This window comes from Haemophilus parainfluenzae ATCC 33392, from assembly GCF_031191205.1.
Classification (GTDB): domain Bacteria; phylum Pseudomonadota; class Gammaproteobacteria; order Enterobacterales; family Pasteurellaceae; genus Haemophilus_D; species Haemophilus_D parainfluenzae.
This window is the reverse complement of record NZ_CP133470.1, coordinates 1,448,046-1,505,716: the sequence shown is the minus strand read 5'-3', so window position 1 is coordinate 1,505,716 and position 57,671 is coordinate 1,448,046. Positions and strand designations below refer to the sequence as shown.

50 protein-coding genes and 1 riboswitch (2 of these 51 cut by a window edge) are annotated in these 57,671 nt (G+C 39.3%); of the genes, 12 read left to right on the top strand and 38 right to left on the bottom strand.

Going from position 1 to position 57,671, the window contains the following annotated elements:
• From lpdA to aceE, 3 genes are all read right to left on the bottom strand, one after another.
• Positions 1–1,104, bottom strand: the 5' portion of a protein-coding gene (lpdA, locus tag RDV53_RS07375; RefSeq protein ID WP_005695688.1) for a dihydrolipoyl dehydrogenase. It extends 321 nt beyond the left edge of the window; only the first 1,104 of its 1,425 coding nucleotides appear in the window; it begins with the start codon at positions 1,102–1,104; its stop codon lies beyond the left edge, outside the window.
• Positions 1,105–1,195: 91 nt separating this feature from the next.
• Positions 1,196–3,088, bottom strand: a complete 1,893-nt coding sequence (aceF, locus tag RDV53_RS07370; protein WP_005695687.1) for a pyruvate dehydrogenase complex dihydrolipoyllysine-residue acetyltransferase — start codon at positions 3,086–3,088, stop codon at positions 1,196–1,198.
• Positions 3,089–3,177: 89 nt separating this feature from the next.
• Positions 3,178–5,844, bottom strand: a complete 2,667-nt coding sequence (gene aceE / locus RDV53_RS07365) for a pyruvate dehydrogenase (acetyl-transferring), homodimeric type (protein WP_005695686.1) — start codon at positions 5,842–5,844, stop codon at positions 3,178–3,180.
• 307 nt (positions 5,845–6,151) lie between these two features.
• On the opposite strand from aceE, the gene mgsA reads away from it, so the two are divergent.
• Positions 6,152–6,610 carry a methylglyoxal synthase gene (gene mgsA / locus RDV53_RS07360; protein ID WP_005695685.1) on the top strand — a complete coding sequence of 153 codons (459 nt, stop codon included), beginning with the start codon at positions 6,152–6,154 and terminating at the stop codon, positions 6,608–6,610.
• A gap of 73 nt (positions 6,611–6,683) precedes the next feature.
• Here the strand turns inward: mgsA and RDV53_RS07355 are convergent, their stop codons facing one another.
• Positions 6,684–8,183: a YdgA family protein gene (locus RDV53_RS07355; protein ID WP_005695684.1), complete on the bottom strand. Its 1,500-nt coding sequence runs from the start codon at positions 8,181–8,183 to the stop codon at positions 6,684–6,686.
• Positions 8,184–8,452: 269 nt separating this feature from the next.
• On the opposite strand from RDV53_RS07355, the gene dnaK reads away from it, so the two are divergent.
• From dnaK to dnaJ, 4 genes are all read left to right on the top strand, one after another.
• Entirely contained in the window at positions 8,453–10,354 is a 1,902-nt protein-coding gene (dnaK, locus tag RDV53_RS07350; protein WP_005695683.1) for a molecular chaperone DnaK, read from the top strand.
• A gap of 120 nt (positions 10,355–10,474) precedes the next feature.
• Positions 10,475–10,873, top strand: coding sequence for a GyrI-like domain-containing protein (locus RDV53_RS07345; RefSeq protein ID WP_005695682.1), 399 nt, complete (start codon positions 10,475–10,477; stop codon positions 10,871–10,873).
• 74 nt (positions 10,874–10,947) lie between these two features.
• The gene (locus tag RDV53_RS07340) at positions 10,948–12,216 is read left to right on the top strand and encodes an O-acetylhomoserine aminocarboxypropyltransferase/cysteine synthase family protein (RefSeq protein WP_005695681.1); all 1,269 of its coding nucleotides are present in this window, start codon (positions 10,948–10,950) and stop codon (positions 12,214–12,216) included.
• A 253-nt stretch (positions 12,217–12,469) separates the two neighbouring features.
• Positions 12,470–13,606, top strand: coding sequence for a molecular chaperone DnaJ (gene dnaJ, locus RDV53_RS07335; RefSeq protein WP_005695680.1), 1,137 nt, complete (start codon positions 12,470–12,472; stop codon positions 13,604–13,606).
• Between the two features lie 102 nt (positions 13,607–13,708).
• Here the strand turns inward: dnaJ and RDV53_RS07330 are convergent, their stop codons facing one another.
• From RDV53_RS07330 to modA, 4 genes are all read right to left on the bottom strand, one after another.
• A complete protein-coding gene (locus tag RDV53_RS07330) occupies positions 13,709–15,037 on the bottom strand; it encodes an L-cystine transporter (protein WP_005695679.1) in 1,329 nt (442 codons plus the stop codon).
• 149 nt (positions 15,038–15,186) lie between these two features.
• Positions 15,187–16,242 carry a molybdenum ABC transporter ATP-binding protein ModC gene (gene modC / locus RDV53_RS07325; protein WP_005695678.1) on the bottom strand — a complete coding sequence of 352 codons (1,056 nt, stop codon included), beginning with the start codon at positions 16,240–16,242 and terminating at the stop codon, positions 15,187–15,189.
• Positions 16,229–16,945 carry a molybdate ABC transporter permease subunit gene (modB, locus tag RDV53_RS07320; RefSeq protein ID WP_005695677.1) on the bottom strand — a complete coding sequence of 239 codons (717 nt, stop codon included), beginning with the start codon at positions 16,943–16,945 and terminating at the stop codon, positions 16,229–16,231. The genes modC and modB overlap by 14 nt, the downstream gene beginning before the upstream one ends.
• A gap of 94 nt (positions 16,946–17,039) precedes the next feature.
• The gene (gene modA / locus RDV53_RS07315) at positions 17,040–17,801 is read right to left on the bottom strand and encodes a molybdate ABC transporter substrate-binding protein (protein ID WP_005695675.1); all 762 of its coding nucleotides are present in this window, start codon (positions 17,799–17,801) and stop codon (positions 17,040–17,042) included.
• A 137-nt stretch (positions 17,802–17,938) separates the two neighbouring features.
• On the opposite strand from modA, the gene modE reads away from it, so the two are divergent.
• Positions 17,939–18,706 carry a molybdenum-dependent transcriptional regulator ModE gene (modE, locus tag RDV53_RS07310; RefSeq protein WP_032822832.1) on the top strand — a complete coding sequence of 256 codons (768 nt, stop codon included), beginning with the start codon at positions 17,939–17,941 and terminating at the stop codon, positions 18,704–18,706.
• A gap of 50 nt (positions 18,707–18,756) precedes the next feature.
• Here modE and yfbR read toward each other — a convergent pair whose 3' ends face one another.
• The 9 genes from yfbR to RDV53_RS07265 all read right to left on the bottom strand — a co-directional run bounded on the left by yfbR (position 18,757) and on the right by RDV53_RS07265 (position 27,635).
• Complete coding sequence (yfbR, locus tag RDV53_RS07305) at positions 18,757–19,350, bottom strand: 5'-deoxynucleotidase (RefSeq protein WP_005695673.1); 594 nt, start codon at positions 19,348–19,350, stop codon at positions 18,757–18,759.
• Positions 19,351–19,359: 9 nt separating this feature from the next.
• A complete protein-coding gene (gene degS, locus RDV53_RS07300) occupies positions 19,360–20,382 on the bottom strand; it encodes an outer membrane-stress sensor serine endopeptidase DegS (protein WP_005695672.1) in 1,023 nt (340 codons plus the stop codon).
• A gap of 2 nt (positions 20,383–20,384) precedes the next feature.
• The gene (gene ribD / locus RDV53_RS07295) at positions 20,385–21,515 is read right to left on the bottom strand and encodes a bifunctional diaminohydroxyphosphoribosylaminopyrimidine deaminase/5-amino-6-(5-phosphoribosylamino)uracil reductase RibD (protein ID WP_005695671.1); all 1,131 of its coding nucleotides are present in this window, start codon (positions 21,513–21,515) and stop codon (positions 20,385–20,387) included.
• A gap of 1 nt (position 21,516) precedes the next feature.
• Positions 21,517–21,966, bottom strand: coding sequence for a transcriptional regulator NrdR (gene nrdR / locus RDV53_RS07290; protein ID WP_005695670.1), 450 nt, complete (start codon positions 21,964–21,966; stop codon positions 21,517–21,519).
• A gap of 77 nt (positions 21,967–22,043) precedes the next feature.
• Positions 22,044–25,403 carry an exodeoxyribonuclease V subunit gamma gene (gene recC, locus RDV53_RS07285; protein ID WP_005695669.1) on the bottom strand — a complete coding sequence of 1,120 codons (3,360 nt, stop codon included), beginning with the start codon at positions 25,401–25,403 and terminating at the stop codon, positions 22,044–22,046.
• Positions 25,404–25,440: 37 nt separating this feature from the next.
• Positions 25,441–25,707 (bottom strand): DUF5374 domain-containing protein, encoded by a 267-nt coding sequence (locus tag RDV53_RS07280; protein WP_005699425.1) that lies wholly within the window; start codon positions 25,705–25,707, stop codon positions 25,441–25,443.
• A 13-nt stretch (positions 25,708–25,720) separates the two neighbouring features.
• Positions 25,721–26,407, bottom strand: coding sequence for a DUF2572 family protein (locus RDV53_RS07275; protein WP_005695666.1), 687 nt, complete (start codon positions 26,405–26,407; stop codon positions 25,721–25,723).
• Positions 26,404–27,120 (bottom strand): PulJ/GspJ family protein, encoded by a 717-nt coding sequence (locus tag RDV53_RS07270; protein ID WP_080553589.1) that lies wholly within the window; start codon positions 27,118–27,120, stop codon positions 26,404–26,406. The genes RDV53_RS07275 and RDV53_RS07270 overlap by 4 nt, the downstream gene beginning before the upstream one ends.
• Positions 27,117–27,635 (bottom strand): hypothetical protein, encoded by a 519-nt coding sequence (locus RDV53_RS07265; RefSeq protein WP_005695664.1) that lies wholly within the window; start codon positions 27,633–27,635, stop codon positions 27,117–27,119. Before RDV53_RS07265 ends, RDV53_RS07270 begins: the two co-directional genes overlap by 4 nt.
• A 199-nt stretch (positions 27,636–27,834) precedes the next feature.
• Here RDV53_RS07265 and suhB point away from each other — a divergent pair, with 199 nt between their 5' ends.
• Positions 27,835–28,635, top strand: a complete 801-nt coding sequence (suhB, locus tag RDV53_RS07260) for an inositol-1-monophosphatase (protein WP_005695663.1) — start codon at positions 27,835–27,837, stop codon at positions 28,633–28,635.
• A gap of 45 nt (positions 28,636–28,680) precedes the next feature.
• On the opposite strand, the gene bioB is transcribed toward suhB, so the two are convergent.
• The 9 genes from bioB to ompA form a co-directional block, all read right to left on the bottom strand.
• Positions 28,681–29,697, bottom strand: coding sequence for a biotin synthase BioB (bioB, locus tag RDV53_RS07255; RefSeq protein WP_005695662.1), 1,017 nt, complete (start codon positions 29,695–29,697; stop codon positions 28,681–28,683).
• Between the two features lie 73 nt (positions 29,698–29,770).
• Positions 29,771–30,400: a thiamine ABC transporter ATP-binding protein gene (gene thiQ, locus RDV53_RS07250; protein ID WP_005695661.1), complete on the bottom strand. Its 630-nt coding sequence runs from the start codon at positions 30,398–30,400 to the stop codon at positions 29,771–29,773.
• Positions 30,393–31,997: a thiamine/thiamine pyrophosphate ABC transporter permease ThiP gene (gene thiP, locus RDV53_RS07245; protein ID WP_005695658.1), complete on the bottom strand. Its 1,605-nt coding sequence runs from the start codon at positions 31,995–31,997 to the stop codon at positions 30,393–30,395. The genes thiQ and thiP overlap by 8 nt, the downstream gene beginning before the upstream one ends.
• Before the next feature lie 5 nt (positions 31,998–32,002).
• Positions 32,003–33,001, bottom strand: a complete 999-nt coding sequence (gene thiB, locus RDV53_RS07240) for a thiamine ABC transporter substrate binding subunit (protein ID WP_005695657.1) — start codon at positions 32,999–33,001, stop codon at positions 32,003–32,005.
• A gap of 35 nt (positions 33,002–33,036) precedes the next feature.
• Positions 33,037–33,129, bottom strand: a riboswitch (TPP riboswitch).
• Between the two features lie 144 nt (positions 33,130–33,273).
• The gene (grxD, locus tag RDV53_RS07235; RefSeq protein ID WP_005695656.1) at positions 33,274–33,600 is read right to left on the bottom strand and encodes a Grx4 family monothiol glutaredoxin; all 327 of its coding nucleotides are present in this window, start codon (positions 33,598–33,600) and stop codon (positions 33,274–33,276) included.
• A 75-nt stretch (positions 33,601–33,675) separates the two neighbouring features.
• Positions 33,676–34,476 carry a TPM domain-containing protein gene (locus RDV53_RS07230; RefSeq protein WP_005695655.1) on the bottom strand — a complete coding sequence of 267 codons (801 nt, stop codon included), beginning with the start codon at positions 34,474–34,476 and terminating at the stop codon, positions 33,676–33,678.
• On the bottom strand, positions 34,469–34,918 hold the full coding sequence (locus RDV53_RS07225) for a TPM domain-containing protein (RefSeq protein WP_005695654.1): 450 nt from the start codon (positions 34,916–34,918) through the stop codon (positions 34,469–34,471). Before RDV53_RS07225 ends, RDV53_RS07230 begins: the two co-directional genes overlap by 8 nt.
• Before the next feature lie 9 nt (positions 34,919–34,927).
• Positions 34,928–35,509 (bottom strand): LemA family protein, encoded by a 582-nt coding sequence (locus RDV53_RS07220; RefSeq protein ID WP_005695653.1) that lies wholly within the window; start codon positions 35,507–35,509, stop codon positions 34,928–34,930.
• Between the two features lie 102 nt (positions 35,510–35,611).
• Positions 35,612–36,712: a porin OmpA gene (gene ompA, locus RDV53_RS07215; RefSeq protein WP_005695652.1), complete on the bottom strand. Its 1,101-nt coding sequence runs from the start codon at positions 36,710–36,712 to the stop codon at positions 35,612–35,614.
• 400 nt (positions 36,713–37,112) lie between these two features.
• Here ompA and ydiJ point away from each other — a divergent pair, with 400 nt between their 5' ends.
• Complete coding sequence (gene ydiJ, locus RDV53_RS07210; RefSeq protein ID WP_005695651.1) at positions 37,113–40,190, top strand: D-2-hydroxyglutarate dehydrogenase YdiJ; 3,078 nt, start codon at positions 37,113–37,115, stop codon at positions 40,188–40,190.
• Between the two features lie 82 nt (positions 40,191–40,272).
• Here ydiJ and valS read toward each other — a convergent pair whose 3' ends face one another.
• The 5 genes from valS to RDV53_RS07185 all read right to left on the bottom strand — a co-directional run bounded on the left by valS (position 40,273) and on the right by RDV53_RS07185 (position 45,471).
• The gene (gene valS / locus RDV53_RS07205; protein ID WP_032822837.1) at positions 40,273–43,137 is read right to left on the bottom strand and encodes a valine--tRNA ligase; all 2,865 of its coding nucleotides are present in this window, start codon (positions 43,135–43,137) and stop codon (positions 40,273–40,275) included.
• A gap of 13 nt (positions 43,138–43,150) precedes the next feature.
• The gene (locus RDV53_RS07200; protein ID WP_115353599.1) at positions 43,151–43,933 is read right to left on the bottom strand and encodes an HNH endonuclease; all 783 of its coding nucleotides are present in this window, start codon (positions 43,931–43,933) and stop codon (positions 43,151–43,153) included.
• 100 nt (positions 43,934–44,033) lie between these two features.
• Positions 44,034–44,348, bottom strand: coding sequence for a N(4)-acetylcytidine aminohydrolase (yqfB, locus tag RDV53_RS07195; RefSeq protein WP_005695646.1), 315 nt, complete (start codon positions 44,346–44,348; stop codon positions 44,034–44,036).
• Between the two features lie 77 nt (positions 44,349–44,425).
• A complete protein-coding gene (locus RDV53_RS07190) occupies positions 44,426–45,007 on the bottom strand; it encodes a hypothetical protein (RefSeq protein WP_005695645.1) in 582 nt (193 codons plus the stop codon).
• A 32-nt stretch (positions 45,008–45,039) separates the two neighbouring features.
• A complete protein-coding gene (locus tag RDV53_RS07185; RefSeq protein WP_005695644.1) occupies positions 45,040–45,471 on the bottom strand; it encodes a DNA polymerase III subunit chi in 432 nt (143 codons plus the stop codon).
• Between the two features lie 238 nt (positions 45,472–45,709).
• Here RDV53_RS07185 and fumC point away from each other — a divergent pair, with 238 nt between their 5' ends.
• A complete protein-coding gene (gene fumC / locus RDV53_RS07180; protein WP_005695642.1) occupies positions 45,710–47,104 on the top strand; it encodes a class II fumarate hydratase in 1,395 nt (464 codons plus the stop codon).
• A 111-nt stretch (positions 47,105–47,215) separates the two neighbouring features.
• On the top strand, positions 47,216–47,818 hold the full coding sequence (locus RDV53_RS07175) for a chalcone isomerase family protein (protein ID WP_032822838.1): 603 nt from the start codon (positions 47,216–47,218) through the stop codon (positions 47,816–47,818).
• A 37-nt stretch (positions 47,819–47,855) separates the two neighbouring features.
• On the opposite strand, the gene RDV53_RS07170 is transcribed toward RDV53_RS07175, so the two are convergent.
• Positions 47,856–48,755 (bottom strand): RimK family alpha-L-glutamate ligase, encoded by a 900-nt coding sequence (locus RDV53_RS07170; protein ID WP_005695640.1) that lies wholly within the window; start codon positions 48,753–48,755, stop codon positions 47,856–47,858.
• Positions 48,756–48,886: 131 nt separating this feature from the next.
• Between RDV53_RS07170 and RDV53_RS07165 the strand changes: the two genes are divergently transcribed.
• A complete protein-coding gene (locus RDV53_RS07165; protein ID WP_005695639.1) occupies positions 48,887–49,150 on the top strand; it encodes a GrxA family glutaredoxin in 264 nt (87 codons plus the stop codon).
• Between the two features lie 56 nt (positions 49,151–49,206).
• Here the strand turns inward: RDV53_RS07165 and RDV53_RS07160 are convergent, their stop codons facing one another.
• The 6 genes from RDV53_RS07160 to rsgA all read right to left on the bottom strand — a co-directional run bounded on the left by RDV53_RS07160 (position 49,207) and on the right by rsgA (position 57,442).
• Positions 49,207–52,233, bottom strand: a complete 3,027-nt coding sequence (locus RDV53_RS07160; RefSeq protein WP_005695638.1) for a glycoside hydrolase family 2 TIM barrel-domain containing protein — start codon at positions 52,231–52,233, stop codon at positions 49,207–49,209.
• 121 nt (positions 52,234–52,354) lie between these two features.
• Entirely contained in the window at positions 52,355–53,554 is a 1,200-nt protein-coding gene (gene manA, locus RDV53_RS07155; RefSeq protein ID WP_005695637.1) for a mannose-6-phosphate isomerase, class I, read from the bottom strand.
• A gap of 73 nt (positions 53,555–53,627) precedes the next feature.
• The gene (gene crr / locus RDV53_RS07150) at positions 53,628–54,128 is read right to left on the bottom strand and encodes a PTS glucose transporter subunit IIA (protein WP_005695636.1); all 501 of its coding nucleotides are present in this window, start codon (positions 54,126–54,128) and stop codon (positions 53,628–53,630) included.
• A gap of 59 nt (positions 54,129–54,187) precedes the next feature.
• A complete protein-coding gene (gene ptsI, locus RDV53_RS07145; RefSeq protein WP_005695634.1) occupies positions 54,188–55,915 on the bottom strand; it encodes a phosphoenolpyruvate-protein phosphotransferase PtsI in 1,728 nt (575 codons plus the stop codon).
• 79 nt (positions 55,916–55,994) lie between these two features.
• The gene (ptsH, locus tag RDV53_RS07140) at positions 55,995–56,252 is read right to left on the bottom strand and encodes a phosphocarrier protein Hpr (protein WP_005695633.1); all 258 of its coding nucleotides are present in this window, start codon (positions 56,250–56,252) and stop codon (positions 55,995–55,997) included.
• 152 nt (positions 56,253–56,404) lie between these two features.
• On the bottom strand, positions 56,405–57,442 hold the full coding sequence (gene rsgA / locus RDV53_RS07135) for a small ribosomal subunit biogenesis GTPase RsgA (RefSeq protein WP_005695632.1): 1,038 nt from the start codon (positions 57,440–57,442) through the stop codon (positions 56,405–56,407).
• A 75-nt stretch (positions 57,443–57,517) separates the two neighbouring features.
• On the opposite strand from rsgA, the gene orn reads away from it, so the two are divergent.
• Positions 57,518–57,671: the beginning of an oligoribonuclease gene (orn, locus tag RDV53_RS07130; protein WP_032822840.1), read on the top strand. It continues 395 nt past the right edge of the window; 154 of the gene's 549 nt are visible here — the first part of the coding sequence; its start codon is at positions 57,518–57,520; its stop codon lies beyond the right edge, outside the window.

The following is a 57,671-nucleotide window of genomic DNA, read 5'->3' as shown; positions in this document are numbered from 1 at the left end:
TTTACACTCTTTCTCAGTTTTACCTACCCAAGCTACTTCTGGTTCAGTATACGCAATAGAAGGAATAACTTTTGGATCGAAGTAATGTTTTTGTCCTGCAATCACTTCTGCCGCAACGTGGCCTTCGTGAACACCTTTGTGGGCTAACATTGGTTGACCAACGATATCACCGATTGCAAAGATATGAGGCACATTGGTACGCATTTGTTTATCAACATGAATGAAACCACGCTCATCCACTTCAACGCCTGCTTTACCTGCATCGATCAATTTACCGTTTGGTGTACGACCGATTGCCACTAACACTGCATCATAACGTTTAGTATCGTTACATGCTTTGCCTTCCATTGAAACATAGATACCATCGTCTTTTGCTTCAACTGCTGTCACTTTAGTTTCAAGCATTAACTTGAATTTTTTCTCAACTTGTTTGGTGTAGATTGCAACAACATCTTTATCTGCTGCTGGAATCACTTGATCAAACATTTCAACCACTTCAACTTCAGAACCTAATGCATGATATACGGTACCCATCTCTAAACCAATGATACCACCGCCCATGATTAACAGTTTTTTCGGCACTTCTTTCAATTTAAGTGCATCTGTTGAATCCCAAACACGCGGATCTTCATGTGGAATAAATGGTAATTGAATTGGACGAGAACCTGCTGCGATAATTGCATTATCAAATTTAATAGTGGTTGGTTTACCATCACGATCACGTGCTACTAATGTATGTGGATCGGTAAACGCCGCTAAACCTTCAACAACGGTGACTTTACGTTGTTTAGCCATGCCTGCAAGGCCGCCTGTTAATTTAGCCACAACCGCTTCTTTACCTGCGCGCACTTCATCTAAATCAATGCGAGGCTCAGCGAAATACACACCATTTTTGCTTGCGTGTTTTGCTTCTTCAATTACTTTAGCAACGTGAAGTAATGCTTTAGAAGGGATACAACCTACGTTTAAACATACCCCACCTAATGTTGAATAACGTTCAACAAGTACTGTTTCTAAACCTAAGTCCGCACAACGGAATGCCGCTGAATAACCTGCAGGACCAGCACCAAGTACCACAACTTGGGTTTTAATTTCTTTACTCATTTTTACCTCGTAAAAACGTTCAAATTTTTGACCGCACTTGCGGTCCTTTCTGTAAGATGTGAGCCTAATCACTCACATCTTACCATGTTAATTACATCACTAAGCGACGTAAGTCAGCTAATACGCCATTGATATAGCTTAAGAAACGAGCACCATCAGCACCATCGATCACACGGTGGTCGAAAGATAATGATAATGGAAGCATTAAGCGTGGCTCAAATTCTTTACCATTCCAAACCGGTTGCATTTCTGATTTAGACACACCTAAGATTGCCACTTCAGGTGCATTTACGATTGGCGTAAAGTGAGTGGTACCAATACCACCTAAACTTGAAATGGTGAAACAACCACCTTGCATATCTGAACCTGAAAGTTTACCGTCACGTGCTTTTTTGGAGACTTCCATTAATTCACGAGAGAGTTCGATAATACCTTTTTTGTTCACATTTTTAAATACAGGTACAACAAGACCGTTTGGTGTATCTACCGCTACGCCAATGTTGATGTATTTTTTAAGTGTTAACTTTTGACCGTCTTCAGAAATAGAGCTATTGAAACGTGGGAACGCTTCTAATGCTTTCGCTACTGCTTTCATAATGAACACAACTGGTGTAATTTTCACATCCAATTTTTGTTTTTCAACAATCTTGTTCTGTTCTTTACGGAATGCTTCTAAATCTGTGATATCTGTGCGATCGAAGTGAGTAACATGTGGAATCATTACCCAGTTACGATGTAAGTTTGCACCAGAGATTTTGTTGATACGGCTTAATTCAACTTCTTCCACTTCACCAAATTTGCTGAAGTCAACTTTCGGCCATGGTAATAAACCTAAGCCAGCACCGTTTGCCACAGCATTACCCGCTGCTGCAGAAGATACAGTGCCTGTTTCAAACGCTTTAACAGCGGTTTTCACGTAAGCTTGGATATCTTCTTTTACTACGCGACCTTTACGACCCGTACCTTTTACGCGATCAAGGTTAATACCGTATTCACGCGCTAAACGACGAATCACTGGAGTTGCATGTGCATAGCCTGCGCTTGCGACAACTTGTTCTTGGCTTAAGCCAGATACATTACCTGATTGTGCTACTGGCGCTGCTGCAGGTGTTGCTTGAGGAGCAGGAGCTGCTGCCGCTGGAGCCGCTGCTGGAGCAGGTGCTGCACCCGCCACTTCAAATTTCATAATTAATGAACCAGTTGAAACTTTATCACCTGATTTCACTAAAATTTCTTTTACCACACCCGCAAACGGAGCTGGCACTTCCATTGAGGCTTTATCGCCTTCAACGGTGATTAAAGATTGCTCTTCAGAAACGCTGTCGCCAACTGCAACCATGATTTCAGTTACGTTAACTTCATCACCACCAATATCAGGTACGTTCACTTCTTTAATGGCTGAAGCTGTTGGTGCAGGTGCTGCAGCCTGTTGAACTGGCGCTGCGGCTGGTGCGGCACCTGCCACTTCAAATTTCATGATTAATTTGCCTGTAACAACTTTATCGCCCACGTTGATTAAAATTTCTTTAACTACGCCAGCAACTGGAGCAGGAACTTCCATTGACGCTTTATCACCTTCAACATTGATGATTGATTGGTCAACTTCAACGCTATCGCCTACTTTCACCATAATATCAGTCACGTTTACTTCGTCTGAACCGATATCTGGCACATTGACTTCAACTACACTTGCAGCTGCTGGTGCGGCTGCCGGTGCAGGTGCTGCTGCGGCTGGAGCAGGCGCTGCCGCATCCGCTGACTCTAATACAAGCATTGGTGTGCCAGTTGTGACTTTATCACCCACTTTTACTAATACTTCTTTTACCACACCGGCTTCTGGTGCAGGGACTTCCATTGAAGCTTTATCACCTTCAACATTGATAATACTTTGATCAGCGGTAATGGTATCACCTACTTTCACCATCACTTCTGTTACGGTAACTTCATCACTACCGATATCAGGAATTTGAATTTGTTTTGACATGTTATCTTACCTTTAAAAAACGCAGTTAAAATCAACCGCACTTTATTTGTAGATGCTCCTGTGCGTTTTAGCGCACAGGATATTGTTTATTAAGCGTAAAGCGGATTTAAAATTTCAGTTTTTAAACCAAATTTCGCGATAGCATCAGCCACCACTTTCGCATCAAATTTGCCTTGTTTTGCAAGCTCATGTAATGCAGCAACCACAACATAACGCGCATCCACTTCGAAGTGTTCACGTAAGTTTTCACGGCTGTCTGAACGACCGAAACCATCAGTACCTAATACGTGATAGCTTTGTGCAGGAATAAATGCACGAACTTGTTCTGCGAACAATTTCATGTAGTCAGTTGCCGCAACAGCCGGTGCATCATTCATGACTTGTGCAATGTAAGGTACGCGTGGTGTTTCTGTTGGGTGTAACATATTCCAACGTACTGCATCCGCACCTTCACGAGCCACTTCAGTGAATGAAGGCACGCTATATACATCTGAGCTTACACCATATTCATTTGCAAGGATTTGTGCCGCTTCACGAACGTGACGGAAGATCGCACCAGAACCTAATAATTGAACATGACCTTTGTTGCCTTTCGCTTCAACGGTTTCAAATTTATAAAGACCTTTACGAATGCCTTCTTCAGCACCTTTTGGCATTGCTGGTTGTTCGTAAGTTTCGTTTAATGTGGTGATGTAGTAGAACACATCTTCTTGTTTTTCACCGTACATACGGTTGATACCATCTTGTAAGATAACTGCCACTTCATAAACGTAAGCTGGGTCATAAGATACACAGTTAGGAATAACAAGAGATTGAATATGGCTGTGACCATCTTCGTGTTGTAAACCTTCACCATTTAATGTTGTACGGCCAGAAGTACCACCGATCATGAAACCACGTGCTAATTGGTCACCTGCTGCCCACATTAAGTCACCCACACGTTGGAAACCAAACATTGAGTAGTAGATGAAGAATGGAATCATCGGAAGGTTATTAACAGAATATGAGTTCGCTGCCGCTAACCAAGATGATGCTGCACCTAATTCATTGATCCCTTCTTGTAATACTTGACCATCTTTTGCTTCACGGTAGTAAGCCACTAAGTCACGATCAGAAGGCACATAGTTTTGACCATGTGGGTTGTAAATACCAATTTGACGGAATAAACCTTCCATACCGAAAGTACGTGCTTCGTCAGCAACAATTGGTACAATTTGTTTACCAATATTTTTATCTTTCAAGAGCGTATTTAAGAAACGTACGAATGCCATTGTAGTTGAAATTGGACGAGCTTGAGCTTCCAATAATGGGGCGAATTCTTCTAAAGCAGGCACTTTAAATTCAGTGGTGAATTTTGGTAAACGTTTTGGTAAGTAACCGTTTAACGCTTTACGTCTGCCGTGAAGATAATTGTACTCTTCCGAACCTTCTGGGAAGGTGATATACGGATAGTTAGGGATATCTTCATCTTTAATATCTAGGTGGAAATGATCACGGAAGTATTTAAGACTTTCGATCGACATTTTTTTAGATTGGTGAGCCGTATTTTTACTTTCTGCTTCAGGAATTTTATAACCTTTAACCATGTGTGCAAGGATTACTACAGGTTTACCTGCTGTTTGTGCTTTATGGAATGCCGCATAAAGTTTTTCTGAGTCATGACCACCGCGTCTTAATGCCCAGATTTCATCATCTGTCATATCCGCTACTAATGCTGCAGTTTCTGGATAACGACCAAAGAAGTGTTCACGAACATAAGCACCATCTTTAGATTTGAAGGTTAAATAGTCGCCATCAAGCACTTCCATCATCAATTGAGTTAACTTACCTGAGGTGTCTTTGGCAAATAATTTGTCCCAGTTAGAGCCCCACATGACTTTGATCACTTCCCAACCAGCACCAGCAAATAAACCTTCTAATTCTTGAACGATTTTACCATTACCCGTTACAGGACCATCTAAACGTTGCAAGTTACAGCTTACAACGAAGATTAAGTTATCTAAGCCTTCACGTGCTGCGAAGGTTAAATCACCTTTCGCTTCGATTTCATCCATCTCACCATCACCAAGGAAAGCATACACTTTTTGATCTTTGGTGTCTTTTAAACCACGGTTATCTAAGTATTTTAAGAAACGAGCAGTACGGATTGCATTTACTGGCCCTAAACCCATCGATACTGTGGAGAATTGCCAGAATTCAGGCATTAATTTCGGGTGTGGGTAAGAAGAAAGACCTTTACCTGGTTCACATTCCTGACGGAAATTATTCATTTGATCTTCAGTAATACGACCTTCAACAAATGCACGAGCATACATACCAGGTGCTGCGTGGCCTTGGAAGAAGACTAAGTCACCGCCGTTTTTATCAGTCGCCGCTTTGAAGAAGTGGTTAAAACAGACTTCATACATGCTTGCTGCAGATTGATAAGTTGAAATATGACCACCTAATTCAAGATCTTTTTTCTGGCCACGTAATACCGCCATGATCGCATTCCAACGTACAGCACTACGAATACGACGTTCAATAGCTTTATCACCTGGGTATGCTGGCTGTTCAGAAACAGGGATGGTATTAACATAAGGGGTTGTTACGCCACCTTTTGCAATGTTCACACCACCATTACGTGCCTGATCAATCACCTGATTGATGATGTAATGCGCACGCTCTGCGCCTTCTGCACGAATTAATGAATCAACAGCTGACAACCAATCCTGTGTTTCAATTGGGTCAATATCGTTTACTAAGGTATCTGACATAGTCTTTCCTTATTTTACTGAGTGAAAATGAAGTTTGGTTATGACCAAACACGAAAATCAAGCTTGTTAATCTATGTTACAAACATTTAACAAATCTTGTAAATTTTAGAAGATTTTTTGCAAGAAAGATAGTAGATTTTCACTGTTCTCACGCATTTCTTCGTGTTATTGCAATACTCTTCACTAAAAGTGCGGTCATTTTTAAAGGATTTTTGAGCTTAAATTAAACTATACTTTATATATTGCATTCCTTACCCGCTTTGATCTAAAGTGTTCGCATGCTTTTAAGCTTTTTAGAGGACAAAATATGAACACGACAACTCGCCCAATCTTTTCTCATAAACGAATAGCGCTCGTTGCACATGATAGCTGCAAACAAAATCTGCTCAATTGGGTAAAGAAACATAAAGAAGCTCTCGCTCCCCATCAACTTTATGCAACAGGTACAACTGGCCATCTATTGTCTAGAGAAACGGGACTTGAAATAGCCTCGCTATTAAGTGGCCCGATGGGAGGCGATCAACAACTTGGCGGACTGATTGCCGAGAAAAAAATTGATATGATGATTTTCTTTTGGGATCCGATGAACGCAGCACCCCATGATCCCGATGTAAAAGCCTTAATGCGTATTGCAACCGTTTGGAATATTCCGGTAGCGATTAATCAAAGCACGGCCGATTTCCTTTTAACATCAAGTTTGTTCGATCAAGAAATTGATATTGATATCCCTGATTATGACGGATATTTAAAGGCACGTTTAGATTAAAACTCAAATAATCTCAACCTAATAAAAAAAGAGATAAATGACTTTATCTCCTTTCTAATTATTTCGTTGTTAATTACTGGCCCTGTGCCGCCATTCCCATCATTAGCATAAACAACACGCCTTGAACTTGCTCTTCAGGAATCACTTGACCATTAAGTTTGAGTTCGCCCTTTTCAAGCACTAAGTTAAGCGTCACATTTTTATCATTATTCACCACAATATTTTGTGCTGCCGCTTGTTTAGCTTGCTCTTCAATTTGTGCTTTAATCAAAGCTCTCTCTTCTTCTGGTACAAATTGTGCAAGATTTTTTTCAACCATTTCTTTATCTACGTGAATATTTAACGCAAAATCCGTAAATTGTTTATATAAACTCCCCGCCATTAAATCAAATTTCGGATCTTTCGCTAACGCCACATTTAAATCTAATGAGACTTTACCCTGGCTATTTGAAATTGACATTGGGTTTAGTTTAATTTGAGGTTGATTATTAAAAATAGCCATACCATGATTTTCAGCCCATGAGCTTAAAATTTCGGATACCATTTCCTCATTAGAAGAATTTTCCTCATCACTTATTGATTCGAAGACAGTAAAAAGTGCTTCAATCAATGCATTAATCGCATTTGCTTCAATATGGTTTAACTCAACGTTGTAAGTTAATTTACCAAAATCTTTCCCATCAATAGCTATCGAGTCTACCGTATTTTCACTTTTGGCACTCACGAAATCACCATCGAGTGAAATATCAGATTTTGCTTTAAAACCCTTTTGGACTACAGTGCTCTCTTTTCCCGCATAATCGAGCGTAGCCATTTCAAAACTGTCAATTAAAGAAGTGCTGTTTCCCGTATAAATGTAAGCCCATTTAGTTGGATTATATGAACCTTCGACTTTCATGCCTTTCATTTTCATTGTGATTGATTTAGGCATATCTTCGCCATCTTGCTCCTCCATCACTTCTGGCAAGACAGTAGCACTCACTTCATTTAAGGTCATATCATATTTGCCAGCGAGATCTTTATTGATATCAAAGCCCATATTGATATTTGACCAAGTGACTTTCGTTCCTGGTGACTCTGGATCAGTTAGCTCTCCACCCGCTAATTCAACTTTACCTTTTGTCGATAAGTTATAGCCAGTAGTTGCTTGATATTGAACAGGTTTATCCGATTTAAGCAAATCAAATAAAGGTTGGGTGGTTTCATTTTTACCAATCACACCTTGTGCTGAAAACATTGCTGGCATGAAATTAAATTTGGTTAATTGATCGAGTGGGAATGGACCATGATAAAGCTTAGTTGAAAATGGAATAGTAAATACCTTCCCCTCTTTGGGTAAAGATATGACCACTTCATCTTCCACTTGAGAAGTAAAGAAACCGCGCTCAAACTGTTTATTTTGATAAACAACCTTAAATGAATCAGATAAGCCTAAAGCCTGAGCTTGTTTGTTTGCTAATTCAATTTGGCGTAAATATTCAGTTTGTGCTTTTTCCCCAGTAAACCAAGCTCCACCGACACCTACCACACCAAGTGCCACAATTACGCCTAATGCTACGACTGATTTTTTCATTTTGATTCCTTTATTAAATTAATAGATGACTAAAATTGTCAGCAATTTATCATAAAATGAAATTTTTTTCTTATTTTTTCAAAAATATTTTATTTTTCCCCTTGAACTTTATTCCTGCGGACTTATTTTGTAAAACAAGAACGGAAATGACCGCACTTTAAAAGGAAGAAAAAATTTTAAATATTATCTCTTGAAATGCGAAAAAGTATCCACATCTTATTCATCGTAACAATTTACAACGAATTTAAAATTTAATTAGGAGTAACAACATGGGAAAAATTATTGGTATTGACTTAGGTACAACAAACTCTTGTGTCGCCGTAATGGATGGTGATAAACCACGTGTAATTGAAAATGCAGAAGGCGATCGTACTACCCCGTCAATTATCGCTTATACAAATGATAACGAAATTTTAGTGGGTCAACCGGCAAAACGCCAAGCAGTGACCAACCCGAAAAATACATTGTTCGCGATTAAACGTTTAATCGGTCGTCGTTTTGAAGATGCTGAAGTAAAACGTGACATCGATATTATGCCATTTGAAATCACCAAAGCAGACAATGGTGATGCATGGGTAAATGTAAAAGGTGACAAACTTGCACCGCCACAAATTTCTGCAGAAGTATTGAAAAAAATGAAGAAAACTGCGGAAGATTTTTTAGGTGAGCCAGTGACTGAAGCGGTAATCACTGTTCCTGCATACTTTAACGATGCTCAACGTCAAGCAACAAAAGATGCTGGTCGTATCGCAGGCTTAGAAGTCAAACGTATTATCAACGAACCAACAGCAGCAGCATTAGCTTACGGTTTAGATAAAGGTCAAGGCAACAAAACTATCGCCGTATATGACTTAGGTGGTGGTACATTCGACTTATCTATCATCGAAATTGATGAAGTGGGTGGCGAAAAAACCTTTGAAGTATTAGCAACCAACGGTGATACTCACTTAGGTGGTGAAGACTTCGATAACCGTGTAATCAACTACTTAGTAGATGAGTTCAAAAAAGAACAAGGCGTTGATTTACGTAACGACCCACTTGCAATGCAACGTTTAAAAGAAGCTGGCGAAAAAGCAAAAATTGAACTTTCTTCTGCACAACAAACTGATGTTAACTTACCTTACATCACTGCAGATGCAACAGGTCCTAAACACTTAAACATTAAATTAACTCGTGCTAAATTAGAATCTTTAGTAGAAGATTTAGTGGCGAAATCACTTGAACCTGTAAAAGTTGCATTAAACGATGCTGGCTTAAGTGCATCACAAATTGATGATGTTATCCTAGTGGGCGGTCAAACCCGTATGCCATTAGTACAACAAAAAGTAGAAGAATTCTTCGGTAAAGCACCTCGTAAAGATGTGAACCCGGATGAAGCCGTTGCTATTGGTGCAGCAGTTCAAGGTGGTGTATTAGCAGGTGATGTAACGGATGTATTGTTGTTAGACGTAACACCATTATCTTTAGGTATCGAAACAATGGGTGGTGTGATGACTACCTTAATTGAGAAAAACACAACGATTCCAACTAAAAAATCACAAGTGTTCTCAACAGCAGAAGATAACCAAAGTGCAGTAACGATTCACGTATTACAAGGTGAACGTAAACAAGCATCAGCAAATAAATCTTTAGGTCAGTTCAACCTTGAGGGCATCAACCCAGCTCCACGCGGTATGCCACAAATTGAAGTGACCTTCGACATCGATGCTGACGGTATCATCCACGTTTCTGCGAAAGACAAAGGTACGGGTAAAGAACAACAAATCACCATCAAAGCCTCTTCAGGTTTAAGTGATGAAGAAATTCAAAAAATGGTTCGTGATGCAGAAGCAAACGCTGAAGCAGACCGTAAATTTGAAGAATTAGTACAAGCTCGCAACCAAGCAGATCATCTTGTACACAGCACACGTAAACAATTAGAAGAAGCGGGTGATAAAGTTCCAGCTGAAGATCGTGCAGCAATTGAAAGTGCATTAAGCGATTTAGAAACAGCTGCGAAAGGGGAAGATAAAGCGGCTATCGAAGCTAAACTTCAAGCGCTTGCAGAAGTTGCTCAAAAACTTGTTCAAGTGGCTCAACAGCAAGCTGATGCACAACAAGCTCAAAGCAACAGCAAACCAAATGATGATGTTGTTGATGCTGAGTTTGAAGAAGTGAAAGACAACAAATAATTTCACTTTAACCTAAATCAAAGGGCGTAGCGATACGCCCTTTTGGTGTATTCATTCATCAGCATTTTTCCTGACTTTATTAAAAAAAGTGAAGTCAGGAAAAATAAACCCGGAGGATAAATGGCGTTAAAACTCTACCCAATCGTACAACAACGCTTAAATAACAACATTGCAAATGAGATAATCTCAACCCTTTGGCAAAACAATCTTGATAAACTACCACAAGGTCACTGTTGTTATGGCATCTATTTTAATTATGCTACGAATCACCTAGCAGACTATGATTTTGCGATTGCAAGTGAAGTAGTATTAGAGACAGATATTCCAGTGATTGAAATTGAAGATTTGAGTTTCTACGAAGTTTTTCGTTGCAAAGTAGATGAAATTTATCAAACATGGCAACTAATCTGGAAAAAAGAACAACAAGGTTTACTTAAGCGGGCTTATTCGGTGGATTTTGAAAAATACCACTCTGATGGTTTGGTAGAAATTTATATCGCTGTTGTACCACATTGCTAAGCTCAAAGTGCGTAAAATTTTATAAAAAACGACCGCACTTTATCCCCAAAACAAACACAACAAAGGAAAAAACAATGAAATTCGAAACGAAATGCCTCCATGCTGGCTATAGCCCTAAAAACGGTGAGCCACGTGTTCAACCTATCGTACAAAGCACGACTTATACCTACGATTCCGCAGAAGAAATTGGCAAGCTATTTGATTTACAAGCTGCTGGCTATTTTTATACTCGCTTAGCAAACCCAACAACAAATGCGGCTGAAGAAAAAATCACGGCACTTGAAGGTGGCGTGGCAACAATGTGTACTGCTTCTGGTCAATCTGCGGTTTTCTATGCGATGTTGAATATTTTAGAAGCAGGCGATCATTTCATTTCCTCTTCTTATGTGTATGGCGGTACTTACAATTTATTTGCCCATACATTCAAAAAAATGGGTATCGAAGTGACTTTTGTGGATCAAGATTTACCGCTTGAAGAACTCAAAAAAGCGATTCGTCCAAATACAAAAGCCGTTTTTGCTGAAACCATTGCGAACCCCGCTTTACGTGTGTTGGATATAGAAAAATTTGCTACTTTAGCAAAAGCTGCAGAAGCACCATTATTAGTTGATAATACCTTTGCAACGCCCTATTTTTGTCGTCCAATCGAATTTGGCGCAAACGTGGTCATTCACAGCACATCTAAATATTTAGATGGCCATGCTATTGCCTTAGGTGGCTCAATTACTGATGGCGGTAACTTTAATTGGAATAACGGTAAATATCCGCAATTAAGCACGCCAGACCAAACTTATCATGGTTTGGTTTACACAGAAACCTTTGGCCCTGCGGCTTATATTGTCAAAGCACGCGTGCAATTAATGCGCGATTTGGGCGCAACCCCGGCTCCACAAAATAGTTTCTTATTAAATGTAGGTATGGAAACCCTTGCGCTTCGCATGCAACGTCATTATGAAAATGCACAGGCTGTAGCCGAGTTTTTAGAAAAACATCCGCAAGTTGTTAAAGTGAATTATCCTGGCTTACCAAGTTCGCCAGATTATGCGCTCAAACAAAAATACTTACCTAACGGTTTGTGTGGCGTTATTTCCTTTAAGATTAAAGGTGATAAAGAAACCGCGGCAAAATGGTTAAACGCATTGCAAATGACCTCTCGTGAAGTACACGTAGCCGATATTCGTACTTGTGCATTACATCCCGCAACTTCAACGCATCGCCAATTAAGTGAAGCTGAATTAGAAAAAGCGGGGATTTTTGCAGGACTTATTCGACTTTCTTGCGGTATTGAAAATATTCAAGATATTTTAGCTGACTTAGAGCAAGCATTCGCTGCAGCTAAATAAGTATTATAAGGCAGGCAGATTGCCTGCCACTTTAAATAACGAGAGATAAAAACGTTCAGCTTATCGCTTATTTTTATTTGTTTACTTATCTTAATAGTAAGCAAACAAAAACAAGTATAAATTAACGTATTTACCCTTGATATTTCTGCCTTCGGCATCATTTTTATTGTTAGGTATGTTGTTAATGCAGTACCACACAATAACAAAATAAAATTTTTTAAATTTATATTTTTAAACGGAAAACGAAAACATTATGGCAAAGAAAGATTATTACGACGTTCTTGGTGTTGAACGTGGCGCAGATGAAAAAGCAATTAAACGTGCTTACAAAAAACTCGCCATGCAATATCACCCTGATAGAACCAAAGGTGATAAAGCCAAAGAAGAAAAATTTAAAGAAATCCAAGAAGCCTATGAAATCCTAGGTGATAAAGAAAAGCGTGCGGCTTACGATCAATACGGCCATGCAGCCTTTGAACAAGGCGGCATGGGAGGCGGTGGCTTCGGTGGCGGATTCAGCGGTACTGATTTCGGTGATATTTTTGGAGATATGTTCGGTGATATCTTCGGTGGTGGCGGACGCGGTCGTCAGCGTGTAGTACGTGGTGAAGATTTACGTTATGACATCCAAATTACGTTAGAAGAAGCCGTAAAAGGTACAACTAAAGATATCCAAATCAATACGCTTGCACACTGTGATAGCTGTGATGGTACCGGCGCAGAAAAAAGCTCAAAAGTTGAAACATGTCCAAGCTGTCATGGTTCTGGTCGTGTTCGTCGTCAACAAGGTTTCTTCGTAACTGAAGCGGTTTGCCCTACTTGTCATGGTTCGGGTAAGAAAATTGAAAAACCATGTAAAAGCTGCCATGGCGAAGGTCGTGTTCACAAAAAGAAAAGCCTTTCTGTTAAGATCCCAGCTGGGGTGGATACCGGCAACCAATTACGCTTAAGCGGTGAAGGTGCGGCTGGCGAAAATGGTGCACCAGCAGGTGATTTATATGTGGTCATTCACGTTAAAGAACATCATATCTTTGAACGTGATGGTAATAACCTCTACTGCGAAGTGCCAATCAGTTTCTCAATGGCTGCGTTAGGTGGTGAAATTGAAGTCCCAACCTTAGATGGTAAAGTGAAACTCAAAATCCCTGCTGAAACCCAAACAGGCAAACTATTCCGTATGCGTGGTAAAGGAGTTAACTCTACACGTAGCGGCTACGCAGGCGATCTCATTTGCCGCGTGGTGATTGAAACACCGGTGAACTTAAATAAAGAACAGAAAGAATTATTAGAAAAACTGGAAGAAAGTTTGAAAGGACAAAAATCGCATAGTCCGAAATCTTCAAGCTTTTTAGACGGTGTGAAGAAATTCTTTGATAATTTAGGTAAGTGATCCCAAACAGAAAGTGCGGTCAATTTTAAAACTGTTTTGAAATTGACCGCACTTTTTTTATTGATAAAAAAGGACCTATCTACTAAGCTCTTTTTCTCTCGATTATTCTTTAAGCTTTAACCATTTGCTGGACAACGTTCCGGCTGTCATTGCTCCATTCACATTCAGTGCAGTTCGTCCCATATCAATTAATGGCTCAATTGAAATCAACAAACCCACTAATTCTAACGGTAGATTTAAAGTCGATAACACCACAATCGCGGCAAAGGTTGCGCCACCACCCACTCCGGCAATACCGAAAGAGGAGATCGCCGCCACCAATACTAATGTTGCAATATAGCTCACCGTAAATGGATCAATTCCCACTGTTGGCGCCACCATTACCGCTAGCATCGCAGGATAAATCCCTGCACAACCATTCTGCCCGATTGTTGCTCCAAAGGTGGCAGAAAAGTTTGCTACAACAGGATTATTACCCAGTTTATCTGTTTGAGTTTCAATGTTTAACGGAATACTCGCTGCACTTGAACGAGAGGTAAAAGCAAAGCTCAATGTTGACAATGCTTTTTTGAAGTAAGTGATTGGGTTAATACCAGATAAGCCAAGTAGTACGCCATGCACAATAAACATCAAGATAATCGCAATATAAGACGCAACAATAAAGCTACCTAAACTCAGAATATCTTCCCATTTTGATATAGCCGCCATTTTAATCATTAACGCGAACACACCGTAAGGGGTTAAACGAATGACAAAGCGTACTAAACGCATGACTAATTTATTTAATGTATCAACCCCTTGTGCAATACGATCACCGAGTGATTGATCTTCTTTGCGTAAACTTAACGCTGCCACACCTAAAAATGCAGAGAAAATCACGGTACTGATAATCGAAGTTGGATTTGCTCCAGTTAATTCTGCAAATGGATTTTTAGGAATAAAAGAAATCAACATTGCTGGAATAGAAAGGTTGCTGACTTGATCTACACGACCTACGACTTTCGCCTGTGCTGCTAATTCACGCTCACCGGCCACTAAACCTTCTGCAGTTAAACCAAACACTTTCACCATAATGATACCGATTAATGCCGCAATAGCGGTAGTAACTAAAAGCACGGAAAGTACGCTAAAACTGATTTTGCCTAATGAGCCGGCTTGATTTAAACGCGTAATCGCAGAAAGGATCGATACGAACACCAACGGCATTACAATCATTTGGAGTAAGCGAACATAACCGCCGCCCACTAAATTGATCCAATCCAAGGCGGTTTTCACGGTTTCTTGCTCACTTAAGGATTGCAGTAATGCACCGCCTACAAGCCCTAATAACAAACCAACAAATACCGTTTGACCTAATTTTTGCGTACTACGATAGAGATAATTAAGCCCTAAAAGCACAGCAACAAAAAGCACTAAAGTAATAAATAACATTTTTGTTCCTTAAGAAGTTGATAAGTAAGTCTATTTAATGGTTTTTATTAACGGAAATAAAATGTTTTTTAGGAATGAAATATAACTAAATAGAATTTAAAAGGGATAAACGATTTTATCCCTTTTTAAAATTGAAAAGAGAGTGATTACTAGACGACAGAAATCGCTTTTATTTGCACATAAACATCCATGCCTTGAGCAAAATGTAATTCATTAAACGCCCATTTACTGATACTTGCCCAAACTTTATGCCCTTCCACCAATACCGCAATATCAATACGATTCTCTTGTGGAACGATCTGTACAATTTGTCCTCGTAAGATATTACGAATGCTCGTTTGCTCTGGCTTGCTTAAAGTAAGCGACACATCGGAGCTATAAATACAGACGCGTACTTTTTCATTCGCTTGATGATGCACTTCGTTGATCCAAAGTTGCTGTCCGCCTAAAGAAAGTGCGGTCATTTTATAGGTTGGATTATGTAAATATACTGGCAACGCCAACACACTACTCTGCTCCGATTCACCTTTCCAAGGGGCAAATAACGGACTGTTCCACACATTTTCTAAGGTGTCATAGGCTTTCACTTTACCATTTTCCATCAGCACAACGCGATCGGCCAAGCGTAATAATTCATCTAAACTGTGCGTCACATATAAAATCGGCACATTAATTTCTTTGGATAGACTTTCCAAATATTGCATGAGCTCACGTTTGCGAGGCATATCTAAAGCTGAAAGCGGTTCATCCATTAACAAAATATCAGGATCCGTTAATAAGGCTCTCCCAATAGCGACACGTTGTTTTTCACCACCCGATAAAGTCAGCGGATAGCGTTTGAGTAAAGGTTCAATACCAAGTAGCTGAACGATATAGTCAAAATCTTCACGACTGACATTCTTCATGCCATAACGTAAATTACCTTTGACATTGTAATGGGGAAATAAACGTGCATCTTGGAATACATAGCCGATTTTACGCTGATGTACGGGAAGATTCTCACTATTCTCCACATCCACCAAAGTGCGGTCATTTAAACGAATAAATCCTTGATCGGGATGAGTTAAACCACTCACCAAATTAATCAATGAGGTTTTCCCCGAACCCGACAAACCAAAAATCGCCGTCACACCTTGAGTTGGCAGTTGCAGATCTGCACGTAAGGTCAGGCGACCTAATTGTTGTTGTACATTAATGTGTAGCATCGCCTTGCCCCAATTTTTTCTGCATCCGTTTGCTTAACGCTTCCGAAAGCAATAAAGAAATTAATGAAAGAATCACCGCAAACAAGCAAAGTCGAGCCGTTTGCTCTTCCGCACCGGGAGTTTGGATAAATGAATACATCGCTAAAGGAATGGTTTGCGTTTCCCCTGCAATATTGGAAACGAAAGTAATGGTTGCGCCAAATTCACCTAAAGAGCGAGCAAAACCTAATACTAAACCAGCCAACACACCAGGCAGAGAAAGGGGCAACGTTATTGTAAAAAAGACTCGCCAAGGTGAAGCACCAAGCGTTTGTGCAGCTTGTTCTAATTTAAAATCAATGCTTTCCAAGGAAAGGCGAATTGCCCTCACGACCAATGGAAATGCCACTACCGCAGAAGCTAATACGGCACCTTTCCAGCTAAAACCAAAAGATAAACCAAACCATTGGTATAAATACTTACCAATAAAGCCGTTACGTCCCATAGCAACGAGTAATAAATAACCAATTACTACTGGCGGTAGCACTAACGGCAGATGAATAAGTCCAGTAATCAGCGACTTACCGTAGAATTCCTTACGAGCTAATAACCAAGCGATAAAAATCGCGAAAGGTAAACTCCAAAGCATAGAACTCAATGCAACACTCATGCTTAAGTGAATCGCATCCCATTCCATCGGGCTTAATTGAAACCAAGAGAGCAAAATATTTCCTTGTATGTATATCGATATGACTAAATTTCTTTAGAGATAATAAAAAGGACAGTTTCCTGTCCTTTTCTTGTAAAACGAAGCCTCATTATTTCACAGAGAAACCATATTCAACAAATACTTTCTTCGCGGCATCAGATTCTAAGTAATTAAGAAAATCACGAGTATCTGCATTATCATGATCTTTTAAAATCGCTGCTGGGTATTCTACCGGTTTATAACTGTCTTTCGGGAATACACCTACTGCTTTCACGTCTTTACTCACTTTAGCATCTGTGCTATACACAATACCATAAGGAGCTTCAGCGCGTTCAACCAGGGCCAACGCACCACGTACGTCTTTCGCACGTGCTAATTTATCTTTGACTTGATCCCATAAATTTAATTTGGTTAATGACTCTTCAGCATATTGTCCTGCAGGAACGTGCGTAGGATCACCTACGGATAAATAGCTGTCTTTTAAGCCTTTAATCCATTCACCTTTAGCAATATCCACTGAATTAGCGGCACTTTTAGCCGGTGCAATTAACACTAATTCATTGCCCGCTAATACTTTTTCAGTTTCTTTTACGGTGAGATTTTTATCTGATAAATATTTCATCCATTTGTTGCTAGCTGAAATAAATAAGTCTGCAGGAGCCCCTTCTTCAATTTGTTTAGCTAAAGTGGATGAAGATGCAAAGGAAAACACCACTTCGTTACTTGCTTTTTCAGATTTATACTGCTCTGCAATTTGTTGTAAAGCATCAGTCATTGAAGCTGCTGCAAACACAGTCACTTTTGCAGATGCAGCGAAAGACACGCCCATACCTGCAATTAAAAGTGCGGTTGCAAATTTGGTTAATTTCATTATTTATCTCCTATATAAATGAAACTATATGTAAAAAAATATACTGCGTTTGAATTATAACTTTAATTTTAAAATAAGCATACAGAAAAAAACAAAAATCAAGTAAAATAAGCAAAATTATGTATTAGGAGGAGATGATGAAACAAACTGAAATTTTACTGACAATCAAACTTCATCAAAAATTATTTATAGACCCAAAACGTGTTCGCCTCTTAAAAGAAATTAAAGAATGTGGCTCAATTAATCAGGCAGCCAAAAATGCAAAAGTGAGCTATAAAAGTGCGTGGGATCACCTTGAGGCGATGAATAAAATTAGCCCCAAACCGCTTTTAGAACGTAATATCGGTGGGAAAAATGGGGGCGGTACTTCATTAACCACTTATGCTGAGCGTTTGCTGCAGCTTTATGATTTGCTCGAACAAACACAAGAGCACGCCTTCCATATTCTTCAAGATGAGACTATTCCACTCAATAGCTTGCTTTCAGCGACAGCAAAATTCTCCTTACAAAGTAGTGCGCGTAATCAATTTTTTGGTAAGGTTGCGAGTCAACATATTGTTAACTCCCGCTGCATTGTTGCGGTAAATATTCAGGATTTAGCTCATCCATTACATGTTTCAATCACAATGCGCAGTGCTGAGCGTCTAAAACTCATTACTGAAAAAGAAGTGATGGTGATGTTTAAAGCGCCTTGGGTGAAAGTTAGTGCCATGGCATCGGAAGAAAAAAGTAATATCTTCCAAGCAACAATTCTTTCTATGCAAAATGAAGAAGCAATTTTGCAAATAAAAGACAGCTCAATTGAATTTTGTGCAAGTATTCATAGTAAGGATGGCTGGAAAGTGGGACAAGAAGTGTGGTTACATATTGAGCCAGAACAAATCATCTTGGCAACATTGAAATAATCCTAAAACAAAAAGTGCGATCAAAATTGATCGCACTTTATTATTTTCGCTTATAACGCAATCTCATCAATCGGGCGTCCAAAACTTGGCAAAAAGACTTGTAAAAAATAATCCATTTCCTGGCTGTGCCATTGTTCCATAAAATTTTCTAAACGTTTTTTAGCTGTTTTAAATTCGTGGTTACCATGCTCTAATTCAAATTGAGCTTTAATGTAAGCACAAATCAAATCCGCTTGCTTTACTAAATGCTTTTCTTCTGGGCTAAATTGCTCACTATCTAAGTATGGAGCAAAACTATCTTGCAACTCAGTCGGAAGCAAGCTAATTAAATGTAATTCGGCTGCCGCTTCAATGTCTTTATAAGCATGAGTGATTTCAGAATTGAAATACTTAATTGGGGTCGGCAAATCACCCGTAAAAATTTCAGAGGTATCATGATACATCGCCACTACCGCAATACGCTCAGGATTCACTTCACCACCAAAAAACTGATTTTTAATAATCGCTAAGGCTTGTGCTACAAAGGCAACTTGCAAGCTATGCTCCGCCAAGTTTTCCTTTTCAATATTGCGCATCAATGACCAACGCTGAATTAAGCGAAGACGATCTAAACAGGCAAAAAAGTGACTGGTTTTAACTTCCACAAGATATCCTTAGTTAGATGGTAGCTCTTCAATAATTACGGGGAGATCAATCACCTTACCTAAGCGAGAAATCGTGATGATAACTTCTGTATTTGGTTTGGTATCACTAATAATTTGCATCATTTCACGAATAGACAGATTATCTCGTTTATTTAAACGTAAAATAACATCCCCCACTTGAATGCCTGCTTTCGCTGCGGGACTATTGGCTGTCACGCCGGTGATAACAATACCACCGTTTGAGTTAGAAGTGATCTCACTTTGTACGCCAAAGTAACCACGAATCACGCGTCCATCTCGGATAATTTTATATAGCACATCATTGGCAATACTGATTGGAATCGCAAAATTTAGGCCTTCTGCAATTTCATTGGCTGTTTTACCAATACTTAACGTGCTGATGCCCACTAATTCGCCAGCTGAGTTAATCAACGCGCCACCAGAGTTACCACGGTTAATTGATGCATCTGTTTGAATAAAGTTTTGACGACCTAAAGAATCCCCTACGGCACTACGCCCTACCGCACTGATAATTCCTTGTGACACACTTTGACCTAGGTTATACGGATTACCAATGGCTAATGCAATATCTCCAACACGCACTTGGCGTTCTTTATTTTGTGGAATTGTAGAAAGATTGGTTGCTTTAATTTTTAATACCGCAAGATCCGTTAAATTGTCTGAGCCAATTAAATTAGCTTCATAAATACTACCGTTTTGCAGCGCGACCACAATTTGATCGGCATTTTGGATAACGTGTTTATTAGTGAGAATATAACCGTCTTTCGTCATAATCACACCAGAACCTAAGTTATTTACCTGTAATTGATCACTATCATTAATGCTGGCAGAAGAAAAAGATCGGTTGTACACATTCACCACAGCAGGAGAAGCAATTCTCACGGCACTGTTGAACGAAACGATATCATCAGCAGAGAAAAGGCTGCTGTTATTGAGCTTAGGAACAGCAAATAAAATAACGCCTGCCGCAGCAAGCCCCCAAAGGGCGGAGTGGAAAAGTTTTTTAAACATTTTTATGCTTGTATTAATAAGTTAGGTAAATAACTGAGTTTTAAATCATCCTCAATTCTTTCACATTCTTGCAGTTGCCACAATGGGGCATCTGCAAGTTTTTCCAAATGCGGGAGTTGGCATAATCCTCGAGCTTTATCTCCCAAGAGTTTCGGGGAGACATAAATGATTAATTCATCTACAGCATGTTGTTCAATCAAGCTACCCGCTAAATTGGCGCCAGCTTCAACCCAAACAGAATTCACTTGTCTCTTGCCTAATTCTGTCATCAACATATCGAAATCATAGTTTTCTGACAGTAAAATTTGCTCACAGAAATCTGGGAATACAGACATATCTCGAGGGATTGAACCCACAAGCCAAACTGGCGAATGGGTATGGAATAATTGATGGCTTGACTGAACTCGATTTTTAGAATCTAAAATAACACGAATAGGCTGCCGCACGGTTTCTTCGGCATATTCTGTTTTTAAATCATCGGGAAATTGATTCCAACGCACGTTCAAGCTTGGATCATCGGCTAATACGGTAGCGCTAGTTGATAAAAGTGCGGTCGATTTGGCTCGCATTTTTTGTACATCCGCACGAGCTGCTTCACCTGTGATCCACTTGCTTTCACCGCTCGCCATGGCTGTTCGACCATCTAAACTCATGGCTAATTTTAGTTGCACATAAGGCTTGCCGGTTCGCATACGTTTGAGAAAACCTTTATTTAAGGCTTCTGCTTGTTCGTTCAATAAATTGACCGCAGTTGGTATGCCTGCATCGGCCAGCATTTTCAAGCCTTTACCGGCCACTTGCGGATTAGGATCTGCCATAGCTGCCACAACTCGACTGACACCCGCTTCAATTAAACCTAATGCACAAGGCGGTGTACGGCCATAATGAGAACAAGGTTCAAGCGTCACATAAGCCGTTGCGCCTTTCGCTTTCTCACCGGCATCGGCCAACGCCATTCGTTCTGCATGAGGCTGACCAGCTTTAAAATGAAACCCTTTCCCGACAATTTCACCGTTCTTAACTAACACACATCCCACCGATGGATTCGGCGTAGTGGTGTACTGCCCTTTTGCCGCAAGCTCAAGAGCCAATTGCATAAATTTCACGTCATCAGGGGAAAAGGTGTCACTCATATTAATCCTTTAAGCTTTCAATTTCTTTAGTAAATTCATTGATATTATCAAAGCTCAGGTAAACGGATGCAAAACGGATATACGCCACTTTATCTAATTCTTTCAGCTCATTCATGGCTAATTTACCCACGAGATGACTCGGTACTTCTCGTTCACCCGTCGCGCGTAGTTGAATAATAATATGGCTAATGGCTTTCTCCACATCATCCGAACTTACAGGGCGTTTTTCTAACGCATGTTGAATACCGCTACGTAATTTATCTTCATTAAACGGCTCGCGTGAACCATCATTTTTAATAATTTTTGGCACCACTAATTCGGCTGTTTCAAAGGTAGTAAAGCGTTCATGACAATTCCCGCATTCCCGACGACGACGCACTTGATACCCATCAGAAACCAAACGGCTGTCAATTACCTTAGTTTCTTCAGTTGAACAAAACGGACAACGCATTTTAGCTCCTTTTCAAAATGATTCTTAAGTCAGTATCTTATCAAAAATCCAGGATCTTTTCGATCTGAAGATCCGCTTTAAGACAACATTTCTCCAAACCAAGATGTGGTTTGTTTCACCAATTGTAAAAGACCATCCTGCGATTTAAATTGTTCTGTTTGCCCCCACACCCTCGCCCAATAAGGATCGGCTTTTCTATAACCATAGTTATCATCTTTCGCAAGGGATTCGATATTCGTTAAAACATTGTCAAAATTGACCGCACTTTCATCTTTTTCAATAAACTTCGCTATATTTTCCGTTGGAATGAGCTGAATTTGTTGCTGGCTTTGTAAATAAGCCTCTACATACATTTTCAGTTTCTCAAGTGCGGTTGATTTTTCTATTGTTTTTAATGTTAAATCCTTATCTTTAGCGATAATGCGTGGTGGCAGTGCGTTCTCTTTTGTCGCTAGCTGAATAAGATAATAAAGCCATGGGCGAATACGATAACGATCCTTATATTTTGCAAATCGCCATTCGATTATCTGATTTTCATCACCAAATAACGGCTCCATATAGCCAAACAAACGAATATTGCCTTGTGCCGTTTCCACCACAAAATCGACACTCTCACTATGTGGTAAAGAATAATCCTTAATTTTCTCTTTAAAAGCCAATACATCAGCACGAATGTCTTGCTCACAAACCTCCGCAAACTCGCCGCGTGGCATGATGCCTTTTACTCGCTGTTTCGCAAAATAATCGTTAAATTTCGCTTCCTCTAAATGCAATAACTCATTATTAATGCGATAACGATCCAAACCATTTAACGTGAAGTTTTCACTTTCTTCAATGCGCTCGTCTTCATCTCGGAAATACACACCAAGCTGCTTTTCAAAAAAGAATCTCACTGGATTTTCAACAAAACTCACAAAACGATCGAGTTCAATTTCCGCTATTGGCTCTTGATTTTCCCCCATCAGCACAACAAATTCATGACATTTTCTTTCTTGGAATTGAGCAATTGGCAGCCATTTTTTCGCAAAAGAGCGGTTAATTTTCCCTTCATTTTGGAAATTGCTTGGACTAAACGCCGTCATTGGATGTTGTTCAATCCTCAAGCTATCGTCCGAATAATGATTAATATAATCAACCAACTGACTCACTAATACAGAAGGCTCTTTGGGTTGATTATCAATAATTGAACAGCCCACATAACTCACATAAAAATGGGATCTTGCGGCTAGCAAAGCCTCAAGGAATAAGTAACGGTCATCATCTCGACGAACACGATCGCCTTTTTGATGATGATATTGCATCAAGTCAAAACTATTTGGCGTATGACTGCGTGGGTAATCCACCTCATTCATTCCGAGCAAACACACTACTTTGAAAGGAATAGAGCGCATAGGTAAAAGTGTGCAGAAGTTCACTTTTCCTGCTAAGAAACGAAGGCTATTTGGCGTTTCTTCTAAACGTGCAGACATCACTTCCGCAATCACATCCGCTTGCAAGGTTTCTTCAAAATTGACGGTCTGCAAATCATCAGCAAAGGCATTAATACAATCTTGAATATAAAATAAGGTATCCGCAGTTTCTTCATTTTGCACAAAGAAATCCGTCAAAAGTGCGGTCAATTTTTCACGCCATTTTTCAATATTGTGTGCCTTTTGCAAATCTTGATGCCATTTATTTAAAGCCGTAAAAAATTGATTCACCGCACCAACTAATTGCCCTTTCAATCCATAGCTACTATCAAGTCCAAGACTGTCTTGCCAAACGCCTTGTTCTTCACGCATCGCATAACCTAAAGTCATACGTTCAAGTCCCGCCTGCCACGCATTAAAATTCAGTGTATTCTGCCGTTTTTCTAAACCAAAGCGAATACCCGACTCTTTCACCCATTCGCGAATTTGCTCGAGATCTGCAAGGGCAATATTAAAACGTTCACGGATAGCGGGAATATCCAATAAAGCCAGTACCTCTTCTGCGCCAAACTGACTTTCTTTTAAATTTAACAGGGAAAGATAGCTAGACACGATCACATCACTTTCAGACAATTTACTGTCCGAAATTGAGAATGGAATAGCGGGTGCATCTGCACTATTCGCACCAAAGACAGCCTGAATATAAGGCGTATATTGGTTAACATCGGCAACCATGACCACCACATCTTTTGGTGTAATCTGTTCTTCTTTTGGTTTATGCTGATTTTGATTGAATAAATCCAACAAATAATCGTGTAGCACTTCAACTTCGCGCATGGCGCTATGGCAAGATTTCACGACCAAAGAGCGGTCATTTTTCGCGACATTTAATGCACCATGGCTTAACGTCAAAATTTGAGTTTGGATCTGGCCTAACAAGGTTTTTTCGGGAAGTTCTGCATAGTAATCACGCGAAATGGCTTGAATATTTTCTTCATCTCGCACTAATTGATAGAGAAAATCCCGTCCCATTTTTCCCCAAGAGGCTAAAAGCGGATTCCCGCTGAACAATTCTTCTTGTTGATTGGTGTAATCAAGATCGGCAGGTTCCCATGACACTTGCTCGGCTGAAATTAAAGGCTTCACATCGTCGCTTTCTTTCAAGAAACGCTGTCTTTCTAATAAATAGGATTTACTCAGATCTCGCAAATCGCCCCAATATTCTTGACATGGATTATTGAAGAATAAATGTACATCTGTTTTAGCTGAAATACCTTGGAAAATATTGAGATAAACCGTTGGCAATGCTGGAATACCAAAAATAAAAATACGTTCCGGCAAGTTGAGTGTGGCATTTGGATCACGACATAATGCTAAAAATTGTTGATTGAGTGCAGTACGATGCTTTGCTTTTCCACCGAAATCACGTTGGACATCATCCACCAAGGCTCGCCATAAAATTCCCTGCCAATGAATATTGCCTTTAATTTGAGAAAGAAAGGTAGGATTTAACGCCGAAAGGCCCTGCTTTTGGTGATTAATTTGAGCCAAGATTTTTTCATCGTTATTTTCTTCCCATGCGGCAATCCATTCGGGGCGATAGACGAGATATTGGTCAAATAAATCGGCAACTTTTAGGCTTAATTGATAAAGTTTTTGTTGTTCTGATGCAGGTGAAGATGCTAAATATTTTTTTAATGGTTCAAATTCTTTTTGCTGTAAAAAGGTAGGGATTAATCGCATTAATCGCCATAACGTTGAATCTTTTTCAAAAGGGTTTTGCGTGGAAACATTCGGCAAATTATCGGCATAAAGTTTCCAAATAAAACTGGAAGGCATGGGGAATTGGAAATTCGCTGCAACGCCGCGTTTTTTAGCAATTTCCATTTGCAACCATTGTGCCATCCCCGGACTTTGCACCAACACAATGTCAGATTGAAACGGATCATGTTGTGGCAAATTTTCCAACAGCGAAACTAAAATATCCTTTTGAATTTCCGGTTGGTTTGAATAATAAGTAACGAACAAAGTAACGCCCTTTTGAAAGCAAAAACAATGCGTTATTTTACTCGGTTTTCAATGAAAATTCACCTTGAGGATAGCGTATATTCACTTGATGATGACTGCATTGAATTGCAAATTGAATGCCATTTTGTTGTATGCTATTTTCACAAGACAAGCCTAAAAACTGTCGTTGAGCCTGATTTTCAGCAATTTGAATCGCCTGAAATTCTTGAAAAAGTCTGACCGCACTTTTCCGTTGCTCGGTCGTCCACCGATTAAAGATCAAAAACAACCCGCTGAAAATCGATAAAGCTAATAAAAGTGACATTAACGACATGCCTTTATTCACTTTGATCTTGCGCACTTAAATCACTCCAACTTTTATCCACCAAACGCCATTGGCTATATTCTTGTACGAGTTTTGTCACCACAGCTTTACCGTAAGCTACCGTCACATTCTCCTCTAACTTAAGCAAACCACCTGTAATCACTGCACCACTAATACGCCCTTTGCCTGTTAAAGTTAAATCTCCTTCTGCTAGCAGAATACCACTTACATTCCCTTTAACTTCTAATTGGTTTTGCGTCATCCAATACACTTGTGGTGTTTTTTGAGCAGTTAAAGTAGTATCTACTTTCACAAAGTGCGGTTGAAAATCAGTTTGTTTTTCACTGGAAATAAAATCTCGCAGCATATTTTCATTAATGCCTTTTGTGGGCGATTTCTTAAATAACTCAGCGCGTTCACACCAAACAGAATAGGCGACTTTATCCTCTGCCCCTGAAGACTCGAAAAAGACTTGTTTCACTTTTTCAGCACCATTTAAAGGCAAGTTTTGGCAAATATGTTTTTGTTGCTGCTGACTGATTTTCTGTAACGCAAGGCTTTGTTCTACATAATATTTTCGCTGACTCATTTGAGATCGAAAAAACGCAAAGATCTGTTCATCAAATAATAAGATCAGCGCCAATAAGCCTGAAAGTAAAATCAGTGCCGTCAGTGTCACAATCCCTTTTTTCATCATCATTCTTCTTGATTTAATAAAGGCACTACAAGCGAAGTTTCATATTGAATATGCTTATATGCGGCAAGATGCCCTGTGAGTTTAATTTCAATCCCTTTCCCTGCCTTTAACCAATCAAAACGTAATTGAGAAATCTCAAACTCTTTTTCATCCAATAAATCTGTCCATCCCCCACCGGCGTTACAAGTAAATTGAGCTAAGGCTCTCTGACACTCTGCTGAACGACAATCCGCATTTACCGCATTTTTATAAGTTTGTTTGGTTTCGATCATTTTCTCGTTAAGTTTGTAACCAAACAGCTCTTTTTCGATATTTTTTGCCACATTTTTAACACCGTTTACGCAGGTGTTTTTTGTGTATTTTTCACCAATACAGCCATTACTATTTAAATCATAAAAAAATAAGACGCAGCTATTTGATGGAGCATTGTCTGCTTGAGCAATGATTATTGCTGTGCCCTTTTCGTCTAATTCAAATAAAGCCAGATTATCCTCGATTAGTTTTGGGTTTGTGGCTCGAAAGCCTACGCGACGCAGATCTTTACCGATGAGTTGAATAGTACGTTGTAATTCCGCTTGTAATTTGAGTTGTAACATTAAACGCTGATTTTGCTGTTGAGTTTGAGCATAAAACTGTGCAACCAATAGCAACAATAAAGCGGATAAGCCAAGTGAAATCAACAAACTCACCAATGTTTCGCCTTTTAATGGTTTCATCTTGTACATGCACTCGCCGCTTGATCAGACTTTAATTTAATACTGCCGACATTGAAAAAAGAAAACAATGTACGATGCTCTCCAGCTTGCAACATAAAACAATTTGTTTCCATGGTATTTCTGGCCCCATTAAATTTCACCGCCACTTCTGACGGATATAATTTAGGGCCTATCAGCATCGTTTTTCCTTCAAAATAAGGATAGTAAAAATGTGCATAAAGATTTTTAGGACAATTCTGGGGATAAAAACAATCACAAAAATGATCATTTTTTACTTGAGCAGTAATACACCAACGTTGATTCGCCCTATCTTGATTGGCCAAAATAAACCAAATCGCTGATGAATTTTCTGCCCTCGCTTGAATATTGCGTAAGAAAAAATAAAGCCGTTGTTGCTCTTTTTCGAGAAAATATTTAGGATCATTTTTCTTCCATTTAGGCAATGCAAAAGCTAATGTTAAGCTTAAAATAAATAATACAATCAAAGTTTCTAATAAGGTTATCCCTTTATACATAAAATGCCTTCTTTTTTGACCGCACTTTAAAAGCCCTTTAGAAGAAAACCAAATTTGATACTTTAGTTTTGCGATACTGATCGTAAATTTCCTTTAAAAAACGGGAAAAACCGTGAATTAAACATTTTCAACTGGCTATTTACTAAAACTCCCTTATAATAGGCGACCTATTATCTGTTCTTTAAAATCTGGTGGAAATATGAATCCAATGTTAAATATCGCTATTCGTGCGGCACGAAGAGCGGGCAACGTGATTGCTAAAAACTATGAGCGCCGTGATGACATCCAAACAAGTAAAAAAGGTATTAATGATTATGTGACTAGCGTCGATAAAGCCGCTGAAGCAGAGATCATTGAAATCATTCAAAAATCTTATCCTGATCACACAATTATCAGTGAAGAACGTGGTGCATTAGAAGGCAAAGACAGTGATATTCAATGGGTAATTGATCCACTAGATGGCACAACCAACTTCGTGAAAGGTTTGCCACATTTCTCTGTTTCTATTGCTATCCGTGTAAAAAACCGTACCGAAGTGGGTGTGGTTTACGATCCTATTCGTAATGAATTATTCACGGCTGTACGTGGTGAAGGCGCAAAATTAAATGAAGTGCGTTTACGTGTAGATAGCCAAAATGAACTTAATGGGGCGATTTTAGCCACCGGTTTCCCATTCAAACAACCAAGCTTGATGCCAACTCAATTTGCGATCATGAATAACTTAATTGATGAAGCTGCAGATTTCCGTCGTACGGGTTCTGCCGCATTAGACCTTTGCTATGTTGCTTCTGGTCGCGTTGACGGTTATTTCGAAATGGGCTTAAAACCTTGGGATTGCGCAGCGGGTGATTTAATCGTGCGTGAAGCGGGCGGTTTAGTATGTGATTTCAATGCGGGTCACGGCTATTTACGCTCAGGCAATATCGTGGCGGCTCCAGCACGTATTTTAAAAGAAATGCTAAATAAAATTCAGCCTTGCTTAACCGAACAAGTGAAGTAAGACTCAATAAAAAGTGCGGTAGATTTCACCGCACTTTTTTTATGACTAATTTCTTTCGAGTGGCTTTCTATTTTCTTCCGTTTCCGGCTCAAGATCCAATTTAGCCATAAGAAGTTGATCGCCATCTTCTTCTGGGTTGCCTGTCACTAATAATTTATCGCCATAGAAAATGGAATTCGCTCCCGCCATAAAGCACATCGCTTGCATTTCTTCACTCATGCCTTGACGACCAGCAGAAAGACGAACATAACTTTTCGGCATGGTAATACGCGCAACCGCAATGGTACGAACAAACTCCGTCCAATCTAAATCAGCTGCATCAGCCATTGGTGTGCCTTCCACTTTCACTAATTGGTTAATCGGCACTGACTCTGGCTGAGGATCAAGATTTGCCAAGCTTGCAATGAGACCAGCTCGTTCTTTACGGGTTTCATTCATCCCCACAATACCACCACAGCAAACTTTTAAACCAGCATGACGCACTTTTCCTAATGTGCTTAAACGATCATCAAAACGGCGTGTACCAATGACATTGTGATAATTCTCTGGCGCTGTATCTAGATTGTGGTTGTAATAATCCAATCCTGCATCTTTTAACTCTTCCGCCATACCATCTTGCAACAAACCAAAAGTACCGCACGTTTCTAAGCCGATATCTTTTACCGCACGAATAATCGCCGTGACTTTTTCCATATCCTTTGGTTTTGGCCCACGCCATGCCGCGCCCATGCAGAAACGCCCTGCACCACGTGCTTTAGCAATTTTGGCTTTTTCGACAATTTCATCAATATCTAAGATCTGCTGATTTTGTACACCTGTTTGATAACGTGCTGATTGTGGGCAATAACCACAATCCTCTGGACAGCCACCCGTTTTAATCGACATCAACGTCGATAACTGTATCGCACCAGGGTTGAAATGCTCTCGATGCACTTGAGCTGCACGATAGACTAATTCTAAAAAAGGTGTTTCAAATAGCGCTTCGACTTTACAAACAGACCAATACTCTACTGAGGGGTGAGGTGTAATGGATGAAAGCTGTACTACATTTGTTGTGGTCATTATATTTTCCTCGTTTAAGCTATGTCGCTTTTATTAAGTTGAGCATATTACTCTGCAATATGATAAAAAGAGATCAGATCACTTTGCCTTGATGAATTTCAATCACTCGATCAATATGCCGTTCAATTTCTTTGGGTTGATGTGTCACCAGTAACATGGTTAGCTTTTTTTCTTCACATAATTGATCCATTAAATCCTGCATTTCAATGCGTAATTTAGGATCAAGGGCAGAAAAAGGCTCATCCAATAATAAAATGGGTTTATCTCGTAGCAAACAGCGTGCCAACGCCACTCGCTGTTTTTGTCCACCTGAAAGTGCGGTCGGTTTTCTCGTTAAAAAATTCTGTAAATTGACCGCCTTTGCGGCTTGTTCTACAAGTGCTTTTTCTTCTGCATTTAAGGCTAAATTCGGTTTTAAACCTAAAGCAATATTCTCTTCCACGGAAAGATGAGTAAAGAGATTATTTTCCTGAAATAACATGGAAACAGGGCGTTCAAAAGGTGCTGTTTTGGTATGATTTTCACCATTGAGCCAAATCTCGCCACTATCGGCATATTCAAATCCGGCAATTAAATTCAGCAAGGTACTTTTTCCTGCGCCACTTTCACCAATGATGGCGATTTTTTCTTGCGCTTGAATCTGTAAATCAAACACCATCGGCATGGATTGATAATTGAAGACTACATTATCTAATTTAATCATTCTGTTCCTTCTGACCTTCAATAAACATAAATAAGCCTAAACATAAGCCCAATAAAATCAATGCCGTCACTGCAGCTTCTTGGCTTCGATATTGCCCGATTTGTTGATAAAGCAAATGAGGCAACGAAGTAAAATCAGGGCTACCAAATAAAGCTATCGCTGTAAAATCGCCGAGTGATAAGGTTGTCGCGAGTGCCAAGGCATATTTCAACGGTGCTTTTAGTAGCGGATATTCAATTAAACGAAAACGCTGCCAGCCTGTAATATTCAGCGATAAACAGAGTTTTTCATAATATTGCATCGATTGATTCATGGGTGTATTAAGAATTTTGATCACAAATGGCAAGGCAGCCAAGGCGTTACAAACAGATACCACTACAAACAAATGTCCTGCTGAAAAATCAATATCTTGTAACCAAAGGAATAAGCCGACTGCTAAAACGATCGTCGGAATGGCTAAAATCATCATTCCACCTGTTAAAATCAAGTGAGCTAATTTAGGATGATATAACCATTGCAGTTGCCGGGAAAGTAACAATAAGAAGAATCCAAATAATACCGATAAAATCCCGGCGGTCGGTGCCATGGTTAATGAATAAGCAAGCGCCTTCCATAATTGTCGATTTTGCCAATAACCAAATAATTGGGTCGCAGACAAACCTTGGAAAATGATATTGAATAAGGGAGTTAGAATAAATAAGCACACCGAGAATAAGACAAAAACATGTCCAAATTTGACCGTACTTGAAACAGGCAAAACCCATCGATAACGTTGCGAAATCTGCGTTTCAGGTGCTTTCGTCCAATATTGTGAAAGTGAAAATAAAGCAAAACAAAACGCAAATTGTACAAGTGCAAAAAGTGCGGCTTTGGGTAAATCAAATTCAAAGAAAATGGCTTGGTAAATCGCGACTTCTAGCGTGCTGTTTTGTGGCCCTCCACCCAGTGCCAACACTATCGTAAAGCTAGTGAAACACAACATAAAAATCAGCACAAAAGCAGACACTATTTGGCTTTTCAAATAAGGCCATTCAATTAAACGGAAAAATGTGAAACCTTTAATATTCAATTGTGCCGCGAGTTGATGCTGTTCGGTCGGTACACTTTGCAAAGCCTGTAAACTCATTCGGGCTGCTAAGGGAATATTAAAAAATAAATGGGCAATGAGAATGCCGCTTAAACCATAAATGGATGGTTTCCACGAAATACCTAAAATTTGCAGCAGTTGAGTTAGCCAACCAGCAGTGCCATAAATACCAATCAAACCGAAAATAGCCAGTAATGCTGGCAAAACAAACGTGAGAGAAAAAATGCGTAAAATGAGCGATTTGCCTTTGAAATCTAAATAGAAAAAAGCACGCGCAAATAACGTTCCAATTACGCTAGAAAGCAAGGCTGACAAGAATGCCTGCCCGACACTAAAGGCGATAACTTGATGCAAATAATCGTCTTTTAAGAAATCAGATAAGGCATAATCACTTCCAACTGAAAAAACCGCAGAAAGTGAAAATCCATAGAGTAAAACGATGAAAAAAATGACCGCACTTCCGCCCAAATAATGGCGAGGACGAAAATGCGGATGTTGCAATAAGCTCATTAATACTACTTAGATAAGGCTTTTTGCCATTGATTGATCCAGCCTTTCAGCTGCTCACTTGTTACCGTTGTGGTATCTAAAATACGCATTGATTTTGCGCGAGAATTAAGCGCATCAATATGACTTTCGATATTGGTCTCTACCACGGGTAACATCACATTATTTTTAGCAATATCCGCTTGAGCTTGCGGTGAAAGTAAGAATCCTAAAAATTCATCAGCACAGGCATTATTGCGGTTAGCGACTTTTGCCGCGACTTCAACTTGTAATACGCTCCCCTCTGCAAATTCCGTTGCCACATAATTGTCTTTTTGTTCAGAAAGAATATGGTAAATCGGTGAAGTATTTACGCTTAAAACCAGATCACCTTCGCCTTTTAAGAAGGCGCCGTAAGATTCCGTCCAACCTTTTGTGACCGTGACAGTATGTTTAGAAAGGGTTTTCCAAGCATTTGCGACATCTGCTGCTGGATAAACGGCATTCATCCAAAGTAATAGACCACGTCCAATACTGCTTGTACGCGGATCTTGATATAACACTTTAAGATCTTGACGCTCAACTAATTCTTTTAAGCTCTTTGGTGGATTAGTCAGTTTATTTTTATCATAAATAAACGCGTATTGTGCATAATCGAATGGTAAGAACGTGTGATTTTCCCATTTAATGGGTAAACGTAACTGGCTTAAATCCACTTTATTTGGCTCAAAAATATTGAGTTTTTGTGCATCCTCAATTTGATAACTATCTAAACCGAGCACTACATCCGCCTTAATTTTTTTACCTTCTAGACGAACACGGTTAAACAAGGTGCCATTATTATCAAAAGCCACATAATTCAGCTTACATTGCGGGAATTGTTGTTCAAAAGCTGCTTTAACTTTTGGTCCTGCGCTCCAATCAGCACTAAATGAATCATAAGTATAAACATCTAATGTTTGAGGAGCTGCTTGTGCGAAAGCGGAAGCGGTAAAAAGTGCGGTTAAAATGGGAAGCGTTTTGTTCATTATGCGTTCTCCTTATTTTTGCATAACGAAACAGCATAATGAGATGATTAGTTTCCTACGCCAGCATTATCTGTTTCAGGTTCACGGGTATTTCTCAGCCATTAATATAGGCACCCCGACTAACGCGACGTAGTCTATCTTAAGGAAATTTAATCAACAAGTTATTTAATTTAAAAATGTTAATCCGATCACACTTTTATATCTGGTTTATCATTTTTTGAGCAAAAGAAAACCTGCTAAAAAGCAGGTTTATCTTGGTAATCTAACGCCAATTAAGCTTGATGTTTAGCCGCTACTTCGCTTAATAAAGTTTGAAGTTCGCCAGCTTGATACATTTCTAAAATAATATCACAACCACCAATTAACTCACCTTCTACCCATAATTGTGGGAAAGTTGGCCAGTTTGCATAAGCCGGTAATTCAGCACGAATATCTGGGTGTTGAAGAATATCAACATAGCCAAAAGGCACTTTGCAATTAATTAATGCTTCAGATGCACGCGCAGAGAAACCACAAGAAGGTAATTTTGGTGAACCTTTCATGTAAATTAAAATTGGATTTTCAGCGATTTGTTTTTTGATTTTGTCTAACGTTTCCATAATGTTCCTTGTTCAAATAAGTCTGAATAGGGCGCTATTCTAGCATAAGATAGAACCTGAGTGAAAGACTTGGTCTTACCAGCTTCCACCTGCTCCACCGCCGCCGAAGCCACCGCCTCCAAAGCCGCCACCAGAAGAACCGCCTCCGCCGAAGCCACCGCCAAATCCACCTCCAAAACCAGAACCGCCTCCACGGCGACGAGAAATCGTACTTTGACGAATGATTTTATTCAGTTGGTCACGTTGACTAGGACTAATATAGACTTCATCTTTGTGATATTGGAATTCACCAAATAATACAATAGCAATAAACGCCAATACCATTAAGAATGGAATGTACTTATCGAAAGCGTCTTCTTCAACTTGTGCCGCATCAAACTCGCCTTTACTTGCTGCAATAATTTGGCTTAAGCCATCATTAATACCTTGCGCATATTGGCCTTGTTTAAATTGTGGCAAAATTGCCGAACGGATGACTTGCGATAAAAAAGCATCTGGCAGTACACCTTCTAAACCTTGTCCAGTTGCGATAAAGACTTTGCGATCATCCTTCGCAATCAGCATCAACACGCCATTGTTCAGATTTTTACGTCCAATGCCCCATTTATCACCTAAAGCAAAAGTATAATCAGCAATTTCATATTCACCGGTTGTCGGAACTAAAACGACAGCGATTTGTGAACTCGTTTCTTTACTATAAGCAATCAGTTTATTTTCTAAAATTTGCTTATGTTCTGATGAAAGTGTGTTGGTGTAATCGTTTATGTAATGGAAAGGATTTGGTGCAGGCGGAAATTCTGCCGCAACAACCATTTGAGCAAAAAAAACAAGGCTAAAAACAACCGCACTTTTCATAAAAGATAAAAGCTTAGTCATTAATAATTACCTCATTAGATAATTCATTCACATCATCAGGCTGAATAGGGAAATGGCGAGATAAAATATCACTGATACGATCAATCGCATCGACAATACCTTGTGTATAAGCTTTTTGTTTAAACTGCTCAATCATTAAATCGCATTGTAACTGCCAATAAGCCACATCAACAAATTGATGAATGCCTTTATCACCTACGATTGCACAGAGATGATTTTTATATCCCACATAAATCAACACGGCATTTTGTGCCGCTGTTTTATGCATTTCCAGTTCATCAAACACTTCTAAAGCACGTTCCATTGCAGACAATTGTGCTGAAGCCTTTGGCACTTTGCGTTCAATATAAACACGTAACTCAGCCGAACTTAAGCTTTCGAGGCGACTAATCGCCGCCTCTATTTGCTTTTTATCTACCGGAATTCTGGAAAAGAATGGCATAGATAAACCTTAGTTAAAGTTTACAGTCGGTGCGTTTTCAGCGCCAGTAGCTGATTTAAAGTAAGGTTTAGCTTTAAAACCAAAAATCATTGCCGCTAATTTAGTTGGGAATTGACGTACTTTTTCATTATAAATACGCGCTGCTTCATTAAATTTATTACGAGCGACATTGATACGGTTTTCTGTACCTTCAAGTTGCGCTTGTAAGTTCATAAAGCCTTCGTTCGCTTTTAATTGTGGGTATTGTTCTACAGTAACAAGTAAACGAGATAATGCTGAGCCTACTTGATTTTGGTTTTGTTGGAATTCGTTTAATTGTTCTTCCGTTAAATTAGACGGATCAATTTTAGTTTGTGTCGCTTTTGCACGCGCTTCGATTACATTGGTTAATGTTTGTTGTTCAAAATTAGCTTGACCTTTTACAGTATTCACTAAGTTTGGAATTAAATCAGCACGACGTTGATAAGATGATTCAACATTTGCCCAAACAGAATCAATTTCAGTTTCTGCTTTTACTAAACCATTGTAGCTAGACATTAAGCCTAAACCTGCAGCAATTGCGATAATAATCAAGATAATCCACTTTTTCATTCAAAAATTCCTTCAATTTATAGGTTTAATTTATATAAGAAAAGACCTAAACCGAAGTTTAGGTCTTCTAATGCTAATCCGTTAATGGATAACTAAATAAAATTATTTAGTACCGTTAACTGCGATTTCAACACGACGGTCTGGTGCTAAACAAGCGATAAGCGCTTTACGACCTTTAACCGCGTCACAAGTAGAACCTGTAACTGGGTTAGCTTTACCGTGACCAACTGCAGAAATGTTTTGAGCTGGAACACCTTTAGCTACTAAGTAGTTAGCTACAGAGTCTGCACGACGTTGTGATAATTTTAAGTTTGGTGCATCTTTACCGATACGGTCTGTATAACCAGCAACAGCTACGTTAGCGTTGTTGATTTGAGCGATTTCACCATAGATACCGTCTAAAGTTGCTTTAGCTTGTGGTTTTAAGTTAGCTTTACCGAAAGCGAAAGTTACATCAGAGCTTAAGTTGAAAGTTTTGCTTACAACTTCAGGTGCAACAACTGGAGCAGCACCTTGACCGAAACGGTAAGATAAACCAGCGTTGATAGAACCGATCCATGGGTTGTAATCTACAGAGCTGTTCTCAGTAGCGCCAGTACGTAATTTACCTACGCGAGCTAACCATTGATATTCAAGACGTAATGCTAACTCTGGTAAAGATGGTAATGCGTATTCAAAACCAGCTGCGAATACCGGAGATACACGTAAGCTGTGCTCACCAGCACCGTGAACGCGTGCACCTTTTGCATTGTACACTTTATAGTCAGAACGAACTAATGCCGCGCCTGCACGACCGTAGAAGTCTAAACCTTCTAAAGCAGAAGTTAAACCACCTAAATCATAGCTACCTTTAACGCTTAAGTGTGCACCATGGTTAGTATGTTTGAAACGAGTAATACCATTGTGTTTGAATTTAGCACGACCAAAATCATCGTAACCTAATTCTACTGCTAAACCAAAGTTATTTTGGTTTAAAATTTGGTAACCACCAAACACACCGTAAGTAACAGAGTTACGATTGTAACCAGTACCGAAACCTAAGCTACGAGGGTTAGTAGCATCAGTGTTAGCTTTGATACCATCGTGGAAAGACGCTTGACCAGCTTTAGCACCTGCATAGAAGGTGTTTGCTTGTGGAGCTGCTTGAGCTACTGAAGCTGCTGCTAAACCAGCAACGACTAATGCGATTGCAGTTTTTTTCATTTTGATGTCCTCTATTTAGTCATCGTTATTAATAAGAAAAGTTTCCTTGTTTATTGTGAACTTTATAAAAAAGAAACACTCTAAACGTTGCTTAACTAGGGTTTTGAATTTGCCCTAACTTATCCTTTTGACAAATTCAATTCCTTTGCCATAGCCAAAGGAACGTTCAAAAGTATGGTTATTATCCTATAAAAACACCAAAGATCAAACTTTTTTTGCCCTTTTTGGTTATTTTATAGACAAACAACCCCTAAAATGAACGTTCATTCACAGAAATTGGATTAATTTTTAACCCGATTTCTATTCTAACAAAAAATATCTTTTGTTGAAATCGACTTTTTTTTGAGCTTCATATATCATCAAATTCACTTTCTTCTCTTTTATATAGGTGAGTGATTTTATGTTGCCCCGTCTTTCTAATGTATCCCAACTTAATGATGTCGTAAGTAATTATCTTCACGAACTCCAAAAACAGCATTTTGAAGGTGATATTGCCTCAAATTATGCTGATCGCTTAAGTCTTGCGACAGATAACAGTGTCTATCAACAACTTCCTCAGGCTATTTTATTCCCTAAATCTGTTGCCGATGTGGTACGCATCACCAAATTAGCCAATAAAGAGAAATATCTTCATCTAACCTTTACACCTCGCGGTGGCGGCACGGGTACCAATGGACAATCTATAAATAACAACATTATTGTCGATCTCTCTCGCCACATGACGAGCATTTTAGAGCTTAATATAGAAGAACGTTGGGTTCGCGTGCAGGCGGGCGTAGTAAAAGACCAACTCAACCAATTTTTAAAACCTCACGGATTATTCTTTGCACCAGAGCTCTCCACTAGCAATCGTGCGACCTTAGGCGGCATGGTTAATACCGATGCATCTGGTCAAGGCTCACTGCAATACGGAAAAACCTCTGATCACGTTTTAGCATTACGTTCTGTTTTGATGAATGGTGAAATATTAGATACAAGTGCGGTCAAATCCGACGATGTTTTAGAAAACTATCCACTAGCAGAAAATGGAAAAACACTACATCAAACGATTTTCCAACGTTGTAAAGAAAAGCGCGCCTCAATCATTCAAGATTTACCACAACTCAATCGCTTTCTCACCGGTTACGATCTTAAGAATGTCTTTAATAAAGATGAAAGTGAATTTAATCTCACCCGAATTTTAACAGGGTCAGAAGGTTCACTTGCGTTTATCTGCGAAGCTAAACTCAATTTATTGCCGATTCCTAAATATCGTACCTTAATTAATGTGAAGTACAGTTCATTTGATGCAGCACTTCGCAATGCGCCTTTTATGGTGAAAGCTAATGCTCTTTCCGTTGAAACCGTCGATTCCAAAGTGCTGAACCTAGCTAAGCAAGATATTATTTGGCATTCGGTAAAAGAACTTTTAACAGAAGAAGAACAAAATCCAATTCTGGGTTTAAACATTGTGGAATATGCGGGCAACAATCAAGCCAAAATCGACAGCCAAGTGACCGCACTTTGTCAGCAATTAGATGAAAAAATTGCACAAGGCAAAGATCATATTATCGGCTATCAACTTTGTTCTGACTTGCCTTCTATTGAACGTATTTACGCCATGCGTAAAAAAGCGGTGGGGCTATTGGGGAATGCGAAAGGCGCTGCCAAACCGATTCCTTTTGTGGAAGATACCTGTGTGCCACCAGAACATCTTGCGGATTACATTGCAGAGTTTAGAGCCTTATTAGATAGCCACAATCTGCAATATGGGATGTTTGGCCATGTTGATGCCGGCGTATTGCACGTTCGGCCCGCTTTAGACCTATGTGATAAAGAACAAATCAAACTCTTTAAACAAATTTCAGATGAAGTGGCAGAACTCACGGTGAAATACGGCGGTTTGTTATGGGGGGAACACGGCAAAGGCGTACGCTCTCATTATGGAGAGAAATTCTTTACTCCCGAACTTTGGCAAGAGTTACGTTATGTGAAGTTCTTATTTGATCCAAACAATCGTCTCAATCCAGGTAAAATCTGTACGCCACTTAATAGCGATGCGGAACTCTATTCGATTCTCTCGCCGATGCGTGCAGATAATGATCGACAAATCCCGATTCAAATGCGAGATGAATTCAAAGGCGCGATGAATTGTAACGGTAACGGGCTTTGCTTTAACTTTGATGAGCACAGCATTATGTGCCCTTCCATGAAAGTGAGTAAAAATCGCGTGTTCTCTCCAAAAGGACGAGCTGCGATGGTTCGTGAGTGGTTGCGATTAATGGCGAATGAAAACGTATCACCTGAGCAATTAGATTTTCATAAAACACAAGTGAAACTAACCGCACTAGTGGAACGTTTCCGCAATAGCGTACAGAAATGGCGAGGTGAGTATGACTTCTCTCATGAAGTGAAAGCGGCAATGGATACTTGTTTGGCGTGTAAAGCCTGTGCAAGCCAATGCCCAATTAAAATTGATGTGCCAAGTTTCCGTGCGAAATTCTTCCATTTCTACCACAGTCGTTATTTGCGTCCAGCCAAAGATCATATTGTAGCGAATTTAGAAGTTGCAGCACCTTATATGGCGAAACAACCGGCATTATTCAATTATTTCACCAAACTGAAAGTTACTCAAAGCTTGGTTGAAAAAACGCTTGGCATGACAGATTTGCCTCTCCTTTCAGAGCCAAACCTTCAACAGCAATTAGTGGAAATTGGCTACCAAGGCAAAAAATTAGAAGAATTAGAAGATCTCAGTGCTACAGAAAAAGCCAATATGCTCTTTATCGTGCAAGATCCCTATACCTCTTATTACGATGCCAAAGTAGTACGGGATTTCGTGGCACTCACACAAAAACTAGGTTTCGAGCCAATCCTTCTCCCTTTTAAACCGAACGGCAAAGCCATGCATATTAAAGGTTTTTTAGCTCGCTTTAGTAAAACTGCGAAAACACAAGCAGAGTTTTTAAATCGCATCGCTAAATTAAATGTGCCTTTAGTCGGCGTAGATCCAGCGATTGTGCTTTCTTATCGAGATGAATATAAAGAGGTCTTAGGTGATTCTCGCGGTGATTTCCATGTACTCACAGCACATGAATGGCTGACCAATCAATTAGAAAGTAACGCATTACAAAGTGCGGTGAAAAATATCGCGAAATCTGACCGCACTTTTGAGTGGCATTTATTCCCTCATTGTACTGAATCCACCTTTATGCCAAACAGCCCAAAAGAATGGCAGAATATTTTTGCGCAATTTGGACAAACCTTGAACGTTGAGAAAGTCGGCTGTTGTGGCATGGCGGGCGTATTTGGCCATGAAGTTCAAAATCAAACTATGTCAAAAGATATTTACGACGTATCATGGGGCAAAAAATTACAAGGTAAAGATCCGAATCATTGTCTCGCAACCGGCTATTCCTGCCGTAGCCAAGTGAAGCGATATGAAAAAGCTATCTTGAAACACCCTGTTCAAGCATTGCTTGAAGTGCTGAATAACTAGAATAGATTTTCTACTTACCACAATATCGCAGAAAATAAAAAGCGGCCAGATTTTCAACCTGACCGCTTTTTTTATTTAAAAACTACAACGCTTCAATCGCTTTATACTGCTCTTGGATTTTTTCTAATCCTGATTGGTATTCCGCTTGTTTTTCGCGTTCTTTCGCAATCACCGCTTCAGGTGCTTTAGCCACAAAAGCTTCATTGCTGAGTTTGTTCTCGATACGTTTAACTTCATTTTGATATTTTTCAATCTCTTTGGTTAAACGGGCAAGCTCTGCTTCTTTATTGATAAAGCCAGCCATTGGCACAAGCAATTCAGCATTGCCAACAAGTTTCGCTACCGCAAGCGGTGCAGCTTCGTTTGTGGCTAATACTTGAACGTTATCTAACTTCGCTATGGCTTTTAAAAGAGCGGTCTGTTTTTCGAGAATTTTTGCGTTTTCTGCGCTTAAATTACGGAATAACAGATCTAAGCCTTTGCTTGGTGCGATGTTGCTTTCTGCACGAATATTACGTACCGCAACAATCACTTCTTTTAACCACTCAATTTCAGCTTCTGCTTCTGGATCAAAGCCGTTTTCTTCCACTTGTGGGAAAGGTTGTAACATAATGCTGTCAGCCGTAATGCCAAGGAATCCTTTCACTTTTTGCCAAATTTCTTCGGTAATAAATGGAATAAGTGGATGCGCTAAACGTAATAATTTTTCTAACACGTGAACCAAAGTTTGGCTTGCTGCACGGATTTGTGCTGCATTGCCGTTGGCAAATACTGGTTTAGTCAATTCTAAATACCAGTCGCAGAATTGGTTCCAGGTAAATTCATAAATCGCATTGGCACAAAGGTCGAAACGATATTGGCTTAATGAATTACGGAACGTTTCCACGGTACGATTGAATTCTGATTGAATCCAACGATCCGCTAATGAGAATTCGATCTCGCCTTCGCTTAAATCCAATTTTTCATTCGTTAATACGAAACGGCTTGCATTCCACAATTTATTACAGAAGTTACGATAACCTTCTAAACGTTTCATATCCCAGTTGATATCACGACCGTTTGAAGCCAATGCCGCTAATGTGAAACGTAATGCGTCTGTACCGTGAGCCGCAATACCTTCAGCAAATTCTTTGCGCGTTGCTTTAGCAATTTTCTCTGCTAATTGCGGCTGCATCATGTTGCCAGTGCGTTTTTCAAGTAAGTCGTCAAGGCTGATACCGTCAATCATATCGATTGGATCAAGTACGTTACCTTTCGATTTCGACATTTTTTGACCTTGCTCATCACGGATTAAGCCTGTTACGTACACGGTTTTGAATGGTACTTGTGGTTTGCCATTTTCATCTTTCACAAAGTGCATCGTAAACATAATCATACGTGCAACCCAGAAGAAGATGATGTCGAAGCCCGTGATTAACACATCCGTTGGGTGGAACATTTTGAGTTCTTTAGTTTGCTCTGGCCAACCTAAAGTTGAGAACGTCCATAAGCCTGATGAGAACCACGTGTCTAACACGTCTTCATCTTGTTTGAGTTCAACCGCAGAATCTAAGTTGTATTTTGACCGCACTTCTTCTTCGTTACGCGCAACATAAACGTTACCTTCCGCGTCATACCACGCTGGAATACGGTGTCCCCACCAAAGTTGGCGAGAGATACACCAATCTTGAATATCACGCATCCAAGAGAAGTAAAGGTTTTCATATTGTTTCGGTACGAATTGGATTTCGCCGTCTTCCACCGCTTTGATTGCTACATCAGCAAGCGGTTTCACACTCACATACCATTGGTCGGTTAACATCGGCTCAATCGGCACACCACCACGGTCGCCATAAGGCACTTTGAGATCGTGTGGTTTAATTTCGTCTAATAAACCTAGCGCTTCAAAATCTGCCACGATTTTCTTACGGGCAGCGAAACGCTCTAAACCACGATAATCCGCTGGAATAGTTGCTTCATAGCCGGCAAGTGGTTTGCCGTCTGTGCCGATAATTTCCGCTTCATCACGAATATCCGCATTTAAAGTTAATACGTTAACCATCGGCAAGCTGTGACGTTTACCCACTTCGTAGTCGTTAAAGTCGTGTGCTGGAGTAATTTTCACTACACCCGTACCGAATTCACGATCGACATATTCATCGGCAATAATCGGAATTTCACGGTTTGCCAATGGCAGAACCACTGTTTTACCAATTAAAGATTGATAACGCTCATCTTCCGGATGCACTGCAACCGCTGTATCGCCCAACATGGTTTCTGGACGCGTGGTTGCCACCACTAAATAATCTTTACCATCCGCCGTTTTTGCACCGTTTGCTAACGGATAACGGAAATGCCAAAGGGAACCTTTGCTCTCTTTGTTTTCCACTTCTAAATCAGAAATCGCGGTGTGAAGTTTTGGATCCCAGTTTACTAAGCGTTTACCACGGTAAATCAAACCCTCTTCGTGCAAACGAACAAACACTTCTTTTACCGCGTTAGATAAACCATCGTCCATGGTAAAACGCTCGCGTTCCCAGTCGATTGAGTTACCTAAACGGCGCATTTGTTGGCTGATTGTGCCGCCAGAATAGGCTTTCCAATCCCAAATTTTGTTAATGAACGCTTCACGGCCATAATCATGGCGGGTTTTGCCTTCTTCAGCCGCAATTTTACGCTCCACCACCATTTGGGTTGCAATACCCGCGTGATCTGTCCCCGCTTGCCATAAGGTGTTATGCCCTTCCATACGGTTAAAACGGATTAAGGTATCCATTAAGGTTTGTTGGAAAGCATGCCCCATGTGTAGGGACCCCGTTACATTCGGTGGCGGAATCGCAATGCAATAGCTCGGCGCATTTTCATTTTCAGACGGTTTAAAATAACCGCTCTCTTCCCAATGTTGATAAAGGGCTTGCTCTACCGCAGACGGATTAAAACGGTCTGCCATTTCGAATTTTTGTGTCATTAAATTTTCTCTATTATCTGTAATAATTAAGTAATTGTTCAAAGGTAATGTCTATTTTACATTCTCGTAATACATCAACTCTTTCATCGTATAACTTTTGAAGTATTTCTTTTTTATCTTCATATCTTCCATAGTGTAAAAGATTATGACAGTGGCTACATAGTGAAACTACATTTTCTTCAATATCTAAGGAATACTCAAAATCATTATGTTCTGATAATGGTATTAAGTGGTGTGCTTCTGTATAATATATTTCATCACATCCCTTTCTCAGAAAAACCCTATCAGATTCATCATATTCACATAAAAAGCGGGCTCTTATTAAAGCATTTCTTGCGACATTAATATCTCTTTTATATGCGGATGAAATTATTCTTAAATCTTTATTATCTTTTTCTTTAGGTATTTCATTCCATTTAAAATCTTTATCATGACTCAATAAAATCTCAGAGTTTAGATCATTTTTTTCTATCTCACTATATTCATCAAGTATTCTATGCTTGTTTTTTTTATAATTAACAAGCTCCTTAATATACTTATGAACATTACTAAATGCATCTCTATTACTCGAATCAGAATCATAAACAGTATAATTATCTTCAGATAATTTTGAATTAAATTCTTTCCCTTGTAGATTGAAATATCTATGCATATACTCAGACAAGTCTAATTCTCTAAGCGCCTGCCAAACTCTATGATTATCGAAATGATTAAGAAGCTTTTTTTTATAAACTTCATCTTTATTGGTATTCTCAATATATTCTTCTAATTCGCTTCTTAATGAATCAAGTTTCATATTATCTCCTTTATAAAATAAAAACTTCTTTTGAAATAAAATTATTAATATAGATTATGAGTTTAGTCAGACTAGTAAAAGCAATAATACCAAGCTCACTTTATTTCTGCTGAACTAACTTAAATCCTATCACCCAAAATTCACTTTCACTTGGATAAATTGCTTTAATCACTTCTCGCAATTCCACCAACGTCATATTTTCCTGCTTCGCATGTTGTTCCGTCAGTTCATCAAGAGTAATTGGCGACACACTTAACACTTCAATCGTGCAGAAATATTGATCATCTTCAAATCGACCAACACGCAGAATATCACCTGCTTTAAAATGGCTTTCGGATTTATCTCGAATGGTGATGGTTTTGCGCCCGGCGAGAATATCGGCTTCGAAGCGTTGATAAAAGGTAATATCGTTCATAAAGTGCGGTTACAAAAAATCTATTTTTGAATTTTGAGGGCGAATTGATCTCACCCTCATAATTGGTCAGGATGAGATTATGCCTCAATCCCTCTTAATTCATCTTTAATACGTTGAATTTCTAAGAATAAACGGCGTTCTTCTTGACGGCAGAAGCTATCACCACTTACGTTTTTCGCATCAGCATAACAACGAACTTCTTCGTATTGTTTTTCTAACATATTTAATACGGCTCTTTGCTGTTTACGTTCTGCACTTTCTTTTGGTGCTTTTTCAGTCACTACCACACGTGGTTTCTGAGGAGTTGTTGCTTGTTGAGCGACAACCGTCTCTTTTTTCTCTGATACTTTTTCTGCCACATCATCCGCTTTTGCTTCTTTTTTAACTTCGGCTTTCACTGCGTCTGATTTTACATCTGCTTTGTTAGCGTCTGCTTTAACTTCTGTGCTTTCTGTTTTCGCAGCGACTTTTTCGGCTGATTTAGTTTCAGCCACTAATTCTTTTGATTTTTCAACCGCACTTTCTGCTTTTTCTGTTGGTGCAGGTATTCTTACTGCTTTCTCAACTTGGGTTGATGTGTTTTCTTTATTGTCACAAGCAGATAATAAGGTGCTTGCGCCAAGAATCAGGCTTAAAGCCACTTTAGCGTTTAAATTCATGTTAATTTCCTAGGTTTTAAAGTTAAAAAATATTAAGTATTTTCAGTAGAAAGCGTCCAACCTTGCGAGCGAAGGACCTTATAACGTTCACGCGCTTGAGCTTTTTGCGTTTCTTCTACCGGTACAAAATCAATTAATTGTGTAAAGCTGTGGCTAAAATCCGGCACTTCCATTTGTAAATTGATCAGCAAGTCTCGGCGTTGGGCATTGCGTTTGCCTTTCCAACTAATCTCAATTGGCGGTGCATATTGTGTTGCTTCGCCTGAAAGATTATGAGGAACAAACTCATTTGGATCCCGTTGCCATAATGCTTCATCAATTAAAAATGCTTGCTCTTCTGTTTCGCACGCGATTAAAACTCGCTTGCCTAAACGCCACGCTTGAGCGGCAAGATCACAGGCAAGTTGCTCAACTGTTATCTTCTTTTCTGGATTTAAGAGATAAAATTGTGCGTTTTTTGCCATGATTGCGACTTCCCCATTTATCGTTTTGTAAACTGGCGGATTTTATCAAAAAAGCACTAAAAAATAAATCATCAACAAGGTGATTAACGCAAATAGAAAAAACACGGAAATTTTTTACCGCACTTTTATGATCTACATCACAAAAGTGACTTTTTACCCTTCTGTTACATTCCATTCATAACTCGTAGGTGTTAGAATTCTCAAGATTTGTTTTTATTTTTGATGATAGGAGTATCACATGGCATTTCGTATTGAAAAAGACACTATGGGCGAAGTTCAAGTTCCTGCAGATAAATACTGGGCAGCACAAACCGAACGTTCCCGTAACAACTTCAAAATTGGTCCGGCTGCCTCTATGCCGCACGAAATTATTGAAGCTTTCGGTTATTTGAAAAAAGCCGCTGCTTTCGCAAACTGTGATTTAGGTGTATTACCTGCTGAGAAACGTGATTTAATCGCAACCGCCTGTGATGAAATCCTTGCAGGAAAATTAGACGACCAATTCCCATTAGTCATTTGGCAAACCGGTTCAGGTACACAATCAAACATGAACGTGAACGAAGTCGTGGCTAACCGTGCTCACGTTTTACATGGCGGTAAATTAGGTGAAAAATCATTCATCCATCCAAATGATGATGTGAACAAATCCCAATCTTCAAATGATACTTTCCCAACTGCAATGCACATTGCGGCATACAAAAAAGTGGTTGAACACACTATTCCTTGTGTAGAACGTTTACAAAAAACTTTCGCTAAAAAGTCAGAAGAATTTAAAGATGTGGTAAAAATTGGCCGTACTCACTTAATGGATGCCACCCCATTAACATTAGGTCAAGAATTCTCTGCTTATGCTGCACAATTAGATTTCGGTTTACGTGCACTGAGAAATACCCTTCCACACTTAAGTCAATTAGCACTTGGTGGTACTGCTGTGGGTACTGGTTTGAACACACCAAAAGGCTATGATGTGAAAGTAGCAGATTACATTGCAAAATTCACTGGCTTACCATTCGTGACTGCGGAAAACAAATTTGAAGCGTTAGCCGCACACGATGCGATTGTGGAAACTCACGGTGCAATTAAACAATTAGCGATGAGCTTATTCAAAATTGCAAACGACATTCGTTTATTAGCATCAGGCCCACGTTCTGGTATCGGTGAAATCTTAATTCCTGAAAATGAACCAGGCTCTTCAATCATGCCGGGTAAAGTAAACCCAACTCAATGTGAAGCATTAACCATGGTATGTGCACAAGTATTCGGTAACGATACCACTATCTCTTTCGTTGGCTCACAAGGTCACTTCCAATTAAACGTATTTAACCCTGTCATGGTGGCGAATTTCTTACAATCTGCACAATTATTGGGTGATGCTTGCGTATCATTTGATGAACACTGCGCAACCGGTATTCAACCAAACTACCCTCGCATTAAACAACAATTGGAAAATTCATTGATGTTAGTAACCGCACTTAATACACACATTGGTTACGAAAATGCCGCGAAAATTGCGAAAACTGCACACAAAAACGGTACAACCTTACGTGAAGAAGCGATTAACTTGGGCTTAGTTTCAGCCGAAGATTTCGACAAATGGGTTCGTCCAGAAGATATGGTGGGTAGCTTAAAATAAACTCCCCCAATAATTTGATGTCAAAGGCAGGTATTCCTGCCTTTTTATTTGTGTTTTTTTAGAGGGCTTTTTTGTTATAATCACGGCAATATTTTTGATATGAAAAAAACTATGAAACTGAAATTTATTATTGCTGCCATTTCAGCCTTATTTTCCACCGCACTTTTTGCCCAATGGCAACCAGTTGGCAATGCTGAATACACATGGGGGCCATTCCATGTTTACACTGTCGGCTTGTATTCTGAAACGGGTTCATACGAAAAGAATGAACGTCCGTTAATGTTTTCGATTAAATATGAAAAACCAGTAGAAGGAAAAAATTTCGCCATTGCGTTAACCAAAGAAATGGAATCACAAAATTTAAGTAAAGATGACACTACTGCATGGCTGAAAAAAATGCAGGAAATCTTCCCTGATTTTTCACCAAACGACATCTTAAATTTTGTAGTCTTACAAGATAAAGGCTATTTTGTGTTAAACGACACCGTGTTAGATCACGAATTCGATCAAAAATTTACACAAGCGTTTATTGATGTGTGGCTTTCAGATAAAAGTAGCTTTATCAAATTACAACCGCAATTATTGGGTAAAGAAAAACCGGCTCACGATAGCAAAGAATTTCAACATCAACCGGCAAGCGAGCCTTTTGATGAAGAAAATACGATGCCGGAACTACCACCAAATTACGATTTTAAACAAGACACAAAAGGATAAAAACAAGGGCGAACATGATATGGTTCGCCCTTTTCTTTTATTGTTTTACTTGCTGTTCTAAGAACAAGATCATCTGCAATGCAATATCAAGACCACTGGTCTTCTCAATCATTTCTAATCCTGGACTGGCATTCACTTCAAGCACTAATAAACCTTCTTTTGAACGAATCAAATCAACACCAGCTACGGCAAGCCCTAAGGCTTTAGTCGCACGAATGGCGATGGATTTTTCCTCTTCAGTGAGTTTAATTTTTTCTGCTGTGCCACCACGGTGAAAGTTCGCACGAAACTCGCCGTCTTGCCCAATACGCTGCATTGTCGCGACGACTTTATCACCGATCACAAAACAGCGAATATCAGTCCCTTTAGCCTCTTCTACAAAATCTTGCAATAAAACAGGCACATTCGCATCTTTTAACGTTTCTAAAATACTAACCGCACTTTGTGGACGTTCGGCTAAGATCACACCAATACCTTGTGATCCTTTTAAGGTTTTAATAATCATTGGGGAGGTTGTTTGCTTAATGGTTTGTTTCGGCTCAACCTCACAACCGGATAAGACTGAACTCGGTACTGCAATACCTTGCTCCAATAACATCTGCAAACTACGCCATTTATCGCGTGCGGCTAAAAACGCCTGTTCTTTATTAAGGCAATAGACACCTTTTCCTTGGAAATGACGCAATACGGCACAGCCCATTTGGGTACTTGTCGTCCCAAAGCGTGGTAACACCGCATCATAATCAGGCAATAAATAGGGCTCACTTTCTGCATTTTGTTGATAATACAAAGAAAAGTGCGGTTGATTTTTGTCGAGTTTTAAAATGCAACGATTAGGATCCAAAATATCCATTTGATGCCCGCAACTTTCCGCTGCTTCTTTTAAACGCTGGCAGCTATAAAGGCGAGGCTCACGGCAAAGCATCAATAATTTCATTCAGTTATATCCTTAGGAAAAGAGGAGTTGATATATTACACCAATCACAATAATCCTGAAAAATGATTTCTGCTTTTGTGGAAATAGAGTAGAATTAATGTGAGTTATTATTTAAATAAAAGGAAAATTTTATGTTCGTAGTTATTTTTGGTCGTCCTGGCTGCCCTTATTGTGTACGTGCAAAAAACCTTGCTGAAAAATTAAAAGGTGAAGTAGCGGATTTCGATTATCGCTATGTTGATATTATTGCTGAAGGTATTTCTAAAGCAGATTTATCAAAATCTGTCGGTAAAGAAGTGGAAACTGTTCCACAAATCTTTATTGATGAAAAACCAATCGGCGGTTGCACTGATTTCGAAGCATTAATGAAAGAACAATTTAACGTTGTTGCTTAATTTTTGCTAAAAACATAAAAGTGCGGTTAATTTCAACCGCACTTTTTTATTTCATCTTAGGTAATTTGTAACGAGATCGACCAATCCCACTGCGTTTCATTCAAACGATATTGTTCTTTTAACGCGGGTCCACAAGAGTTAGAACCTACCCCACTCATTTTGTAATCCACACATAAGATCGTACTGCCACTTTTCTCCAAATCATATTGGTGCTTTTTACTGCCCAATTCTTCTTGAGAATAAGGCGAAACATTCATGCTAAAAGGTGTACGACTTTGCACGGTAAAGCAATCAGCCGAATTCGCCACCTTCACCTCACGACAAGCGTAGTGACTGCCATTTTCTTGTGGTTTTAAATAAGGCACATGATTGCTTTCTGGCGTTGTCTTATAACGACCGAAAGCCGTGGCGTGATGTTTATCCAGATAACTTTCCGTTGGGCCATAGCCCACATACTCCACTTGATTAAATCCTTGATTAAGGAAGAAACGCAAGCCAAAGCGTGGTAAGAACGGCAAGTGCGGTTGTTTTTCAGCATGAATATTAATCTGAAGCAACCCATTTTGTTCAATACGATACACCACATTCAATGTCAAAATTCGCGCTTTTGATACGGCAACCAGTCCCAATTTAAAGCTAATTTCAACCGCACTTTTCTGCTCGGTTAAACCGTAATCATAGACTAGACTCGTCGCACGATCGTAACCTGCAGCAAGCCAATGTGCTTTCATTAAACTATCATTATCTAAAGGCGCTCGCCAAATATTGAAATCAGTAGGTTGATTCAACCAAGGCTCGCCATCTTTACGAATTTGGTGAATGGTGCCTTTATATTGATCAAACTGGTATTCAATATCTACCGCTTTAACTGAAATTAAATTAGTATGTTTTGAAACAGAAATCGGTTGGAGATTTGATTTAGGCTCATTAGCGAATAAATGTGGTTGCTCCGACAAAATAATCTGATCAAATCCTAAACAATGCCCTTGAGGAATTAAACCCGTTTCTGTTTTTTGATAATAGGTCAATGTTAAAATTTGTAACGCACCGTTACTTGCTGGCAATGATAAAGGCAAAAGTGCGGTTGATTTTGGCGCAATGTTTAAATCATCAATTTTACCTTCTTGTACGACCAAAAAATCTTCTGTTATTTGATAATGAATCGAAATAGCCTCTGCCGCATCCGTAAAATCCAAATAATTTTTGAGTTCAATGTGACCATTTTTTAAGGTAGCACGCAGTGGACGATACACATTTTTATATTCCAACAAATTGCTTTGGATTTGACGGTCAGCCGTGACTAATCCATCAGCACAAAAATTACCGTCATTCGGCGTGTCATTAAAATCCCCGCCATAGCCCATTCTGTTTGAATTTGGTAAATAAGGGGAATGATTGCACCACTCCCACACAAAGCCACCACAAGCGCCTGCATGTCGTTCCATCGCTTGGAAATAATCTTCTGTGTCTCCGCAAGAATTCCCCATCGCATGCAAATATTCACAGAAAAGATACGGCTTTTGATTTTGAGTATCGGCAAAATAAGCATCCAATTCTTCCGTGCTGGTGTACATCTCGCTATGAAAATCTAAATTGGATGTGTCATTTTGATGGGCTGAATGTTGAAAGATCGCATTTTCATAATGCACTAAGCGACTTGGATCGCGCTGTTTCACCCAAGCGGCGGCTTGCTCAAAGTTATCACCGTAGCCACTTTCATTCCCTAATGACCAAATCACGACAGAAGGACGATTTTTATCTCGCTCAACATTGGCATAAGTGCGGTCTAAAATGGCTTGATTAAATTCAGGGCTTCGAGCCATATAGCAATAATTGTCGATTGTTTTTTGACGAATTGCGTCATGATCAATCTCTGTTTTTACCCCTAACAAAATGCTTGTTTCTGGCGACTCTACATAAACCGCATTCGTACCGTGTGATTCAATATCACTTTCCGCAATCACATAAAAACCATATTCATCACATAATTCAGTAAACCAAGGTGCATTAGGATAATGCGCGGTACGAATGGCATTAAAATTATGCTGTTTCATTAAGCGTAAATCTTGCAACGCTTGTTCTCGACTAATGACATAACCCGTTTTCGGATCGCTATCATGGCGATTAACACCTTTAAACTTAATGGCTTGCCCATTAAATAACATTACCCCATTCTTCACTTCGATATGACGTAAGCCGACCTTTTGGCAAATCACTTCTGATCCATATTGCAAAATCAATGTGTATAAACGAGGGTTCTCCGCATGCCATAATTGTGCATTTTCAATTTCAGCATGAAATGCATGCCCTTTTTGTTCTATTATCAATTTGCCTTGAGGATCCAATAATTGCCAAGAAATGGTTTGTTCACGTTCTGTAAACTGACAGGCTACATGTAATTGAGCCTTGGTAAGCTCTTGATTCAATTGCGTTTGAATGAAGAAATCTTGTAAGTAATTTTTTTCTCGCGCTAACAGATAAACATCTCGAAAAATACCAGACATTCGGAATTTGTCTTGATCCTCCAAATAACTACCATCACACCATTTCAACACGAGAACATGTAAGTGATTTTCCCCTTGTTGTAAAAAGTCAGTAATATCAAATTCGCTAGTGCAATGACTAATTTGGCTATAGCCCGCAAATTGTTGATTCACATAGACAAATAAGCAGCTATCTACCCCTTCAAAATTTAAGAGATACCGTTTTTGGGCATTGATTTCGACATTAAAAACGCGGTGATACAAACCACAAGGATTTTCAATGGGCACATAAGGTGGATCAAAAGGGAAAGGATAATTTACGTTGGTATATTGATGATTATCATAACCATGATTTTGCCAATTGGAAGGAACAGGGATTTTATCTGTAAATGAAAAATGAAGGAAATCTTGAGGCAAGTGAGTATAGCTTTCAAAATAAGCAAAATCCCATTCACCATTTAGTAAGGTAAAGTAAGGGGAAAATTCTCGTGTCTTTTTAACCGCACTTTCTGTTGAAGAAAAAGGAATAAAATAAGCATGATGTGGTGCGGTATTCACGTGCAAGGTTTGCGGATCTTCAAAATAACGAGGTAACGACATAAAAACTCCCAATGCAATTTAGACACATAAAAAATGGCGCCTGAATGACGCCCACTATACCTAAAATCGTCGATTAATCTAGCGATAAGTTCACAAATCGTGATACTTATCACATTAATTTTTATGGCAATTTTGCCAAGAAGGCATAACCTCCTTTTTCACTCATTATTTCAACGTTAGAATCCGCTGTAATGAATGCTGACTCACCTTGTTTCAAGGTAAGTGCGGTTGATTTTTCTTGTATTTTTAGCTCACCTTGCATCACCAACAAAATACCCGCACTTTGAAGATTCACTTTAGTATGCATTTCGGGTTCGACACGAATTTGAGCTAAAGCAAAATCGTTTACTGGCGTTTTATAAGTAAATTCTGACTGATTTTGAGGCGCGGCTGAGATAATTTTGGGTGTTACTTCGCGACAATCCACAATTTTTAATAATTCGACAATATCGACATATTTTGGTGTTAAGCCACCACGAATCACATTATCAGAACAGGCCATTAGCTCCACATTTTGTCCGCGAAGATAAGCGTGAGGAATCCCTGCATCCTGGAAAATACCTTCACCTTCTTTTAAATGCACGATATTAAAGAGATAAAAACACACCAAGCCAGCATCTAATTTTTCAGGCGAAATTGCCATGGCTTCCATCGTATAAAGCACCCAATAATCAGGGTTATCTAACGCTAACTCGCCATTTTTATAAGGCTGTTGGTTGGCTTCAATAATGGGTAATAACCAATTTGCGAGCGTGGATTGATCCGCCAACATCACATCTGCATAAAATTCAGCAAGGCTTTGTGTGCTTAGTTTTTCAACCAAAGGTTGCAAAGAGGGGCGTGCATTTAATGTGGCAAGGATTTGAGCTTTTGTTTTAAAACCATGTAAAAGCCAGAAATCAGATAAGGCAATCATCATTTCTGGTTTATGATTTCTATCTTTATAAGTCCGCGTGCTGTCTGTTAATGCCACACCTTTTGCATTTTCAACCTCAAAGCCCTTTTCAGCTTGAGCTTTAGTCGGATGCAATTGAATCGATAACGGCTTTTCAACATCTAAAATCTTTAACAAATAAGAGAGTTCATCACCAAATTGCTGACGACTTACTTGCCCAAGTGCGGTCGGATTTTGCGATAAAAATTCAATAAGGGATTGTTTACCTGTTACATTCTCAATTTCAGAAGGTGCTGATGGATGCGCGCCTAACCACCACTCCGCACAAGGTTGATCTTTCGCTGAATTTAATCCAATCAATGATGCAATATAGTTTTTTCCGCCCCATGCATAATGCTGTACTTGACCAGTTAATCGATAAATCATCTTTACCTTCTTTAAAAAAGAATAAGGATAAAAAAATCCGCTTATTTAAAGCGGATCTTTTAGTCTATAAATCTTATTTTGTTAAACTTAAAACAACAGATTCCCCAGCAATCACTTCACCCGATTTTTTCTCGATAGATGAAATTTCATCCATGTTAGAGATAACCACTGGTGTTAAAACTGATTTTGCTTTTGATTCTAATGTTGCTAAATCAAATTCGATTACTGTGTCGCCGCGTTTTACACTTTGACCTTCGTGTGCGATGCGAGTGAATCCTTCACCTTTTAATTCAACGGTATCAATACCGAAGTGAACGAATAATTCAACACCCTCTTTTGATTCCATTGAAAAAGCGTGGTTGGTTTCAAAAATTTTACCAATTACACCATCAACAGGTGCCACAATTTTGTTACCTGTTGGGCGAATCGCGATACCATCACCCACGATTTTTTCAGAGAAAACAACATCTGGTACATCTTCGATATTTACAATCTCACCAGAAAGTGGCGCATAAATTTCTACTTCTACTGATTTGTTTTCTTTTGAACCAAATAATTTGTCAAATAAGCCCATTTTAATCTCCTATCTATTAAAGATGGCTGGTATTTTAACGTAAAACTCTGTTTTTGTATCTAGTTTAACGATTTTTCTGCTAAAAAAGCTTGAATTAATTGCTCAATTTCAGCAGCGGTTGGTTTTTGTAATGCTTCATCAGCTAAGGCTTTCACCTCTTGATAATTCATATGACGAATTAATTTTTTAATACGTGGCACAGAAATTGCACTCATACTAAATTCATCTAAGCCCATACCGAGCAACAATAAGGTTGCTCGTTCATCACCGGCTAACTCACCACACATACCAGTCCACTTGCCTTCTGCATGAGAGGCATCAATCACTTGTTTGATCAAGCCGAGCACTGAAGGTGACATTGGATTGTATAAGTGAGAAATTAATTCATTACCACGGTCAACAGCTAGCGTATATTGCGTTAAATCGTTTGTACCAATACTAAAGAAATCCACTTCTTTCGCTAAGAATTTCGCATTCACCGCTGCAGATGGTGTTTCAACCATGACACCCACTTGGATATTTTCATCAAAAGCTTTACCTTCTGCACGCAATTCTGCTTTTAAGGTTTCAAGCACAGATTTTAATTCACGAATTTCTTCTACCGAAATAATCATCGGGAACATCACGGCAAGTTTACCAAATGCTGACGCACGTAATACCGCTCTTAATTGTGCGTGTAAAATCTCACGACGATCAAGGGCAATACGTACCGCACGCCATCCTAAAAATGGGTTCATTTCTTTTGGTAAATTTAAATATGGAAGCTCTTTATCACCGCCGATATCCATGGTACGTAATACCACTAAACAACCTTCCATTGCTTCAACCACTTCTTTATAAGCAATGAATTGCTCTTCTTCACTTGGTAATTGATCACGATCCATAAAGAGGAATTCTGTACGGTATAAACCTACCCCTTCTGCACCATTACGATGTGCACCTTCGCAATCACGAATCGTACCAATATTCGCTACTACATCGACTTTATGACCATCAAGGGTCACTGCAGGCAAATCTTTTAATTTCGCTAATTCTGCTTTTTCTTCAGCAAGTTTTACTTCTAATGTTTTTAATTCGTCAATTTCAGCTTGAGTCGGATTCACATAAACACGGTTGTTTACCGCATCTAAAATAAGATAATCACCTGTATTCACTCGTGCTGTGACATCATTTGTCCCTACAATGGCCGGCAATTCAAGTGAACGAGCCATAATTGAGGTGTGAGATGTTCTACCACCAATATCTGTGATAAAACCTAATACTTTTTCTAAATTTAATTGAGCAGTTTCTGATGGAGTTAAATCGTAAGCCACAAGGATGGATTCTTCGGTAATATCACCAAGATCCACAATATGCATGCCTAAAATATTTTTGATTAAACGATTACCGATATCGCGAATATCACCCGCACGTTCTTTTAAGTATTCATCATCAATTTCAGACAACATTTCAACTTGTTGATCGATGATTTTACTTGCTGCCACACTCGCATTCACTTTGTGCGAACGAAGATAATCAATAATTTCTTCTTCTAATTCTTCATCTTCAAGGATCATTAAATGGCCTTCAAAGATGGCCGCTTTTTCTTCACCTAAAGATTTTAATGCACGTTGATGAATAGAATTAAGCTGCTCAACAGCCGCTTCACGCCCAGCATAAAAACGGGCAACTTCTGCCTCAACTTGATCTTCTGAAATTTTTTGCGTATCAAGAACAATTTTTTCTTCTTTTAATACTAAGGCTTTACCAAAAACGATACCTGGTGACGCTGGAATACCTGTAATCATACTTTTACCTTCCGAGATAATTTATTAAAGGTTAGATAAACAATAGCCATAGAATAGAAATCCTATGGCTAATCGTAAATTATTCTAAAGTAGGAATTAATGCGACTAAATGTTCAACGGCTTGTTGTTCGTCTTCACCTTCCGCCGAGATGGTGATTACAGTTCCTTGCGTTAAGCCTAAAGTTTGTAGCTTAAATAGGCTTTTCGCACTTGCACTTTTACCACCGGAGGTCACTGTTACATCAGAAGCAAACGCTTTCGCTTCTTTAACAAATTGCGCCGCTGGACGGGTATGTAAACCATTAGGAGCTGTAATTTCCACATCTTTTGAGAACATAATGTTACCTCTATAGTAATTGTAAAATTTAATCTATAAATCTGCTGTAGTATCTCTATTAAATGCCCAATAATCAAGGCTAAACACAAAAAAACTTGAGCTACATCACGAAATTAGGGGTACTTTATACCTAATTTACAGTAAATTGTCCACTACACAGAAAAATGACGTTGTGATTTTGTCTCACTTAAACTCTCAATTAAGCGATGATAATTCTCATAACGTATTAGTGAAATCCGACCTGCGTCTACCGCTTCACGTAATGCGCAGCCTGGATCATTCAAATGTTTGCAATCTCGGAATTTGCACGTGCCTAAGACATATTGAAACTCACGATAACCTTTGGTGATTTGATCGGGCTCCAAATGCCATAGCCCAAACTCACGAATCCCTGGTGAGTCAATCAAATTACCACCTTGTGGTAAGTGATATAAACGAGAAGAGGTTGTGGTATGTTGTCCCAAGCCAGAGGTTTCACTGATGCCACCGACTTGCGCATTGACCGTTGGTAAAATATGGTTAATTAAACTGGATTTGCCGACCCCTGACTGTCCCACAAAAATGGATGTTCCGTCACTTAAAAGTGCGGTCAATTTTTCCATATTTTTTCCGGTTTCAGCAGAAATGATGATGGTCTGATAACCAATATCACGATAAATCTGTAACTGGCTTTCCACTTTCTGCTCTTGCTCGGCATCCAGTAAATCGCCTTTATTCACCACAATGACAGGTTCGATCCCCGCATTTTCACACACCACTAAATAACGATCGATAATATTGAGTGACAGTACCGGCACCACCGCAGAAACAATAATAATACGATCGATATTGGCCGCAATCGGTTTCAGCCCATCATAATAATCTGGACGAGCAATTTCATTTTGTCTTGGGTGAATAGCTTCAATCACGCCACTCACACCTTGGAGCTGTTCATTACCTTGCCGCCAAATCACTTTGTCTCCAACCACGAGACTAGAAAGTGTACGACGTAAATTACAGCGGAAAATTTCGCCTTGTGCATTTTCTACATCTGCATGAACTGAATAACGCGTAACGACTACCCCATCTTGACTTTCGCCTAGCATATCATCTTGCCATTCCACTTCTTTCTTCTTGTGGCGATGCAAGGCTTTCGCGTTATTTGATTGAATTCGACGAGTTTGATTTTGCGTTAGTTTACGTTTGCTCATAAAGTGCGGTCGTTTTTTCCGATGTTTTTCGTTAAAATAAACGGGATTAAAAATGTTTATAGGATACCTTATATTATGCAATTAGATAAACAAAATCTGATTTGGATCGATTTAGAAATGACCGGATTAGATCCTGAAAAAGAACGCATTATTGAAATTGCGACCATTGTGACCGATAAAGATCTCAATATTTTAGCTGAAGGACCTGTGATTGCGGTGCATCAAAGTG

Excerpts from the sequence above, each read along its gene's own strand:
- aceF (WP_005695687.1), bottom strand. The coding sequence starts at position 3,088 with ATGTCAAAACAAATTCAAATTCCTGATATCGGTAGTGATGAAGTTACC.
- aceE (WP_005695686.1), bottom strand. The coding sequence starts at position 5,844 with ATGTCAGATACCTTAGTAAACGATATTGACCCAATTGAAACACAGGAT.
- mgsA (WP_005695685.1), top strand. The coding sequence starts at position 6,152 with ATGAACACGACAACTCGCCCAATCTTTTCTCATAAACGAATAGCGCTC.
- RDV53_RS07355 (WP_005695684.1), bottom strand. The coding sequence starts at position 8,183 with ATGAAAAAATCAGTCGTAGCATTAGGCGTAATTGTGGCACTTGGTGTG.
- dnaK (WP_005695683.1), top strand. The coding sequence starts at position 8,453 with ATGGGAAAAATTATTGGTATTGACTTAGGTACAACAAACTCTTGTGTC.
- RDV53_RS07345 (WP_005695682.1), top strand. The coding sequence starts at position 10,475 with ATGGCGTTAAAACTCTACCCAATCGTACAACAACGCTTAAATAACAAC.
- RDV53_RS07340 (WP_005695681.1), top strand. The coding sequence starts at position 10,948 with ATGAAATTCGAAACGAAATGCCTCCATGCTGGCTATAGCCCTAAAAAC.
- dnaJ (WP_005695680.1), top strand. The coding sequence starts at position 12,470 with ATGGCAAAGAAAGATTATTACGACGTTCTTGGTGTTGAACGTGGCGCA.
- RDV53_RS07330 (WP_005695679.1), bottom strand. The coding sequence starts at position 15,037 with ATGTTATTTATTACTTTAGTGCTTTTTGTTGCTGTGCTTTTAGGGCTT.
- modC (WP_005695678.1), bottom strand. The coding sequence starts at position 16,242 with ATGCTACACATTAATGTACAACAACAATTAGGTCGCCTGACCTTACGT.
- modA (WP_005695675.1), bottom strand. The coding sequence starts at position 17,801 with ATGAAATTAACCAAATTTGCAACCGCACTTTTAATTGCAGGTATGGGC.
- modE (WP_032822832.1), top strand. The coding sequence starts at position 17,939 with ATGAAACAAACTGAAATTTTACTGACAATCAAACTTCATCAAAAATTA.
- degS (WP_005695672.1), bottom strand. The coding sequence starts at position 20,382 with ATGTTTAAAAAACTTTTCCACTCCGCCCTTTGGGGGCTTGCTGCGGCA.
- ribD (WP_005695671.1), bottom strand. The coding sequence starts at position 21,515 with ATGAGTGACACCTTTTCCCCTGATGACGTGAAATTTATGCAATTGGCT.
- nrdR (WP_005695670.1), bottom strand. The coding sequence starts at position 21,966 with ATGCGTTGTCCGTTTTGTTCAACTGAAGAAACTAAGGTAATTGACAGC.
- RDV53_RS07280 (WP_005699425.1), bottom strand. The coding sequence starts at position 25,707 with ATGTCACTTTTATTAGCTTTATCGATTTTCAGCGGGTTGTTTTTGATC.
- RDV53_RS07275 (WP_005695666.1), bottom strand. The coding sequence starts at position 26,407 with ATGATGATGAAAAAAGGGATTGTGACACTGACGGCACTGATTTTACTT.
- RDV53_RS07270 (WP_080553589.1), bottom strand. The coding sequence starts at position 27,120 with ATGAAACCATTAAAAGGCGAAACATTGGTGAGTTTGTTGATTTCACTT.
- RDV53_RS07265 (WP_005695664.1), bottom strand. The coding sequence starts at position 27,635 with ATGTATAAAGGGATAACCTTATTAGAAACTTTGATTGTATTATTTATT.
- suhB (WP_005695663.1), top strand. The coding sequence starts at position 27,835 with ATGAATCCAATGTTAAATATCGCTATTCGTGCGGCACGAAGAGCGGGC.
- bioB (WP_005695662.1), bottom strand. The coding sequence starts at position 29,697 with ATGACCACAACAAATGTAGTACAGCTTTCATCCATTACACCTCACCCC.
- thiQ (WP_005695661.1), bottom strand. The coding sequence starts at position 30,400 with ATGATTAAATTAGATAATGTAGTCTTCAATTATCAATCCATGCCGATG.
- thiP (WP_005695658.1), bottom strand. The coding sequence starts at position 31,997 with ATGAGCTTATTGCAACATCCGCATTTTCGTCCTCGCCATTATTTGGGC.
- thiB (WP_005695657.1), bottom strand. The coding sequence starts at position 33,001 with ATGAACAAAACGCTTCCCATTTTAACCGCACTTTTTACCGCTTCCGCT.
- grxD (WP_005695656.1), bottom strand. The coding sequence starts at position 33,600 with ATGGAAACGTTAGACAAAATCAAAAAACAAATCGCTGAAAATCCAATT.
- RDV53_RS07230 (WP_005695655.1), bottom strand. The coding sequence starts at position 34,476 with ATGACTAAGCTTTTATCTTTTATGAAAAGTGCGGTTGTTTTTAGCCTT.
- RDV53_RS07225 (WP_005695654.1), bottom strand. The coding sequence starts at position 34,918 with ATGCCATTCTTTTCCAGAATTCCGGTAGATAAAAAGCAAATAGAGGCG.
- RDV53_RS07220 (WP_005695653.1), bottom strand. The coding sequence starts at position 35,509 with ATGAAAAAGTGGATTATCTTGATTATTATCGCAATTGCTGCAGGTTTA.
- ompA (WP_005695652.1), bottom strand. The coding sequence starts at position 36,712 with ATGAAAAAAACTGCAATCGCATTAGTCGTTGCTGGTTTAGCAGCAGCT.
- ydiJ (WP_005695651.1), top strand. The coding sequence starts at position 37,113 with ATGTTGCCCCGTCTTTCTAATGTATCCCAACTTAATGATGTCGTAAGT.
- valS (WP_032822837.1), bottom strand. The coding sequence starts at position 43,137 with ATGACACAAAAATTCGAAATGGCAGACCGTTTTAATCCGTCTGCGGTA.
- RDV53_RS07200 (WP_115353599.1), bottom strand. The coding sequence starts at position 43,933 with ATGAAACTTGATTCATTAAGAAGCGAATTAGAAGAATATATTGAGAAT.
- yqfB (WP_005695646.1), bottom strand. The coding sequence starts at position 44,348 with ATGAACGATATTACCTTTTATCAACGCTTCGAAGCCGATATTCTCGCC.
- RDV53_RS07190 (WP_005695645.1), bottom strand. The coding sequence starts at position 45,007 with ATGAATTTAAACGCTAAAGTGGCTTTAAGCCTGATTCTTGGCGCAAGC.
- RDV53_RS07185 (WP_005695644.1), bottom strand. The coding sequence starts at position 45,471 with ATGGCAAAAAACGCACAATTTTATCTCTTAAATCCAGAAAAGAAGATA.
- fumC (WP_005695642.1), top strand. The coding sequence starts at position 45,710 with ATGGCATTTCGTATTGAAAAAGACACTATGGGCGAAGTTCAAGTTCCT.
- RDV53_RS07175 (WP_032822838.1), top strand. The coding sequence starts at position 47,216 with ATGAAACTGAAATTTATTATTGCTGCCATTTCAGCCTTATTTTCCACC.
- RDV53_RS07170 (WP_005695640.1), bottom strand. The coding sequence starts at position 48,755 with ATGAAATTATTGATGCTTTGCCGTGAGCCTCGCCTTTATAGCTGCCAG.
- RDV53_RS07165 (WP_005695639.1), top strand. The coding sequence starts at position 48,887 with ATGTTCGTAGTTATTTTTGGTCGTCCTGGCTGCCCTTATTGTGTACGT.
- RDV53_RS07160 (WP_005695638.1), bottom strand. The coding sequence starts at position 52,233 with ATGTCGTTACCTCGTTATTTTGAAGATCCGCAAACCTTGCACGTGAAT.
- manA (WP_005695637.1), bottom strand. The coding sequence starts at position 53,554 with ATGATTTATCGATTAACTGGTCAAGTACAGCATTATGCATGGGGCGGA.
- crr (WP_005695636.1), bottom strand. The coding sequence starts at position 54,128 with ATGGGCTTATTTGACAAATTATTTGGTTCAAAAGAAAACAAATCAGTA.
- ptsI (WP_005695634.1), bottom strand. The coding sequence starts at position 55,915 with ATGATTACAGGTATTCCAGCGTCACCAGGTATCGTTTTTGGTAAAGCC.
- ptsH (WP_005695633.1), bottom strand. The coding sequence starts at position 56,252 with ATGTTCTCAAAAGATGTGGAAATTACAGCTCCTAATGGTTTACATACC.
- rsgA (WP_005695632.1), bottom strand. The coding sequence starts at position 57,442 with ATGAGCAAACGTAAACTAACGCAAAATCAAACTCGTCGAATTCAATCA.